A 57,504-nucleotide genomic window follows, 5' to 3' on the forward strand; every position below is an offset into this window, starting at 1 on the left:
GGCGGGGGATAAGCTTCGTCGTCGAGAGGGAAACAGCCCAGAACACCAGCTAAGGCCCCTAAGTGTGTGCTCAGTGGGAAAGGATGTGGGATTGCCCAGACAACCAGGAGGTTGGCTTAGAAGCAGCCACCCTTGAAAGAGTGCGTAATAGCTCACTGGTCAAGTGGTCCTGCGCCGACAATGTAGCGGGGCTTAAGCACACCGCCGAAGCTGTGTCATTGACACATTAGATCCGCTCAACCTTTCGGGGTTGTGTGTAGTCGTGTTGATGGGTAGGGGAGCGTCCTGCATCCAGTGAAGCCGTGGCGGAAGCTAGCGGTGGAGGGTGTGGGAGTGAGAATGCAGGCATGAGTAGCGAATGCAGAGTGAGAAACTCTGCCGCCGGATGACCAAGGGTTCCTGGGCCAGGCTAATCCGCCCAGGGTAAGTCGGGACCTAAGGCGAGGCCGACAGGCGTAGTCGATGGACAACGGGTTGATATTCCCGTACCCGAGCATGTGCGCCCATGATGAGGCAGTTGATACTAACCACCCAAAGCGCATGGTGAAGTCTTCGGATGGAGCTGTGTTGTGGAGCGTGGGATCTGATTCTGTAGTAGTCAAGCGATGGGGTGACGCAGGAAGGTAGCTCCGCCAGGCGATGGTTGTCCTGGTGTAAGCGTGTAGGCCGGAACATAGGCAAATCCGTGTTCCATGAGGCTGAGACGTGATGCGTAGCCGTTTGAGGCGAAGAGGGTGATCCTATGCTGCCGAGAAAAGCCTCTAGTGAGTGCATGCACGGCCCGTACCCCAAACCAACACAGGTGGTCAGGTAGAGAATACCAAGGCGATCGGGTGAACTGTGGTTAAGGAACTCGGCAAAATGCCCCCGTAACTTCGGGAGAAGGGGGGCCAAACACCTTGAAGTCCTTCGCGGACTAGGGGTGGGTGGCCGCAGAGACCAGCGGAAAGCGACTGTTTACTAAAAACACAGGTCCATGCGAAGTCGCAAGACGATGTATATGGACTGACGCCTGCCCGGTGCTGGAACGTTAAGAGGACCGGTTAATCCCTTCGGGGGTGAAGCTGAGAATTTAAGCGCCAGTAAACGGCGGTGGTAACTATAACCATCCTAAGGTAGCGAAATTCCTTGTCGGGTAAGTTCCGACCTGCACGAATGGCGTAACGACTTTCCGGCTGTCTCAACCACAGGCCCGGCGAAATTGCACTACGAGTAAAGATGCTCGTTACGCGCGGCAGGACGGAAAGACCCCGGGACCTTTACTATAGTTTGGTATTGGTTTTCGGTTCGGCTTGTGTAGGATAGGTGGGAGACTGTGAAGCGGTGACGCTAGTTACTGTGGAGTCAATGTTGAAATACCACTCTGGTCGAATTGGGAATCTGAACCTCGGGCCATGATCTGGTTCAGGGACAGTGCCTGATGGGTAGTTTAACTGGGGCGGTTGCCTCCTAAAGAGTAACGGAGGCGCCCAAAGGTTCCCTCAGCCTGGTTGGCAATCAGGTGTTGAGTGCAAGTGCACAAGGGAGCTTGACTGTGAGACAGACATGTCGAGCAGGGACGAAAGTCGGGACTAGTGATCCGGCACCACCTGGTGGAAGGGGTGTCGCTCAACGGATAAAAGGTACCCCGGGGATAACAGGCTGATCTTGCCCAAGAGTCCATATCGACGGCATGGTTTGGCACCTCGATGTCGGCTCGTCGCATCCTGGGGCCGGAGTAGGTCCCAAGGGTTGGGCTGTTCGCCCATTAAAGCGGCACGCGAGCTGGGTTTAGAACGTCGTGAGACAGTTCGGTCCCTATCCGCCGCGCGCGTAGGATACTTGAGGAAGGCTGTCCCTAGTACGAGAGGACCGGGACGGACGAACCTCTGGTGTGCCAGTTGTCCCGCCAGGGGCATGGCTGGTTGGCCACGTTCGGAAGGGATAACCGCTGAAGGCATCTAAGCGGGAAGCCTGTTCCAAGATGAGGTATCCCACCCCATGTGGGTTAAGGCCCCCAAGAGACGATTGGGTTGATAGGCCAGAAATGGAAGCACAGTAATGTGTTGTTGAGTTGACTGGTACTAATAGGCCGAGGACTTGCCTACAAAGATGTTACGCATCCACTCTACGGTTCTGAAACACCACGCGTGTTTCATAGTGTTTCGGTGGTTATAGCGCCAGGGAAACGCCCGGTCCCATTCCGAACCCGGAAGCTAAGCCTGGTAGCGCCGATGGTACTGCAACCGAAGGGTTGTGGGAGAGTAGGACGCCGCCGAACTAACATTAGGGTTAGGCCCCGGTTGAGAATCTTCACGGTTCTCCCGGGGCCTAACTCTATTTCCGGACCTTTTCGGCCGCCGGCTCAGCTTGGGCGGGTGATCGGCCGGCTCACCACGGGAGACGAGAAGACCAGCGAAGTCGTCGTCTCGCCGTAGCGCTGGGCGCGCTCCACGAAGGTCTCCAGCTCGCCCGTCGAACGGCAGCGCACGCGCAGCAGCCAGCATTCGTCGCCCGTGATGTGGTCGGCGGAGACAACCTCCGGCAGCGGCAGGATCGTCGAGCGGAACCGCGGGCCGTCGAGGCTGCGGACACGCACGCGGACCATGGCCTCGATCGGCAGGCCCAGCTTGGACGCGTCGATGCGAGCGGCATAACCCGTGATCACCCCGCGCTGCTCGAGCCGGCGCACGCGTTCCGTCACGGCGGGGGCGGACAGCGACACCCGCCGGCCGAGTTCGGAGAACGTGAGGCGGCCGTCGGACTGCAGGAGCTCGATCAGCTGCCAGTCGACGGTGTCGAGGTCCACGAAATGGTTCACAGAACAAACTCCCGGCAGAGCGCGGCCCGAACAAGGAAATCCCAGGCTAACCAACCCGATCACCAGGGTTCGGCTCTGTGGCGAACACCCCGCGCCCAGCCACGATTGACCCCATGAAACCGCGCATCCTCCAGTTCGAGACCCCGGCACCCAACCAAGCCGTCACCTACTTCGGGCGCGAGCTCGGCTTCGAGGTCGACCCCGTCGACCTGGCCGAAGACCTCGCCGAGGGCCGCACCGACGGGTACGTCCTGGCCGAGACCCGCGGGGCCGAGGCCTACGCAAGAGCACGCATCCCCGGCGCCATCCACCTGCCCTACAAGAACATCACCGAGGACAGCACCCGCGACTTCGACAAGAATCTCGTCTACGTCTGCTACTGCGAAAGCATCCACTGCAACGCCGCCACCCAAGGCGCGCTCCGCCTGTCCGCCCTCGGCTTCACCGCGAAGCGTCTCTCCGGCGGCATCACCACGTGGCAGAACGCCGGCTACCCCACCGAGACCGCGCACCTCAGCCCACTCCGTACCCTGGAGAGGTGACACGTCTGCTGATCATCCAACCCGACGTCGGCGACCCCCTCGGCCCGCTCGGTGACTGGCTGACCGAGGCCGGCGCCGAGCTCGAGGTCCGAAACCCACCGGAGCACGAGCTGCCCGCCGACCTCGACGGCTACGCGGGCGTCGTCTGCCTCGGCGGCGGTATGGGCGCCCTGGACGACGAGCGCCACCCGTGGCTCGCCGACGTCCGCAAGTTGCTCGGCCAGGCCACCGGCAGGCAGCTCCCGACGCTCGGCATCTGCCTCGGCGCGCAGCTGCTCGCCGCGGCCACCGGCGGCCAGGTCGTGGTCGGTGAGGACGGGCCTGAGGTCGGCCCTGCGCTCGTCTCCAAGAAGGACGCCGCCTGGACCGACCCGCTGTTCGCCGACCTGCCGCTGATGCAGGACGTGATCCAGTTCCACAACGACGTGATCAAGCGCCTCCCGCCCGGCGCCGAGCTGCTCGCGTCCGCGCCGCTCTACCAGAACCAGGCCTTCCGCCTGCGCCGCTGCGTCTACGGCGTGCAGTTCCACATCGAGACGACGCCGGACCTCGTGCGCCGCTGGGCGGAGGAGGAGCCTGAGATGGCGGAACTCACCCGTCCGGGGGCGCTCACGCCGGAGAAGCTGATCTCTGTGCACGCGGACATCGCCGAGACCTGGCGGCCGTTCGCGCACCGGTTCGTTCGATTGGCCGCCGGGGAGCTCGACGCGGCGGCGGAGAGTCAACACACATTGCCGCTCGCTTAACGGATGATGCACGGATCACTAACGCAGCGTTGACGATTCACTCGATCGGTCAGGTACCTTGCGAGAGATGCTCCCGTAGGTATGGAGGACCGGGGTGGATCCCTCGCTAGTGGTCGTCGTCGTCATCGGCACGGCCCTCGTCTTCGATTTCACCAACGGCTTCCACGACACGGCCAACGCGATGGCTACCTCCATCGCCACGGGCGCGCTCAAACCGCGGGTCGCGGTAGCCATCTCGGCGGTGCTGAACCTCGCCGGGGCGTTCCTGTCGGTGGAGGTCGCGAAGACGATCTCCAGCGGCCTCGTCGACGACACCAAGATCGGACCGTCGATCGTCTTCGGCGGGCTGATCGGGGCGATCGTCTGGAACCTCGTCACCTGGTACGTCGGCCTGCCGTCGAGTTCGTCGCACGCGCTGTTCGGCGGCCTCATCGGCGCCACCTGGGTTTCGGCGGGCGCCGACTCGGTGCACTTCGGCAAGATCGTGGACAAGGTCCTCGTGCCGGCCGCCGCGTCGCCGATCATCGCCGGCCTGGTGGCGGCCGGCTTCACGTACCTGGTCTACAAGCTGTTCGTCCGCAGGCGCGGCGGACGCGGCTTCCGCGTCGGCCAGATCTTGTCCGCGTCGCTCGTCTCCCTCGCGCACGGCACCAACGACGCCCAGAAGACCATGGGCGTGATCACCCTGACGCTGGTCAGCGCCGGCGGACTGCCCGCGGGCTCGGCGCCGCCGATCTGGGTGATCATCAGCGCGGCGTCGGCCCTCGCGCTCGGCACGTACCTCGGCGGCTGGCGCATCACGCACACGCTCGGCAAGGGCCTTACCGACATCGAGGGCCCGCAGGGCTTCGCCGCGCAGACGAGCAGCGCCGCCGTGATCCTGCTGTCGTCGCACTTCGGCTTCCCGCTCTCGACCACGCACGTGTGCTCCGGCGGGATCGTCGGCTCGGGTGTCGGCCGTCGCGAGGCGCCGGTGCGCTGGCGGATGGCCGGACGCATGGTCGTGGCCTGGCTGTTCACACTGCCCGCGGCCGCCCTCGTCGGCGCGGCCGCGGGGAAGCTCGCGTCACTCGGTACGGCGGGGACCATCGGCGTCGGCGTCGTGGGCATCGCTATCGGCGTCGGCATCTACGTGCTCTCGCGCCGCCGGCCCATCACCGCGCACAGCTTCCAGGTGCCGGAGCCCTCGGCCGCCGACACGGAACCCGACCGCCTCGCCGCCTGAAAGTGGACGCGTGCCTGCCTGCTCAGCAGACCTGGATCCGGCTACGGTGAACGAGATGGCAGAGCGCGCGCGGACGGCCGCATCGGCGGCCCGGTACGGCTTCACCGACGACAAGGCCGACGCCCAGTTGCGTGCGGCGGGCTGGTGGGACGCCGCGGGACCGGTCGAGGGCACCGCCGACGTGCTCGCGGCCCTCTCGCGCGCCGCCGACCAGGACCTCGCGTTGCAGGGCCTCGACCGCATCCGCGAAGCCGACGAAGGTGCGTGGCCCGAGCTGGACCGCGCACTGCGCGACAACCGGACGTTTCGCGGCCGCCTGCTCGGGGTGCTCGGCACGTCCACCGCGCTCGGCGACTTCCTCGCCGCCAACCCCGGCGAGTGGCACTGCCTCGCCGACCACCGCTGCACCGTGCCCGAGCAGTTCGCCGACCGGCTTCTCGACGACGTGCGCCAGGACGACGGCACGTACGTCACCGGTCTGGCCGCGGAGCAGGCGCTGCGGACGGGGTACCGGCGGCTGCTGCTCGGCATCGCGGCCGTCGACCTCGGGCACCTCGTGGAGGAGGGGCTCGACCACCCGTCGTTCAAGGACATCACCCACCAGCTGACGCTTCTGGCCGAGGCCGCGCTGAAGGCGGGCCTCGCCGTGGCCGAGCAGGAGGTCGGGGCGAGCGCCGAGGGCGCGCTGGCCGTGATCGCGATGGGCAAGACCGGCGGGCGCGAGCTCAACTACGTGAGCGACGTCGACGTGATCTTCGTCGGCGCCGGCGACCTTGGCGTGGCGACGCGGCTGGCCAGCACGATGATGCGGGTGGTCGGCAAGGCGTGTTTCGAGGTCGACGCGGCGCTGCGGCCGGAGGGCAAGAGCGGCGCGCTCGTGCGCACGCTCGAGGGGCACACGGCGTACTACCAGAAGTGGGCGAAGACCTGGGAGTACCAGGCGCTGCTCAAAGCGCGCCCAGTCGCGGGTGACGCCGGGCTGGGCGAGGAATACGCGGAGATGGTCGCGCCCATGGTGTGGGCGGCTGCCGACCGCGAGAACTTCGTGACCGAGGTGCAGCAGATGCGCCGGCGCGTGGAGGACCACGTCTCCGCGGAGCACGCCGAGCGCGAGCTGAAGCTGGGCCGCGGCGGGCTGCGTGACGTCGAGTTCGCCGTGCAGCTGCTGCAGCTCGTGCACGGGCGCGTGGACCCTGAGCTGCGCTCACCGTCCACAATGGAGGCACTGGCGGCGCTGGGCGAGGGCGGGTACGTCGGGCGCGCGGACTCGGCCGAAATGGGGACTTCGTATGAGTTCCTGCGCACCGTCGAGCACCGGCTGCAGCTGCGCCGGCTGCGGCGCACGCACCTGTTCCCGGAGTCGAACGACACCGACGAGCTGCGCATCCTCGCGCGCGCGTGCGGGATTCGTGCGGTGCGAGGGCGCAGCCAGGGCCAGGAGCTGCTCGCCGAGTTCCGCCGCCACGCGCAGGGCATCCGGCGGCTGCACGAGAAGGTCTTCTACCGGCCGCTGCTGCAGTCGGTGGCGAACGTGCCGACGGAAGCGTTGCGGCTCACGACAAAGCAGGCCGCGAGCCGGCTCGCGGCCTTGGGTTACGCGGCGCCGGAGGGCGCGCTACAGCACATCAAGGCGCTGACTTTGGGCGTCTCGCGACGCGCGGCGATCCAGCAGGCACTGCTGCCCGTGCTGCTCGATTTCCTCGCCGACACACCGGATCCCGACGGCGGTCTGCTGTCGTACCGGAAGGTGTCCGAGGCGCTGGAGGACACGCCGTGGTACCTGCGCGTGCTGCGCGACGAGGGCACGGTGGTGGAGCGGCTCGCGTTCCTGCTGGGCACCTCGAAGCTGGTGCCCGACCTGCTCGTGCGTGCGCCGGAAGTGCTTCAGCTGCTGGGAGAACCGGCTCGACTGACGGGGCGCAAGCCGGCCGAGGTGGCGACATCGTTGCGGGCGGCCGTCCGGCGTCAGCCCGGGTTGAACGCGGCGGTGGCGGCAGCGCGTTCGTTGCGGCGGCACGAGTTGCTGCGCGTGGCGTGTGCGGATCTGCTGGGGCTGCTGGACGTTCCGGCCGTGTGCGAGGCGCTGTCGAGTGTGTGGGTCGCCGTGCTGCAGGGTGCGCTGGCCGCAGCGTACCGGCAGCGGCAGGCGGAGCTGGGACGCACGCCGGCGACCGTCGCCGTGATCGGCATGGGCCGGCTCGGTGGCGCGGAGCTGGGCTACGGCTCGGATGCCGACGTGCTGTTCGTCTGCGAGCCCGCGGAAGGTGTGTCGGACTCCGACGCGGTGAAGTTCGCTTCGTCGGTGGCTGAGACCGTGCGCAAGATGCTGGGCGCGCCGAGTTCGGATCCGGCGCTGGTCGTCGACGCGGACCTTCGGCCGGAGGGACGCAGCGGGCCGTTGGTCCGGACATTGGACTCGTATCGCGCGTACTACCAGCGCTGGGGCGAGGTCTGGGAGGCACAGGCGCTGCTGCGCGCGCGGTTCATCGCCGGCGACGAGGAGCTGGGCGAGCGGTTCATCACGATGATCGACCCCGTCCGCTACCCCGCGGGCGGCCTGGACGCGACGAAGGCCCGCGAGATCCGCCGCATCAAAGCGCGCGTGGAAACCGAGCGCCTGCCCCGCGGCGCCGACCCGACGCGCCACACGAAGCTCGGCCGCGGCGGGCTGGCCGACGTCGAGTGGACCGTGCAGCTGTTGCAGTTGCAGCACGCGCACGAGCAGCCGAGCCTGCGCACCACGTCGACGCTCGACGCTTTGACGGCGCTCGCGGAAACGGGTCTGGCGCCCGCGGAGTCGGTCGACTACCTGCGCGAGGCGTGGCTGCTGGCCACGCGCGTGCGCAACGCCGGGATGCTCGTGCGCGGCAAGGCCGTCGACGAGGTGCCCGGCTCGGGCCGCGACCTGGCCGCCGTGGCGCGCGTGTTCGGCTACACCGTGGACGACGACCCGGGCGAGTTCCTCGACACCTACCGCCGCGTCACGCGCCGCGCGCACGCCGTGGTCGAGGAGCTGTTCTACGAGAACTAGCTTTTACCTAGAGTGGGGCACGTGACCGATCGCGAACCGTTCCGCACCCGCATCAAGGTGCGCCACTACGAGCTCGACTCGCTGGGCCACCTCAACCACGCCGTCTACCACTCCTACGGCGAGGTCTCGCGCATCGAACTCTTCGAATCCGCGGGCGATTCCCGGCTGCGCGAGGAAAACCTCGCGCCGGTCCTGCTGGAGTCCCACATCGTCTACCGCCGCGAACTCCGCGGCGGCGACACTGTCGACGTCACCTGCGACGCCCGCTTCGGCGACGGCAAGGTCTTCTGGATGACCTCCCGCATCCTCAAACTCGACGGCACCCTCTCGGCCGAGATCACCTGCACGGTGGGCCTGATGGACCTGGCGGCCCGCCGCCTTGTCGACGACCCCCGCGGACGCTTCGAACGCGCCGGCCTGAACCTCAAGGTCCTGTCGACGGGGGAGCAGTGACATCCTGGCTGTCGGAGATCCGTGCCTCCTACGACACTGTCACCCCCAGCTACGCGGCCCAACTGCGCGACGCCCTCGCCGGCAAGCCGCACTTGCGCTCCTTGCTGGGCCTCTTCGCGGAACTCACCGACGGCCGCGTCGCCGACGTCGGTTGCGGCCCGGGCTGGGTCACCGCCCACCTGCGCTCCCTCGGCGTCGACGCCTTCGGCCTCGACCTCTCACCCGAGATGATCGCCTTCGCCCGCCGCACCCACGCCGGCGTCCCCTTCGCCGTCGGCTCGATGACGGACCTTCCCGTCCCGATCGATTCGTTGGGCGGCATCCTCGCCTTCTGGTCCCTCATCCACCTCCCCGACGCCGCCCTGCCGACGGTTCTGGCGCATTTCCACCGCGCCCTCCACCCGGGCGGCGTGGTCCTCGCGGGCTTCCACGTCGGCGACACGACCACGTGCAAGACCTCGGGCTACGGCGGCCACCCCATGCACGTCCACATCCATCGCCGCCGCCCCGCCACCATGTCGACCTTCCTGCGCGCCGCCGGCTTCACCATCGAATCGGAAACCCTCTTCGACCCGGACGCTCGCGTCCCCGGCGGCGTGGTCATCGCGCGGGCCGGTCATTCCCAATAGTTGACGCGTGCCTCGCTTGGCGCGGCTACGGCCGGCACCGCGGATTTGCGGACGTTGAGCTCGGCCGTCAGTCCGCGCGCATCCCTCGCCACACGAAGTCCACCAGGCTTTCCGTGGCCGCCTTCCAGTCCTCGTCCGGGCTGAGCAGCAGCAAGCCCGCCATGGCGCGCATCACCGTGTCCACCGAGATGTCCGGGCGGACGGTGCCGGCGGCGATGTTGGCCTTCAGCAGGGTGTCGAGGGCGTCGACCAGGGATTTGTACGCGTGGGCCGGCAGTTGGGCGCTGCTCGAGGCCGCGCGCAGGGCCGTGGCGAGGCCGCGTTTGGTGATCAGGTAGTGCGCGAGGTGCTCGCGCGCCCAGACCCGGAACGCTTGCTCCGGCGGGCACCGCTCCAGCAGCGTCGGCACGACGTTGACGAGCTGGCACACCTCCCGCTCGTACACGGCGAGGATGAGGTCGGCCGCGGTCGGAAAGTGGCGGTAGACGGTGCCGACGCCGACTTCGGCCTGCTTCGCGATGGCGTTGAACGAGACCTGGCCCGAGCACGCGAGCGACTGGGCCGCGACGGCGAGGATGCGCTCGTGGTTGCGCCGGGTGTCCGCGCGTCGCGGGCTGACCGATCCCGTCGACATCGTTCCTCCCGTTCCAAGCGGCGTCTCCCCTGCTCAGGACTGTAGTGCAGGGCTTGGAGCAGCTCCAGGACCTGCACCTCGTTGCGAAGCGGATAGTAATCCGATAACCTCGGAAACGCGAGCTTGAGCGGATGACTATCCGCTAGCCTACCCGGCGCTCGCGTTCCGAGTGGCCGGCTTCTCCCACCACAACCCCATCCTGCGGGAAAGAGTTCCAGTGGACATCTCCCTCGAAATCAACGGGCGAGTCGAACAGCTCGCCGTCGACCCCGGCGTCACACTGCTCGACGCGCTGCGTGAACGGCTCGACGTGACCGGCCCCAAGAAGGGCTGTGACCGCGGTCAGTGCGGCGCCTGCACCGTGCACGTCGACGGCAAACCCGTGCTCTCGTGCCTCACCCTCGCGGCCACCGTGCGCCGGCCGGTCACCACGGTCGAAGGTCTGTCCACTGAGGATGGATTGCATCCCGTGCAACAGGCGTTCGTGGACCAGGACGCGTTGCAGTGCGGCTTCTGCACCTCCGGGCAGGTGATGTCGGCCGTCGCCGCCGTGCGCGGCGACGTCACGGACGTCCGCGAGTTCATGTCCGGCAACCTGTGCCGCTGTTCGGCGTACCCGAACATCGTGGCCGCGGTCGAGCAGGCGAGGCGGGCCGATGCGACCGTTTGAGCTGACCGCGCCCACCACCGTCGAAGACGCGCTCGACGCGTCCGGAACCTTCCTCGCCGGCGGCACTACGCTCGTCGACCTGATGAAGCTCGACGTCCTCACTCCGCAGCGGGTGCTGGACATCAACGACCTCCCGCTGCGCGGCATCGACACCACCGACGGCCTGCGTTTCGGGGCCCTGGAACGGATGGGCGACATCGCCGCGCACCCCGGCGTGTACCCGGCGATCTCGCGCGCGCTCCTGCTGAGCGCTTCGCAGCAGCTGCGGAACATGGCCAGCATCGGCGGCAACCTGATGCAGCGTACGCGGTGCTCGTACTTCCGCGACGTCACCATGCCGTGCAACCGGCGCGACCCGGGCAGCGGCTGCTCCGCGCTGGCGGGCGTCAACCGCATGCACGCGATCCTCGGCACCAGCGACTCCTGCGTGGCGACACACGCCAGCGACGTCGCGGTGGCGCTCGTCGCGCTGGACGCCGAGGTGGAACTCACCGGCAAGACCGGCAAGCGCACGGTGAAGCTCACCGATTTCTACCGCACACCAGGCGAAACGCCGGACGTCGAGAACGACCTGCGCCCCGGCGAGCTGATCACCGAGGTGCGCGTGCCGCGGCTGGACTGGGCGGAGAGCTCCACCTACGTCAAGGTTCGCGACCGCCAGTCGTACGAGTTCGCGCTCGCGTCGGCCGCGGTTGCGCTGGACGTGCGCGACGGCGTGATCGCCGACGCACGGGTGGCCGTCGGCGGGGTGGCGACCGTGCCGTGGCGGCTCACGGCGGTGGAGGAAGCGTTGCGGGGCAAGCCTGTCACGCAGGAATCGTTCGAGCAGGCAGCTTCTCTGGCCGCGGAAGGCGCGCGGCCGCTGGCGTTCAACTCGTTCAAGGTGTCCCTGGTGAAGCGCACCGTCGTGCGCGCGCTGCTGGAGCTGACCGAAGGGAGCCGTCGATGACCGACAGGCTCGACGCGCCGTTGAAGGTCACCGGGCGCGCGAAGTACGCGATGGACCACAACTTCCCGGGCATGGCCTACGGCTACGTCGTGGTCAGCACCGTGGCCCACGGCCAGGTCGAGAGCATGGACTCCGATGCGGCGAAGGAAGCACCGGGCGTCCTCGCCGTCTACACGCCGTTCGACCGGCTGGACCTGCGCACGCCGCCGGTGTCGCCGATCATGGGCGAGACCTGGGTGCCACTGCGCAACACCGACGTCGACTACTACGGGCAGCCGATCGGGTTCGTCGTCGCGGAGTCGTTCGAGCAGGCGCGCGACGCGGCGATGCTGGTGGACGTCACGTACGACGAGAAGCCGGCGCTGGTTTCGTTCGACGAAGGGCTCGCCTCGGCCGAGGACGCGCCGGAGTCGCGCGGGAACCCGCCGCAGATCGAGGTGCTGGCCGACGACGTCGAGTCCATTGAGGACGTATTCGCCGCCGCGCCGTTCGTGGTGGACCACGCTTATCGCACGGCCACGCAGAACCACGCCGCGATGGAGCCGCACTCGGCCGTCGCGGTGTGGGGCGACGGCGAGCTCACGGTCTACACCGGCAACCAGGGCAGCAACCTCATCGCCATGGAGCTCGCCGGCGCGCTCGCCCTCGACGTCTCGGCCGTGCACGTCATCAACCCCTACGTTGGCGGCGCGTTCGGCGGCAAGGGGCGCACGTCCACGCCCGCGTTCCTCGCGGCCGCGGCGGCGAAGGAGCTGGGCCGGCCGGTGAAGGCGGCGCTGACGCGCGAGCAGGTCTTCACGGCGACGGCCACGCGAGCCGCGACGCTGCAGAAGGTCACCATCGGCGCCGACGCCGACGGCACGATCCTCGGCCTGCGCCACGACTCGTGGTCGAGCACGGCGATGGACCGGTCGTTCGTGGAGCCGACGTCGCACGGCACCTCGCGCGAGTGGTACGCCACGAAGAACCTGTCCATCAGCCAGAAGATGGTGCCGCTCAACATCCCGCCGACCACGTTCATGCGCGCGCCGGGCGAGGCGCCGGGCTCGTTCGCGCTGGAGAGCGCGATGGACGAGCTGGCCGTGGCGCTGGGCATGGACCCGATCGAGCTGCGCATGCGCAACAGCTCGCTCGCCCCGCCCGGCAAGGACCTGCAGTGGTCGAGCAAGCACCTCGACGAGTGCTTCGCCGTCGGCGCGCGCGAGTTCGGCTGGTCTCCGCGGCCGCAGGGCCGCGTCGACGGCGACTGGCTGGTCGGCGTCGGCATGGCGACGGCGATGTTCCCCGCCCTGCGCTTCCCCGCGACGGTCGGCATCACCCTCCACGCGGACGGCACCGCCGAGGTCGCCACCAGCGGCGCCGACCCGGGAACGGGCCTGCTGAACGTGATGTCGTCGGTCGGCGCGGAATCGCTGGACCTCGTGCCGTCCCGGATCACCCCTCGGCTGGGCGACTCCAAGCTCCCCCCGGGCGGCATGTCCGGCGGCTCCACGGCGACGGCCAGCGTCGGCACCGCGATCATGCTCGCGGCGAGCGAGGTCCTCGACGCGCTGCTGGCTCTGGCTTCCGCGCCGGGCGCCCCGTTCGCGGGCCAAGAGGTGACCTACGCCGACGGCCACATCCACGGCGACACCGACACCATGCCCTTCGGCTCACTGCTCCGCGCCGTCGGCCAGGATTCCTTGTCCGCCACGGGTTCCTCGGCGCCGGGCGAGGAGCTGACCAAACACTCGTTCAGCTCGTTCGGCGCCCAGTTCTGCGAGGTCCGCGTCCACCGCCTCACCGGCGAGGCCCGCGTCTCGCGCCTCCTGGGCGTCTTCGACGGCGGCCGCATCATCAACGACAAGCTCGCCCGCAGCCAAATCAAGGGCGGCATGATCTGGGGCGTCTCCGCGGCGCTGCACGAGGCTCTCGAGCTGGACACCTGGGGCCGCTTCGCCACGGGCGACTTCGCGAGCTACCTCCTGCCGGTCAACGCCGATATCCCCGACATCGACGTCCACTTCGTCCAGTACCCCGACACCTTTCACAACGCCGTCGGCGCCCGCGGCATCGGCGAAATCGCCACCGTCGGCGTCGCCGCCGCCATCGCCAACGCCATCTACAACGCGACCGGCGTGCGCGTCCGCCACATCCCGATCATGGTGGAGGACCTGCTGGTCGACTGAGCTTTTCGGCGGGGGTGTGAAAATCGGGACGGCGGCCGGGGTTTCCCCTCGGCCGCCGTCCCGTTTGCAGCTCGTCCAGCGGTCCGACCAACGCAATGCAGATTGATGCAGAACAGGCCGGGGGCCCGCACGTAACACAGTGCTTGGCGGCGAACACAAAAATCGGGACGGCGGCCGAGGTATTCCCTCGACCGCCGCCCCGCGTCTCACTTGGCCGTCAGTTCACGGCCGGCCGATCACACGTCGTAGTAGAGCGAGAACTCGTACGGGTGCGGACGCAGCCGCAGCGGGTCGATTTCGTTCTCGCGCTTGTAGGAGATCCAGGTGTCGATCACGTCGGGCGTGAAGACACCGCCCTCGAGCAGGAAGTCGTGGTCGGCTTCCAGGGTGTCGAGGACCGTGCCGAGGTCGCCGGGGACGAGCTTGACGTTCTTGGCCTCCTCGGGCGGGAGCTCGTAGAGGTCCTTGTCGATGGGCTCCGCCGGCTCGATCTTGTTCTTGATGCCGTCGAGGCCGGCCATCATCATCGCGGAGAAGGCCAGGTACGGGTTGCCCGACGAGTCCGGGCAGCGGAACTCGGCGCGCTTGGCCTTCGGGTTGTTGCCCGTGATGGGGATGCGGACACACGCCGAACGGTTGCGCTGCGAGTACACCAGCGAAACCGGGGCCTCGAAGCCCGGCACGAGACGGTGGTACGAGTTCACCGTCGGGTTCGTGAAGGCCAGCAGGCTCGGCGCGTGCTTGAGCAGGCCGCCGATGTAGTGGCGCGCCGTGTCGGACAGGCCCGCGTAGCCGGACTCGTCGTGGAACAGCGGCTGGCCGTCCTTCCACAGCGACTGGTGGCAGTGCATGCCCGAGCCGTTGTCGCCGGCGAGCGGCTTCGGCATGAACGTCGCGGTCTTGCCGGCGGCGAACACGGTGTTCTTCACGATGTACTTGAACAGCTGCAGGTCGTCGGCAGCGTGCAGCAGCGTGTTGAACTTGTAGTTGATCTCCGTCTGGCCGGCGGTGCCCACCTCGTGGTGCGCGCGCTCGATCTCGAAGCCGGAGCCCTGCAGCTGGCGGACGATGTCGTCACGCAGGTCGGCGAAGTGGTCGACCGGCGGGACGGGGAAGTAGCCGCCCTTGAACTTCGTCTTGTAGCCCTGGTTGCCGCCCGGCTCGTCGGTGCCGGTGTTCCACCAGCCCTCGACCGAGTCGATCTCGTGGAACGACGCGTGCTCGGCCGAGTCGAAGCGCACGGAGTCGAAGATGTAGAACTCCGCCTCCGGGCCGAAGTACACGTTGTCGGCCACTCCGTACTCGGCGATGTACTGCTCGGCCTTGCGCGCGATGTTGCGCGGGTCGCGGCTGTACGCCTCACGCGTGAACGGGTCGTGCACGAAGAAGTTCAGCGAGAGCGTCTTCGCCTTGCGGAACGGGTCGATGCGCGCGGTCTCGGGGTCCGGCAGCAGCAGCATGTCGGACTCGTGGATCGACTGGAAGCCGCGCACGGACGAGCCGTCGAACGCGAGGCCCTCTTCGTAGGCCTCGAGGTCGAAGGCCTTCGCGGGCACCGTGAAGTGCTGCATCACGCCCGGCAGGTCGCAGAACCTGACGTCGATGGACTCCACCTTCTCGTCGGCGATCAGGCGCTGGATGTCGTCTGGAGTAGTGGGCACCCTCGGTGACTCCTTCTTCGATCGAGCTCGCTCGGCAGTACTCTCTTCGGCTCACGCTAAGAGTGCGGTGTTGCCCGACCGTCACCCGTATGTTTCACACACGTTAACGGGTGGCGTGACACGCGCCATCCGACCAGGGCAGATGTGGCGCGCGCCACCGGCATACCCTGGACGGGTGGCGAGATGGACTGGCGAATGGCTCCCCGGGACCGGCAGCGGTCCGGGGTCGGAAAACCGAACCGCGTCGAAATGGCCCGGTGAAACGTTCGGTCTGCCCGAATCCGGCGTCGGCTCCGTCGCCGGCTTCGGTCCGCGCCTGCTGGCCCTGGTCATCGACCTGGTGCTCGCGGGCCTGATCACCACGCTGTTCGTGCGATACGACCTGCAGGACGTCGCCGCGATGCAGACGTTCAACTGGTGGGCCGGCGTCGTCTGGGCCGTCATCACGACCGTGCCGGCGATGTTCTTCGGCTTCACGCCGGGCATGGGCGCCGTGGGCGTGCGAGTCGCGCGCCTCGACGGCGCCTCGATGGTCGGCCCCTGGCGCGCGGTGGTGCGGATGGTGCTGACGGTCGTGATCGTGCCCGCCCTCGTCCGCAACATCGACGGCCGCAGCTGGCTCGACCGCGTGACCGGCACCGTCGTGATCCGGATGCGCTGACCGTCCCCGAACAAAAAGGCCTCCTGCTCAGTACGAGCGGGAGGCCTTTTCAGCGGTAAGAGGGTCAGCGACGGCGGATCGTCCGCTGCACGTTGCGCATCTTCGCGCCGGCGGGCATCGGGCCCTTCGGCATGGCCGCGCCGCGGTTGCCGAGCGCCGCGAGCTTGGCCTCGAGTGCGTCGACCTGCGGCGGCTTGAGGTTGCGCGGCAGCTTCATCAGCGTGCTCTGCAGCTTCTTGAGCGGGATCTCGTTCTCGCTGTTGCCGATGGTGTAGTCGTAGATCGGGGTGTCGCCGATCAGGCGCGACACGCGCTTCTTCTCCTGCGAGAGCAGCGCCTTCACGCGGTGCGGCGCGCCCTCGGCCACGAGGATCACGCCGGGCGCGCCGAGCACGCGGTGCACGGCGTCAAGCTGCGTGGTCGCGGCGACGGTCGGCGTCACGCGCCAGCTGCCGCGCATGTTCTCCAGCGCCCACGCACCGGCGCCGGGCTGGCCGTCGGCCTTCGTGTACACGGTCTTCTGCACGCGGCGGCCGAAGATGATCACCGCGAGCAGCACGCCCAGCACGATGCCCAGCGGGAGCAGCGCCCACTGCACGTTGAAGATGAACCCGACACCGAACAGGACGCCCGCGACGACCACGATCGAGCCGGCCATCCAAGGAATCAGCATCGGGTCTTCGCGGCGTTGCATCTTGAACGCCTCGAAGAGCTGCCCGCGCCGCGCCTTGCCGGCCGCGCGCTTCTCCTGCTTGGCCAGCTTGGCCGCTTCCTTGTCCTGCTTTCCCGCCATCTGACCAGGATACGGCCGCGTGCCCTGCCACGAATCCCTCGGCCCCCTCTGCGAGGATCGAGGGGTGGCAAGCGCATCGTCTCCGAAGAGTCGCCAGGGCCTGCTCGACGGGCTGGATCCCGAGCAACGAGCCGCCGCCTCGGCGCCGCGCGGGCCCGTCTGTGTTCTCGCCGGCGCCGGCACGGGCAAGACGCGCACGATCACGCACCGCATCGCGCACCTGGTCGGCGCAGGTCACGTCTCCGCCGCACAAGTACTCGCCGTCACCTTCACCACGCGCGCGGCGGGCGAGATGCGCACGCGGCTGCGCGGACTCGGCGTCGACGCCGCGCAGGCGCTCACCTTCCACGCCGCCGCGCGCCGGCAGCTGCGGTACTTCTGGCCGCGCGTGGTCGGCGACCGGCCGTGGGACCTCGTCGACAACAAGTTCCGGCTCGTGGCGCAGGCCGCCCAGCGCGCGCGGCTGAGCACGGAGACGGAGGTGCTGCGCGACCTCGCGAGCGAGATCGAGTGGAGCAAGGCCTCGCTCGTCTCGCCCGACGACTACCCAGCCGTCGCCGCGCGCACGCAGCGCGACACCCCGGCGCCGGTGGCGCAGGTCGCGCAGGTCTACCGGCTGTACGAGGAGATCAAGACCTCCGCGCAGGTCCTCGACTTCGACGACCTGCTCCTGCACACCACCGCCGTGCTCGAAGAACACGAAGCCGTCGCCGTCGAGTTCCGCGATCGCTACCGCTGCTTCGTGGTCGACGAGTACCAGGACGTCACGCCGTTGCAGCAGCGTCTGCTCGACGCGTGGCTCGGCGGCCGCGACGACCTCACCGTCGTCGGCGACGCCAACCAGACCATCTACTCCTTCGGCGGCGCCTCGCCGCGGCCGCTGCTGGAGTTCACGCGGCGTTTCCCCGAGGCCACCGTCGTGCGGCTCGAGCGCGACTACCGGTCGACGCCCGAGGTCGTCGGGCTGGCGAACCGGGTGATCGGCGCTGCGCGCGGGCGTCCGGCGGGGTCGCGGCTGAAGCTCGTCGGCCAGCGGCCGCCGGGGCCCGAGCCGCGGTTCGCCGAGTACGAGGACGAGTCGGCCGAAGCGGCGGCGGTCGCGCGGCGCATGCGCGAGCTGCTCGACGGGGGAGTGTCGGCCAGCGAGATCGCCGTGCTGTTCCGCGTGAACGCGCAGTCGGAGGCCTACGAGCAGGCGCTGTCCGAGTCCGGCATCCCGTATCTCGTGCGCGGCGGCGAGCGGTTCTTCTCACGCGCCGAGGTGCGGCAGGCGATGTCGGCGCTGCGAGTGGCGTCGGCCGATCCGACGTCGCTCGACCTGGTGACGGCGGTGCGGTCGGTGCTCGCGCGCGTCGGCCTCACCGAGCAGCCGCCCGCCGGCGGTGCGGCGAAGGAGCGTTGGGACGCGCTGCTCGCGCTGGTGGAGCTGGCCGAGGAGCTGGCGGCGAGCGTCGCGGACGCCGACCTGCCGCGGCTCGTCGCGGAGCTGGAGCAGCGCGCGGCGGCGCAGCACCCGCCGACGGTCGAGGGCGTCACGCTGGCGTCGCTGCACGCGGCGAAGGGCCTGGAGTGGGATGCGGTGTTCCTCGTCGGCCTGTCCGAGGGCACGATGCCGATCCTCCACGCGGGCGACGACGAAGCCGCGATCGAGGAGGAGAGGCGGCTGTTCTACGTCGGCGTCACCCGGGCGCGGGAACACCTGTCACTCTCGTGGTCGCTGTCGCGTACGCCGGGTGGCCGGCGCAACCGTCGCCGCAGCCGCTTCCTCTACGGGCTGATCCCGGAAGACCACCCAGCCGCCCGCGTCGCGCGGTCGCAGCAGACGTCGTCGGCGCCGGGTTCGAAGGCGGCGCGCTGCCGACTCTGCGGCGGGCCGCTGCTGCAGACGATCGAGGTGAAGCTGGGGCGGTGCTCGAAGTGCCCGTCCACAGTGGATGAAGGGCTGCTGGAGAAGCTGAAGACGTGGCGCGGCGAGCGTTCGCGGGAGCTGAAAGTGCCGGCGTTCGTGGTGTTCACCGACGCGACACTCATGGCCATCGCCGAACAGCGACCGACCGACGACGGAGCGCTCGTGTCGATCTCCGGCATCGGCGCGACGAAGCTCGAACGCTTCGGCGCGGAGGTGCTCGACGTGGTTCGCGCCTCGATGCGGTCTTGACCGCGTCCGCACCCTGATCGGTGCGGCGAACCCGCTGCTCGGAGGCGATCTTCGTAGCTTCGGAGAGTTTTCGGGAAAATAAGTTGCCCCGGTGTGCGGGGGGCAATAATCTGCTCCTACCCGGGTGGGAAGCCCCCGGTCTGGGGATTCACATGACGCGCGCCGCCTCGGGTGGCGAACGTCCGGACAGCGGAAGGTGGTGCCGGTGAAATGATCAGCAACATGATGCTCTCGAACCCTGGCACCGATCTGTCCGGCTGCGGTCTCATCCCCGCTTCGCGCCAGGGTACCGGTGTGTCCACGAGCGCCCATTTCGGCGGATTCCGTCGGATTGACGAGCGTACGTGGACCGCGGTTGAGGTCACTCTGGCCAACGCCGCCCTCGTTGGCGCGTACCCGCAGGTTGACGTCGATCTGCCGACCATCAAGCAGTTCCGTGTTCCGTTGTCGATACGGGAGCGAAGTTCCTGACCTAGTCAGGACACGAGGCTCACGAAGGCCGCGGAACCGGTAACCGGATCCGCGGCCTTCGTGTTTTTTTGGCTGCACAACCCCCACGAGGAACAAGTTGTCCAGTTCGATCGACAGTCCCAAAACCACCGAAACGACAAGAAGGAGCACGGAAATGTCGTCCGCCATCGCCTTCGCCGAGGGTTTCGACCTCGGTATCGGCGACCTGCTCGACGGGGTCGCCGCCCCCGAGCTCGACCTGCCCTGCCGTTCCCGCGACGCCGACCTCTGGTTCGCCGAGTCTCCCGCCGAGCTCGAGCGCGCCAAGGCCCTGTGCGCCGACTGCCCCGTCCGCGAGGCCTGCCTTGCGGGTGCCCTCGCCCGGCGCGAGCCTTGGGGCGTCTGGGGTGGCGAGATCTTCGAGCGCGGTGCCGTCATCGCGCGCAAGCGGCCCCGTGGCCGCCCGCGCAAGAACGCCGCCCTCGAGCCCGCCGCCGCAGCCCGGAGCGCCGCCGCATGACCGTCGAACTCATCACCATCCGCGACTACGAAGCGCGCACCCGCGAACCCGACCGCGCGCACCCGCTACCCAAACAGCTCGATACTCAGGAGACCAGCGAAATGTTGCTTCACGAAGAACTGTCCCGGGCCCGAATACGGGACTTCCACCAAGAATCCCAAGCGCTGCGCCCCTGGCGCCGCGCCCGAGCCGCCCGCCGGTGGTCCCGCTTCGCCCGCTGGGCGGCGGACCGCTCGAAGAGGTTTGAGGACTGAGTGATCTTCGGGGTCTTTGAGGCTCTGAGGCTCGACGTCGCTGAGGCTGGTAGGCCTCTGTGGCGCTGAGTCTCGGGTCCTTGATGCGCTGAAGCGTTGAGGCTCGGAGGTCTTTGAGGCTCTGGGCTTGACGTCCTTGAGGTTGGCAGCCCTCTGCGGTGCTGAGTCTCGGGGCGTGGAGGTCATTCAGATTCCTTCGGAGTCTCTGAGGTCTTTGGGCCTTCGAAGTCCTCGGTTTGTTGTCCGTGTGGAGGGCCGGTCACCCGTGTGGTGACCGGCCCTCCGGCCATTTCGGGCTTGTCAGCATCGGAGATGCGGGCAGCCGCGTCGGCCTCGATGGTGCTTCGGTGCTGTCGCTGCGATTCCGGTCGGTGGGGCGGATCCCTGCCGGATTCGCCCTCCCGGCCGCGAAGTTCGTCGCTTCGGCCGCTCGAACTGTGCGGCGTGAGCGCTCTTGGTCGGTAGGCGCCCGTCAACCACTTGCCGCCTCAGCTGTTCCCCGGCAGTACTGCCGGACCACCGCGGGCATTGCCGGTTGCCGCCGCCGGTTTGTCGGCTCGGTTCCGGTGGGGCTTCGGGTGTTGAATGAGGTCGTGTCCGCTCATACGCACGACCACATCGACTGGGCCGACCGGCTGACTCAGCTCCGCACGGCCGACGCCCTCGACGCCAACGCCCTTTCGGCCATCGCCCGGCGACTGGTCGCCGCCCTGCCCCCGACCCCGACGATCGTCGACCTGGGTTGCGGCGCGGGCGGCATGAGTACCCACTTCGCCCGCGCCCTGGCCACCCACGGCGGCGGCACCCTCGTCCTCGTCGACGCGACGCCGGAGCTGCTCGCCGAAGCCGAGAAGTCGGTCCGGGCAGCCGTCGACACCGCCTCGAACGCTGCCGGCGCGGTCGATGCGCAGACCGCGCCCGACGACGTTGTGGGCACCGGTTCGGCCGGAAGCCAGCCGGTGTGGGGCGACCGCGCGGACGGTGGTTCGACCAATGCGGCCTCCGGTTCCGTCGAGATTCGGGCGGTGCGGGGTGATCTTGCGGACGCCGGGCTGCCGGGGGCGTTGCCGGCGGCGGATTTGGTGTGGGCGTCGCGCGTGGTGCACCACTTGCCGGACCAGCAGGAGGCCGTGGCGACGGTCGCGGCGGTCGCGAAGGCGGGCGGGCTGGTCGCGCTCGCCGAGGGCGGGCTCGATTTCCGTTGCCTGCCTTGGGACCTGGGCGTCGGCAGGCCCGGGCTCGAGGACCGGCTGCTCGCCGCGCAGGCCGAGTGGTTCATCGGCATGCGCGAGGGGATCGAGGGTGCCGTCGCGATGCCCTACGGCTGGTCCGTCGCGCTGGAGCGCGCCGGGCTCACCGACGTCGACTCCTTCGGCGCGCTCGTGCACCACCCCGCTCCAGGCCCCGCCATGCTCGCGGACTACGTCGTCCACCGCGTCGCCCGCATCTTCGAGTTCGGCGGCGAGTACCTCACCCCGGACGACCGCGAAACCCTCACCTCCCTCCTCGACCCGAACAGCCCCCACCGCCTCGCCGCCCGCCGCGACCTCTACCTCACCGGTGCGAAAACCGTCCACTGTGGACGCCGCCCGTGACCGCCCCGGACCCCACCTGCTCCCGCTGCGGCCACGCCCGCTCCGCCGAGCCCGACCCGCTCGCCGCGCTGTCCTGGGTCTCCACCAAGGACAACGGCCGCGCCCAGTGGCTCTGCGCGAGCTGCGGCCGCGACCACGTCCGCGACATCGAAGCCAAACTCCGCGACGAGTACTGGTGACCCCTCGGGCGGCTCTCACCTTCCTTTCGCTGGTTGTCAGGTCCGGAGCCGACCGCGCGCTCTTGCCCACTTGCCAGGACCCTCCGGACCGGCCCGCGGGCAGGGTCGCCGTGGGGACGAGCCGGTAGGTCTGCGCTCGCCGGCCGCCCGGGCTGGTCGCGGAGGCGCTGGCACCGCCGTCTCCGTCTGGACCTCCCAGGCCGGCTGGTGGGCCGGTCAGCTCCGGCGGTGCGCGCGTGGTGTTCGGGCGAGCCGCGCGTGCTTTGCGGGGCGGCCCTCGCTCCGTGCGAACCTCCGGCAATGCCCGCGTGACCGGCGTGACCAACATGCGAACCGCTGGCCATGCCCGCCTGGCCGGTCGGGGTGACCGGCCCCGGCCGCCAGTCCCGCCGTAGGTGCTCACCCCGGCGTCACGCGGCTGTCTCCCGGCGGTGCACCGCGCGGACCTTCGGGCGGGGCGTGCGGGCGGCTTGGGTGAAGGCGCGGACCAGTTCTTGGGTGATGTCGGCCGGGGTGTCGTTGAGTTGGCGGGGCGTGCAGCGCACGAGGACGGTGCCGGTGGCGGTCAGGGCGAGGTGGCTGAAGTCGGTGGGGCCGGCGGCCGTGCGGTAGCGCCAGGCGAGGCCGACCTGGTCCCACCAGGCGTCGGCGACGCCGATGCGGCGGCCGCGCAGGTCGCAGACCGTGACGTTCCACTGGGGGGCCGGCAGGGGAGTCTGGCGGAGGAGTCGCAGGGCCTGGCCGTGGGTGAAGGTTTCGCGGTCGTCCAACCCGCGCAGCACGGCGCGGACCGCTGACGACCCGCGTTGGTTGCCGGCGTTCAGCTCGGCCAGGAGCTCGGTGCGGTCGCACAGGCCCCAGAACAGCGGGAGCGTTGCCAGGCGTTCGACGCCCTTCGGGTCGCTCTCGCGGCGCGCCAGGTCCAGGGCGGCGCGCGGGGCGCCGGCGTAGGGGAGGCCGTCGATGATCACGGGCTCGGGCATGCGGGCGGTGCGGTAGGTCAGGACGCCGGGTTCGGAACCCGGGCGACGGTAGTGCGGCAGGAGCAGGTGGATCTCGCCGGTGAGCGGGTGGGTGACGCCGTGGGCGCGCAGCGCGTCGGTGCCCGTGATGATGGCGTCGGGGCCGTAGCGCGCGATCGTGGCATGCAGCAGCTGTAATCGGGTCGGCGGTTTGTCCTGGATCACGAACACGCCGGGGTACACGCGGCGCCACGGCCCGCCCGGCCGCGCCATCCTGGCGGCTCTTCGGGTCGAGATCCCGGCGCTGCGCAGCTTCTTGAGGTCGATCACGCCGACCGACGTGGAGTCACGGTGAGCCACGTCCTGGATGCTTGCGGTAGTCGTCATGATTCGAGGATGACCGCTCGGCCATCTGAGTGGAACCGGCTTTTCAGATCTGTGGATAACTCCGTGAAACAGGCCCGTGGCACCGCCCGGCCTGTGGACAACTCAGCGAGCGAAACCGGGCTGCCAGCGTTCCACGATGCCGCGCGCGGGGACCTCCGCGTCGAGCTGGCAGAGGATGCCCGTGGACCCCGCCGTGACGCGGTGGATCATCAGGTACTCCGGCGGCAGGTTCAGCGACCGGCCGACGCGGAAGTCGCTGCCGCGGGTGTCGCCGACGCGGCCGGCCTGGCGTTGCATCCAGCGGCGCGTGAAGTGGAACGTCGGCGTGGCCAGCGGTTCCGTGAACGGCGCGAGGTACGCCAGCACCTCGTCGGCGGCGAGGTCGGAGTCGGTGCGGACGAAACGGTTCTCGCGCAGGAGCCGCATGAGGTCGTCGGACTCGCCGTCGAGGGCCAGGCGCGTCATCTCGCCGAGGTGGCGCGGAATGCCGTTGGGCAGCTTCGCGACGCCGCCGAAGTCGAGCACGCACAGGCGGCCGTCGTCGGTGACCATGAAGTTGCCGGGGTGCGGGTCGGAGTGCAGCAGGTGCGCCCGCGCCGGCGACGAGTAGTGGAACTCCATCAGCAGCCGGCCCGCGAGATTGCGCGTCTCCTGGTCGCCGCCCGCGATGACCTTGGCCAACGGCGTCCCCGTGGCCCACTCGGTCACCACGACCTTCGGCGCGCTCGCCACCACGCGTGGGATGAGGAACGCGGGATCGCCCTCGAACGCCTTCACGAACGCGCGCTGGTTGTCGGCCTCGTTGAGGTAGTCGAGCTCCTCGTCCATGCGGTCGGCGAGCTCCGCCATCAGCGGTTTCACGTCGGTGCCGGGCACGAACGCCTGGAACAGCCTGCTGAACCGCTGCAGCTGCCGCAGGTCGCTGCGCAGCGCCTCGTCGGCCCCCGGGTACTGGACCTTCACGGCGACCTCGCGCCCGTCGTGCCAGGTGGCGCGGTGGACCTGGCCGATGCTGGCCGACGCCGCCGGGACGTCGTCGAAGTGCTTGAACCGGCCTTCCCACGAACGGCCGAGCTGCTGGGCCAGCACCCGGCGAGTCTGCTGCGCCGACATCGGCGGCGCGGCGGACTGCAGCTTGGTCAGCGCTTCGCGGTACGGCTTGGCCATGTCGTCAGGCACTGCGGCCTCGAAGACGCTCAGGGCCTGGCCGAACTTCATCGCGCCGCCCTTGAGCGTGCCCAGCACCTCGAACAGCTGCTCCGCGGCCTTCGCCGACAGCGTCGCGCTCACCTGTTCCGCGCTCTGGCCCGCGAGGCGCTTACCCCATCCGCCGACGGCTCGGCCGGCTATCCCGAGGGGAATGCTGGCGAGTTTCGCGGTGCGCGCCGCACCTCGGCGCGGCATTGCGGATTCGCGGTCTGCGGAGTCGGTCACCCTCCGATTCTGCCTTGGTGACCTTGGTGGCCGCAGCCTGCCAGGGGGTGTGGGCTACGTCTCCGGTGGTGCTTCGGGCGCTCCGCAATCGCAGTCCGGGTGCGGTTCCCAGTATCGGTGGCGCAGGTGGCCTTCGAACGGATCGAGCTCCAGGGTGCTGTTCCACGTCGGCGGCGGCTCGGCGCTCGGCGACAGCACGCGCAGGGCCTGCGCCACGGCGAGCGACGCGCACGCCTGGACGGACCCGAGATCGGGCCGCTGGTCGACGTCCACGAGCTGGGTCGCGACGCGCGGCCACGAGTCGTCGAGGTCGGTCTTGCTCAGGTCGCAGCAGCGCAGGCAGGTGCTTCGCCCCGGCACGACGAGCGGGCCGACGAGGATCGTGCCGTCGCGGACGCGGGCCGGCAGGTGGGTGACGCCGTCGTCGACCAGCTCCGTCACCAGTTCCGGGGCGGGCACGACGGCGTCGGTGAGCATCACGACGTCAGGCGCGCGCTGCAGGTTGCGGGCGGTGCTGACCTCGGGCGCGACGCGAGCCAGCACGTTCTGGGTGGCTTTTCGGCGCGACAGGCCCAGCTCGGCGGCGGTGAAGCCCGAGCCGAGGTCGGCTTCGGTGACGACGCCGCCGGAGCGGACGTCGATGTGCCCGACCCCGGCGTTGGCCAGCAGCACGGCGACGGCCACGGCGATCCGGCCATCGCCCCGGACGGCCACCAGGCTCTGGCGTCTTCGTTCGGTGAGCGCGGTCTGGTGGTGGCGGGCGCGCAGAGACCAGAAGCCGGTCTCGACGCGCCTGGACGCGGGGCTCGGCGCCTCCGTGACGAGGCCCAGCGCGGTGAGCTGTTTGAGCAGAAGTTGAAGCTGGTCGCGGTGTTCGCTCTCGGCGAGCACCGCGTCGAGGGGGCGGCTGCCGTCGAGCCGGCGCATGAGCGCGACGACGCTCGGCGCCAGCCCGGTGGCCACCACGCCGTGGCGTGGGTCGAGGCCGATCTGGACTTCGTCGTTGCCGCGTTCGAGCACGTGGAGGCCCGGGAGCAGCGTCGGGTAGGCGGGGAGGAGGACGTTCGGCGGGGGAACGGTGGACAGCGTCATGATGATCAGCTTGACACCTCCGCGGCGGCCGACTGGCGCTGAAAGCCGAGTTATCCACAGGCAAGGCGAGTTGTGGACAACTCGGGGCTGTGACCTTTCGACGCTCCCAAGTTGTCGGTCGGTGGCCTTACCGTTGTCGGGTGGTCGAAGCACGGATGCCCGCACTGCGGGGCCGGGGCGGAACGAACCCCCCGTCGGACACTCCTGAACACAAGGTCGAGGTGCGGCGCAGCGCGCGCCGGCACCGGACGGTCACCGCGTACTGGAAAGACGACACCCTCGTGGTGCTCATCCCGGCACGGATGACCCGCGCGGAAGAGAGGCACTGGGTCGCGGAGATGGAGCGCAAGCTGCTGCGCACCGAACCGCGGAAAGTCGCGTCGCCGAAGTCCTCGGACGACGCGCTGCTGGCACGCTGCGCCGTGCTGGCGGCGAAGTACGTCGATCCACGGGCGATACCCGCGAGCGTGCGCTGGGTGCCGCCCATGCGCACCCGCTGGGCCTCCTGCACGCCCGTCGACGCGACCATCCGCGTCAGCGACCGCTTGCGGAGCGTGCCGCAGTGGGTCCTGGACTATGTGCTGGTCCACGAGCTCGCCCACCTGCGCGAACCGGGGCACGACGCGGCGTTCTGGTCGCTGGTCAACCGGTACCCGAAGACGGAACGCGCGATCGGATATTTGGAGGGGCTGTCGGCGGCGGCTGGGTGGGGGATTTCGGACGAGGAGGACTGAGCGGAGCTGGTCCCTTTGCCTGAGTTGGGGACAGTGGCTCGCGAGCGCGGACAGGCGGTGAGGCTTGCGGCCCAAGGCTTGGCAGCAAGCTGGGGCGATCGAGAGTTCGCGGCACGGCTGGGCCGGCTCGCAGGAGATTGGATCGGGTCGGCCGACTCCGGGCGATCTTGGTCGAGCAGGCCGATTGGATCTGAGCGCGACGGCAACGGACATCGCTGCCGAAGTGTGCAACGCAGGCTCGTTGGCGAGCGGCTAGGGCCACGGGGGACCGGCCGTCATGCGGAATGGCTCGGACTGAGCAGGTGCCACGACACCGGCGCGTGGGCGAGCGGCTGTTGTGGCGGCCGGGTGGCGGTCCGCAGTGCTTCGCAGGCAGCCGAGTCTCGTCGTGCAGTCGTGCAGTCGTGCAGTCGTGCAGTCGTGCAGTCGTGCAGTCGTGAGGTCGGGCTGGCGGCATGGCTGGGGCTGGTCTGCCCGCTGCGGGCGTTCTTGATCGAGCAGGCCGAATGGATTCGGGCCCACTCGGCAGCACAGGTCGCCACCTAGCGGGGACGCACGAGGCAGCCGCGCTCGGTGGCGGGCAAACGTTGGTCAGGCGCTGGGATTGGCGGCCGTCGCGCGATGAGGGGCTGCAACAAGGAGCTGTTGAGATCCCGGGAAGCAACCGGTCCTCCGTCGCGAAAGCGGCGGAGGACCGGGGCTGGATCGAAGGGATCAGGAGGTCGGGTTGTCGCCCTTGTCCTGGTCCGAGTCGGAGGCCGAGTCCGGCTTGGCATCCGAGCCCGAGCCCGAGTCCGAACCAGAGCCCGACGAAGACGCTGAAGCAGAGCCAGACTCCGCTGCCTCGCGCTTCTCCGTCTTCTCCAGCTCCGCGATCGGATCGAAGTCCTCGCCCAGGACCGGGGTCTCGCCGAGGCGGTCGGCGAAGTCCAGGGGCTCGTCGAGGTCCTCGGCGGTCGGCATGAGGTCCGGGTGGGACCAGAGGCCGTCGCGCTTGTCGATGCCGTGGCGGTCGCCCACGAGTTTCCACAGGGAGGAGGCGGCGCGCATGCGGCGGGGGCGCAGTTCGAGGCCCACGAGGGTCGCGAAGGTCTGCTCGGCGGGGCCGCCCGTGGCGCGGCGGCGGCGGAGCGTCTCGCGCAGCGCGTCGGCGCCCGGCAGGCGGTCGCCGATGGCCTCGGCGACCACGACGTCCACCCAGCCCTCGACCAGGGCGAGCAGGGTTTCGAGCCGCTTCAGAGCCGACTCCTGCTCGGGCGTGGTCTTCGGCTCCAACAGCCCGGACGACATGGCCTCTTCGATGCTCGCCGGGTTCGACGGGTCGATCTGGCCGGCCAGCGACTCCAGCGCGGACGTGTCGACGGTGATCCCGCGCGCGAACTCCTCCACCGTCGCCAGCAGCCGCTGCCGCAGCCACGGCACGTGGGCGAACAGGCGCTGGTGCGCGGCCTCGCGCGCGGCGAGGTACACGAGCACCTCGCTGCTGGGGACCTCGAGCCCCTCGGTGAACTTCTCGATGTTCGCGGGCAGCAGCGCCGACGTGCTGGCCGGGCCCAGCGGCAGGCCGACCTCCGTGGACGTCAGCACCTCCTGGGCCAGCTGCGCGAGCGCGTTGCCGAGCTGGGAGCCGAAGGCCATCCCGCCCATCTGCCCCATCATGGACAGCAGTGGCCCGGCGGCCTGTTTGGCCTCCTCGGGCAGCGCCTGGATCCACGCGCCGGACACCTGCTGCGCGACCGGGTCGCAGAGCCGCTGCCACGTGGGCAGCGTCTTCTCGACCCACGTGCGCGCGGACCACGCGACGGTGGTGTTCGCGCCGGCGGGCAGGATCGTCGCCGCGTCGAGCCACAGCTCCGCCAGGTGCGCGGCGTCGCGCACGGCCGTGGACGAGTCTCCAGTGCCCGACGCGAAGCCGATGTTGCCGTCGTCGCTGCCGCTCAGGTTCTGGAGTGCGATCTGTTTCGCCAGGTCGTAGTTCACCGGCCCGCTCGACGAGCCCGCCTGGCTGAGCATCTGGCCCAGCTGGCTCAGCATCTGCCCGAGCTGGTTGAACGCCTCCGCGCCTGACGGCTGCTCCGAGGGGTCGTTGTCGCCTCGTCTGTCGGGATCGGGCGGTCCGAAACCGAACGGGGGTTTGCTCATACGTCCACCGTACGCGGGTAGGGCCTCTCCCAGCGCGTCAACCATGGCCTTCACCGGGAAGCGAACACGGTCACCGTACGCTGTCGCTCGTGACCAAACCCGACGAGGAGACCGCGACCGCGAGCAGCCGGACCGAGCCGTCGAGGGAACCGGCGCGCGACGAGCGCCGCCTGACGCGCCGCGGCTGGACCCTGCTGGTCAGCGGCGCGCTGTTCCTGGTGTTCGTCGTAACCGGTTTCCTGGTCCAGGTGCCGTACGTGGCCATCAGTCCGGGCCCGACGTACGACACGCTCGGTCGCGACGCCGCGGGCAACGAAGTCGTCCAGGTCAAGGGCCACGAGACGTACCAGACCAACGGCGAGCTGCGCATGACCACCGTGTCGCTCAACGACGGGATCAACCTCTTCACCGCGCTCGGCCTCTGGGCCAGCGGCCGCTACGCGCTCGCGCCGCGCGAGGAGTACTACCGCCCCGGCGAGACCAACGAGCAGGTCAAGCAGGAGAACATCCAGCAGCTTCAGGACTCCCAGAGCAACGCCCAGGTCGCCGCCCTGCGCCACCTCGGCTACCCCGTGGAGGTCCTCGCCAAGGAGATCGTGTCCGGCAGCCCCGCCGACCACGTGCTCGCGCCCGGCGACAAGCTCGTCACCGTCAACGGCACGAAGGTCACCGAAGCCGCCGACGTCGCCAAGGCCCTCACCGACACCAAGCCCGGCCAGACCGTGCAGATCACCTTCCAGGCCGACGGCCAGCCCGAACGCACGGTGCCGATCACGCTCGCCAAGCGCGACGACCGCACGCGGGGCTTCATGGGCCTCACGGCCGTCGACCACGCGATCGCACCGTTCAACGTCAACATCTCGCTGCAGGACGTCGGCGGCCCCTCGGCCGGCCTGATGTTCACGCTGGCGATCATCGACCGCCTCACCCCGCCCGGGAAGTCGGACAACAACCTCGCCGGCGGCCGGCACATCGCGGGTACCGGCGAGATCTCCGAGACCGGCGAGGTCGGCCCGATCGGCGGCATCTCGTTCAAGGTCGTGGGCGCGCGCGAGGCCGGGGCGACTGACTTCCTCGTGCCGGCGCACAACTGCGCCGAGGCGAAGTCGGCCGTGCCGGACGGGCTCAACCTGATCAAGGTGTCCACACTGGACGACGCGCTCACCCAGCTCCAGAACCTCAAGGCCGGCCGGCCCACGGTGCACTGCTGAGGAAGTAGAAGTGCCAGTACCTGTCCTGAACCGGAGGCCCCCACGCGGAGGCCCCCGGCTCGACGGGGCTCACGGCAGGACTCAGGGCAGGAAGGTCGTCTTCAACGCGTCGAGCAGGTTCGGCGCGAGGTCGGGGCTCTCCACGATCTCGTCGACGGCGTCCACTTCGGCCGCAGAATCGTCGGGCCGCGTCCCGCGCAGCCGCATCACGCAAGCCACGTCGCCCTCGCGCAGCACCGCCGCCACGAGCCGCGCCTCCGTGCGCCGCGGGTGGTCGGCCGCCGCGCGGCGCAGGCGTTCGGCGTCGGCCTCCGCGAGGCCTTCGAGCTCCGCCTCGACGTCGGGCGGCAGGACGATGATCTCCTGCGCGAGCGCGCAGCCCACCACGATCTCGGGCCAGGCGATCCGGCCGAGCGACTCGGCGAGGTCACCTTCTGGCAACGCTTCTTGCGCCACGGGCGTCAGCGGGTTCGCACGGTCGAGCTGGCCGGCCAGCTCGGGCTGCTCGTCGAGCAGGGCCGCGGTGGGCACCAGCGCGAACAGCTGCGGTGGCTGGTCCCAGCCCCCGGACGCGACGAACTCTTCGACTTCCCGGGCCAGGCCGGCGACGGGGTTGGCGGCGGGCGGCTCACTCGGCTGCATGGCGACATCGTCGCAGGCCGGTCCCCGCGCCGTCTTGCGACGTCCGATTCGGGCGGTCCCGGGAACTCGGGAACCCATCCGTAGAGTTAGACCGTCAGGGGACGACGCCGTCCCCGCGAACGTGTTCACGAAGACAGGAGCGTTGCCGTGGCGACTCGGCCCCCGGTGAGCCTGAAGCTGTCCCGCCGCAGCAGGATTCTCCTCATCATCGCCGCGGTGATCGTGCTGGCGCTGCTGCTGGGTGTGAGACTGCTCGACACCTACGTCGACTGGCTGTGGTTCGGCGAGGTCCACGCGCGCTCGGTGTTCACCACTGAACTTCTCACCCGGATAGTCCTCTTCGTGGCCGTCGGGCTCCTCGTGGGCGGTTCACTCGCGATCAGCCTCATCATCGCCTACCGCACGCGTCCGGTGTTCGTGCCCGTCTCGGGCAGCGACGACCCGCTCTCGCGCTACCGCTCGATGATCGTGAGCCGCATCCGGCTGTTCGGCATCGGCATCCCGGTGATCACCGGACTCATCTCCGGCGCGTCCGCGATGGGCGACTGGCAGACGATCCAGCTGTTCCTCAACGGCACGTCGTTCGGCCAGAAAGACCCGCAGTTCGGGATCGACATCGGCTTCTACGCGTTCACCCTGCCGTTCGTGAACTGGCTGCTGGGCTGGCTGTTCGTCACGGTCGTCGTCTCCTTCTTCGGCGCGCTGATCGCCCACTACATCTTCGGCGGTATCCGCCTCGCCGGCCGCGGCGGCCAGCTGGCGGGCCCGACGCGCGCGCAGCTCGCCATCACCGTCGGCATCTTCGTGCTGCTGAAGGCGGTCGAGTACTTCTTCGACCGGTACAACTTGCTGCTGTCCGATCGCGACATGCCGCTGTTCAACGGCGCCACCTACACCGACCTCAACGCGGTGCTGCCGGCCAAGCTGATCCTGCTGTGCATCTCGGTGATCTGCGCGATCGCGTTCTTCGCGGGCGCGTTCCTGCGCAACCTGCAGCTGCCGGCGATCGCGCTCGTGCTGCTGATCCTTTCGGGCGTTCTGGTGGGTGTCGCGTGGCCCGCGATCCTCGACCAGTTCTCGGTGAAGCCGAACGCGAACGACAAGGAAGCGACGTCGATCCAGCGCAACATGGACGCGACGCGCTCGGCGTTCGGGCTGACGAACGTGAAGTACGAGGACTACAAGGGCAGCAACCAGGCGAGCCAGGACCAGGTGAAGGCCGACACGGGCACCGTGTCCAACATCCGGCTGCTCGACCCGAACGTGCTGTCCGACACCTACACCCAGCTCGCCGGCGGTCAGAACTACTACGGCTTCCCGGCGAAGCTCGACATCGACCGCTATACCGTCAACGGCTCCACGCAGGACTACATCGTGGCGGCCAAGGAGATCAAGACCGACGGGCTCACGGGCAACCAGACCAACTGGATCACCAAGCACCTCGTGTACACCCACGGCAACGGCTTCGTCGCCGCGCCGGCCAACACCATCAACCGCGCTGTCACGGACGTGTCCGACACGAGCAGCGCCGGCTACCCGCTCATCGGCACCAGTGACACGAAGAACCCCACCGGTGCAGGCTCGGTCGGTGGCAAGCCCGGCATCAAGGTCGACCAGCCACGCATCTACTACGGCGAGCTGGCCGACCAGAACGACTACGCGATCGTCGGCGGCACCCCCGGCAAGGCGCCGGGCGAGTCCGACTCCCCGGACCAGAAGAATTACTACTACAACGGCACGGGCGGCGTCCCGCTCGACAACTGGTTCAACCGGCTCGCCTTCGCGGCCGAGTACGGCGAGCGCAACATCCTCTTCTCCGACGCCATCGGCGACGGCTCGAAGATCATGTACAACCGCACCCCGCGTGAGCGCGTCAGCAAGGTCGCGCCGTGGCTGACGCTCGACGGCGACCCGTACCCGGCGGTCGTCAACGGCAAGATCGTGTGGATCGTCGACGGGTACACCACGCTGAACAACTACCCGTACGCGCAGCAGACGCAGCTCGGCGACGCCACCAACGACTCGCTCAACGGCGTCACGCGCCAGGCCAACAACTCGATCAACTACATCCGCAACTCGGTGAAGGCGACCGTCGACGCGTTCGACGGCACGGTCACCCTGTACTCGATCGACGACAAGGAACCCGTGCTCAACGCGTGGGAGAAGGTGTTCCCGGGCCTCGTGAAGCCGAGCTCGGAGATCCCGCCGGACCTGCGTGCGCACTTCCGTTACCCCGAGGACCTGTTCAAGGTCCAGCGTGAGCTGCTCGCCCGGTACCACGTGGACAACCCGCAGCAGTTCTACGCGCAGCAGTCGTTCTGGAGCGTCCCGCAGGACCCGACGGAAGACGGCAGCGCGACCACAGCGGCGGCGAACGTCGCCAACCAACCCGGCTATTACGTCCTCGCCGACGCAGCGGGTGAAGGCACACCGACGTTCCAGCTGACCAGCGGGCTCACCGGTCTGCAACGGCAATACCTCGCGTCGTGGATGTCGGTGTCGTCCGATCCCGGGGACTACGGCACCATCCGCGTGCTCCGACTACCCACGATCACCGGTGCGAACCAAGTGGACGGGCCGGTGCAGGTGCAGAACAGGTTCCAGAGCGACCAACAGGTCGCTTCGGACCGGACACTGCTCAACAACCCCAACGTGATCCCCATCTACGGCAACATGATCACGTTGCCGGTCGCCGACGGGTTCCTCTACGTCGAACCGGTGTACATCAGACAGCGCAACCAGCTGAGTTACCCGCAACTGGCCCGCATCCTGGTGTCGTTCGGCTCGAAGGTCGGCTACGCGCCGACCCTCAACGAGGCACTGGACCAGGTGTTCGGCAAGGGCACCGGTGTGGCGGCGACCACACCGGTCGAAGGGACACCACCGTCCTCGTCGACACCGCCGACCTCAACGTCGCCGACCACGCCGACCACCCCGCCGGCCAACTCGGGCGGCTCGAACCCGGCCCTCGACAAGGCGGTGACCGACATCCAGTCGGCGCTGGCCAAGCTCAAGGCCGCGCAACAGTCGGGCAACTTCGCTGATCAAGGCACCGCCCTCGCGGCCCTCGACGACGCGGCGAAGCGGTACGAGGCGGCCAAACCCGCCACTCCGCCGTCCGGCAGCGGCGCACCTCAGCAACCCGGCGGGTGACCTCGCGAACGGTAGTGGCACCCGCTTTGCACCTGGCTGAAACCCAGGCGTAAAGTAGGTATCACGACGCGGGGTGGAGCAGCTCGGTAGCTCGCTGGGCTCATAACCCAGAGGTCGCAGGTTCAAATCCTGTCCCCGCTACAGAGGTAGGAGGCCCGTGCTTGCGGAGATCGCAAGCCGGGCCTCTTTCGCGTTTTCCCCGGGGGTCGAACCCCCGGACTCCCGCCAGGGAGGGCTTCGCCCCCTGGACCCCCCGGTGAGGTCGCCTTGGGTGGTGGGGTGGCGGTTGGTGGTGGGTCAACTTTCGGGCTTGCCAGTGGCTGTGCCCCCTGGACCCCCCGGTGAGGTCGCCTTGGGTGGTGGGGTGGCGGTTGGTGGTGGGTCAACTTTCGGGCTTGCCAGTGGCTGTGCCGCTTGGATCCCCCTCGTGAGTTGCGTTGGGTGGTGGGGTGGCGGTTGGTGGTGGGTCAACTTTCGGGCTCGCCAGTGGCTGAGCTGCCTTGGAACCCCTGGTGAGTTGGCTGGGGTGGCGGTTGGTGAGCGGTGAAGGTTCGGGGCTGGTTGGTGGCTGAGCTGTGTTGGGACGCTCGGTGGGTTGGCCTGGGGCGAGGGAACGGCCTGACTCGCGTTGGTGGGTGTGGTGTCTCGGGTGGCGGTGTGGTCGGTGGTCGTTGTGCTGTGCCGCTGGGAACTCCCGGTGAGGTTGCCTGGATTGTGATGTGCGGTTGGTGAGAGGGGCTGTGCCCTTTTGGCTTCCGCGGTGAGTCGCCTGGGGTGGTGAGGTGGCGGTTGGTGAGTGGGCGGCGGACCTTGGGTGCCCTGGTGAGGTGGCCGTTGGTGAGTTGTTGCTGGGGTTGGAGCGCAACCGAGAGAGGGCCTTTTTCTCCCCGTGCGCCCCGACTGTTTGGCCCCACGGCACGGCTCCTTCGCAGTCGCCGGCCGTTGGAGTGACGCACACCATCCAGGCTGACCTGCCAGTTCGGCCGACGCCGTGGGCCTTCGGCGGGAGCCTCGATTTCGCTTATGCCGCTCAGATTGCTACTTCGGACGGCGCTCGCTTGCGAGAGTGGGGGCGTTGGAGTGGGGCGGAATAGGGTGCGGGGATGGGTGAAGGTGTGGGGTCCGTGGGGTTGGCGTTGACGTTGGGGGAGTTGGTCGGGGCGGCTAGGGGGGCGGATCCGTATGGGGCGTATGGGGAATGGCGGGGGCGGGCGCCTGTGGTGCGCGTCGGGGAAGGGGTTGCGGTGGTGCTCGGGTTCGGGGAGGCCGAGCGGGTGGTGACGGGGGCGGAGTTCGGGCATCCGGAGCCGGAGGTGGTCGGGAGTGGGGATCCGGATTTGCCGGTGGATGAGGCCGGGCGGGTGGTGAGGGCGTTCGCGTTCCTGAATCCGCCGGATCACACGCGGTTGCGGAAGTTGGTGGGGAAGGCGTTCACGGCGCGGACGGTGGAGGGGCTGGTGCCGCGCGTGGGGGAGTTGGTGGGGGAGTTCGTCGGTCGGGTGGTGGAGGCCGGCGAGAGCGACTTGATGGCGGAGCTGGCGGTGCCCTTGCCGGTGACGGTGATCGCGGAGCTGCTGGGGGTGCCGGTCGAGGATCGGGAGCGGTTCGGGGCGTGGTCGGGGGTGATGGCGCGGGCGGCGGAGCCCGGGTTCTTGCTGGGGCCCGGAGTTGCGGAGGCGGCGGCGCGGGCGCGGCGGGAGTTCGTGGCGTACTTCAGGGAGTTGGCGGCTGAGCGGCGAAGGGCGCCGGCGGACGACCTGTTGTCGGCGCTCGTGGCGGTGTCGGATGAGGGGGGACGGCTCAGTGAGGGGGAGTTGCTGGTCACGTTGACGTTGTTGCTCGTGGCCGGGCACGAGACGACGACGAACCTGATCGGCAACGGGGTGTTGGCGTTGCTGCGGAATCCGGAGCAGTACGCGGCTTTGGCGCGCGATGCGGCGTTGGTCGAGGGGGCCGTCGAGGAGATTCTGCGGTACGACTCGCCGATCCAGCTGACGATGAGAACGGTCCTGACCGACACGACCTTGGGCGGCGTCGAGCTGGCGGCGGGGACGACGGTGCTCGTGTTGGTGGGCGCGGCGAACCGGGATCCGCGAGTGCGCGATGAGCCGGACCGGTTCGATATCACCCGCGCGCCGGGACGGCATTTGGCTTTCGGGCGCGGGATTCACTTCTGCCTGGGCGCTCCGCTGGCGAGGCTGCAGGGGCGCACGGTGTTGCGGGAGCTCGCGCGCCGGGCGCCGGAGCTGCGGCTGGCCGGCGAGCCGGAGTGGGCTGAGACGGTGACGTTGCGCGGCCTGCGAAGGCTGCCCGTCGCGATCAGGTGACGGGCAGCCAGGCGAAGTAGCCGTCCGGACGGACCAAGGCGGCGGACGCAAACGGCAGCGCCGGGAGGTCCGTTGTGGACAGTGGGCCCGGAACCGCAGGCAGCCCGGACAGGTCGGCGCCCGGGGTGGTGAGCAGGACGTGGTGGCCCGTGTGGAACAGGGTGCTGGCCCAGGCGCCCCCGGGGAGACGGAAGTCGGGGAGGCGGGTGCCGGTGAGCGGGTGGGCGTGCGCAGGTGCGGGGTAGCGCACGGCGAGGCCGGAGACCAGGCCGGACAGGTGGTGGGACACCTCGGGCAGGTCGGCGAGTGTGGTGAAGAGCGCGCGCAGGGCGCGGCTGGAGCGGCTTTGCGGGATGAGGCCGTTCTGGGCCGCCACGTTGTCGAGCACGGCGGCCCCGACGGCGCGGCGTTCGGGCTCGTAGGTGTCGAGCACGTCGTCGAAGCCGTTGAGGGCCGCGGCGAGCTTCCAGCCCAGGTTGGCGGCGTCCTGAACGCCCAGGTTGAGGCCTTGGCCGCCGGCGGGGAAGTGGATGTGGGCGGCGTCGCCGGCGAGGAGGACGCGGCCGACGCGATACTGCGCGGCCAGGCGGGACGCGTCGGAGAAGCGGGACATCCAGCGGATTTCCTTGATCACGGCCGGGCCGTAGGTCGCCGCGAAGGCCGTGTGGACCTCGGCCTCGGTCACCGGTGAGCCGAACGTCGCGGGTCGCCGGGCGCGGTCGCCGAAGGTCAGGCGGTACAGCAGCGGCTCGGCGAGGGGGATGAGGCAGCAGAAGCCCGTGACGCCGGTGGACTGGACCACTCCGCGCATCGACGTCCACGTGCCGGCCGCGCGGTCGGGGACGTGGTCGACGACAACGTCGGCGACCACGCCGTAGCCGTTGCCGTCCTCGCCTTCGAAGGGCACGTCCAGCAGTTTGCGCACGGTGCTGCGGCCGCCGTCGCAGCCGACCAGGTAGCGGCAGCTCAAGACGAGCTCCGGCGTGACCACGCGAACGCCCGAAGCGTCCTGCGAAAGCCCTACCAGCTCGTGCCCGCGCAGCACCTTGCCGCCGAGCTCCGCGAACCGCTCTTCCAGTAGCTCCTCGACCTGCGCCTGCGGGATGCCCAGCTGGTACGGGCGCCGCGTCTCCCACCCCGCGTAGCTGATCGGGACGGCCGCGAAGTGTCCCTCCTGGACGGTGGCGAACGCGCGTTCTTTCGCTCTCGGCAGCAGTCCGCGCAGGTCCAGCACCTCCGCCGTGCGAGGCTGCAGGTTCAGCGCCTTCGACAGGCCGGTGCGCTCAGGCAGCCGCTCGACCACCACGGCGTCGACGCCGGCCAAGCGCAGCTCGGCCGCCAGCATCAGGCCCGTCGGGCCGGCCCCGACGACGACGACATCGGCGTGCAGCTCGTTCATGACCACTCCTTAACGTTGTTAAATTGACCCGTCGCCAGAGTGCCCTTAACATCGTTAAATTGTCAAGGAGGTAACCCGTGGCACTGACCAGGCGGGACATCGCGCGCTCGGGACTGCGCCTGCTCAACGAGGTGGGCCTCAACGGGCTGACGCTGCGCCTGATCGCCGGCGACCTCGGCGTGAAGGCGCCCGCGCTGTACTGGCACGTCAAGAACAAGCAGGAGCTGCTCGACGAGATGGCCACGCAGATGCTCGCCGACGCCGCGGCCGAGCGCGTGCCACCGGACGGGCTCGACGAGTGGCAGCGCCTGGAGTACCAGGCCAGGGGTCTGCGCGACGCCCTGCTGACCTACCGCGACGGCGCGAAGGTCTTCTCCGGCACGTTCCTCACCGACACGAGCCTGATCGGGCCGCTTCTGCTGCAGGAGCGGATCGACGCCGGGCTCGACCCCGTGCGCGCCGCCCGGGCGCACTTCGCCGTTTACAGCTTCGTGATCGGCTTCACCATCGAAGAGCAGGCCGTGTACCCGGTGCGCGGACAGCGGGACGAGCGCTACGGCCCCGACGACGCGGGCGCCGCTGTGCTGGGCGACCCCGAAGCCGGATTTTCCGACGGGCTGGCCATCGTGCTCGCCGGCGCCCGTCAGTGGCTCGACGGGCCATCGTCGCAGGTGGAGACGTCGCAAAGCCCTTAAGTGGGGGTGCCTGAAAACCCCTGGAGCCCCCATGTAATCTATTAACACAACGACGCGGGGTGGAGCAGCTCGGTAGCTCGCTGGGCTCATAACCCAGAGGTCGCAGGTTCAAATCCTGTCCCCGCTACTGTCGAAAAGCCCGGTTTGCACATGGTGCAAGCCGGGCTTTTTCGTGTGCTGACCTGCCGGTTCGCTCGGGTGGTGGTTGCGCTCGGACCCCTTGGTCGTTTTGCGCCGGAACTCGCGCCCTCGCGGTTGCGGAGCGTGTCCGGGTCCACAGTGGACCTGCTTCCGGATTGGGCCGAACGAGGGGATAACACTAGCCACAATGGACAGATCCCGAGGCCACTGTGGACATACCGCCGAAGAAGTGGGAACGTAGAGGTGTGTCCGAATTGAATGCAACAGCCGCCGCTCTGCTCGGTCTCCTCCACGACGGTCCCGCCACGGGCGGGCAGCTGGTCGCGGGAGCCGACGAGCGCTTCGGCGCCTTCTTCAGTGTCACCCGCAGCCAGGTCTACCGCGAGCTCCCGGCGTTGTCCAAGGAGGGCCTCGTCCGGCTGGGCAAGCAGGGTCCGCGCTCGAGCCAGCAGTACGTGCTGACCGCGGCCGGCAAGAAGGCCTTCAAGACGTGGCTCACGTCCGAGGCCGGTCCCGACCACCTGCGCAGCCCGCTCATCCTGCGGCTCGTGCACGCCGGTTCGCTCACAGCGAAGCAGCGCACCGCTCTGCTCGAGACCGCCCGCGGCACCTACCAGGTGCAGCTCGACGAGGCCAGGACGGCCACCAAGTCGGCCGACGGCCCCTACGCCAAGGCCGTCGCCGAGTTCGCGCAGGCGCAGGCCAAGGCCGCTCTGAAGCTGCTCGACGCCATCCCGTCGGCCTGACCCACGCCACAGCCCACGACCGGTTCGCAACCGGTCGTGGGTTTTGCCGTAACCTTGGTAAACGTGAGTGATGAGTTCGATGCGGCCCTCAAGGACCTGACCGGCAAGCTGACGCAGATCGAGTCGGTGATGGACCTCGATGCGCTGCGTGCGCAGGTCGCGGAGCTCGAGAGCCAGGCCTCCAGCCCCACCCTCTGGGACAACCCGGAGGAGGCGCAGAAGGTCACCAGCCAGCTCTCGCACCGCCAGAGCGAGCTGCGCCGCGTCTCCGACCTGCGTTCGCGCCTCGACGACCTGGGCGTGCTCTACGAGCTGGCCGAGGCCGAGGGCGACGCCGGCAGCATGCACGAGGCGGAAGGCGAGCTCACCGACCTCGGCAAGGACGTCGACGCGCTCGAGGTCCGCACACTGCTGTCCGGTGAGTACGACGACCGCAACGCCGTCGTCACCATCCGCGCGGAGGCCGGCGGCGTCGACGCGGCCGACTGGGCCGAGATGCTGCTGCGCATGTACCTGCGCTGGGCCGAGCGCCACGGCTACCCCACCGACGTCTACGACATCTCCTACGCCGAAGAGGCGGGCATCAAGTCGGCGACGTTCAAGGTGAGCGCCCCCTACGTCTACGGCACCCTCTCGGTCGAGCAGGGCACGCACCGCCTGGTGCGGATCTCGCCGTTCGACAACCAGAGCCGCCGCCAGACATCCTTCGCCCACGTCGAGGTGCTGCCGGAGGTCGAGGAGGTCGACCACGTCGACATCGCGGAAAAGGACATCCGCGTCGACGTGTACCGCTCGTCGGGCCCCGGTGGACAGAGCGTGAACACCACCGACTCCGCGGTGCGCATCACGCACCTGCCGACCGGCATCGTCGTCTCCTGCCAGAACGAGAAGTCGCAGCTGCAGAACAAGGCCGCGGCGCTGAAGGTCCTGCAGGCCCGCCTGATGCTGCGCAAGAAGGAAGAGGAGCGGGCCGAAATGGACGCCCTCAAGGACGGCGGCTCCAGCTGGGGCAACCAGATGCGCTCTTACGTGCTGCACCCGTACCAGATGGTCAAGGACCTGCGCACCGACTTCGAGGTCGGCAACCCGAGCGCTGTGCTCGACGGCGAGATCGACGGCTTCCTCGAGGCGGGCATCCGCTGGCGTAAGCAGGCCGCGGTCGCGTAACCACCGGCTGCGTGAGTCCACTGTCGCCTGATCGAAAACAGGCGGCAGGGATCCACTGTCGACACCCGGAACCGATTCCGGGGCAAGGGACTTCAGCTACCGTCCGGCGCGGCAAACGCCACGCTTGGCGACGGCGGGGGTCCCTTGCTCGTTTCGGGGGCACGGGCAACCCGGGCTTAACGAGGCCCATGGGTAGTATGCCGAACCGTGATCCGGCTCGAAGAGGTTTCCAAGGTCTACAAGACCTCGACCCGTCCTGCCCTCGAACGGGTGTCGGTCGAGATCGACAAGGGTGAGTTCGTCTTCCTCATCGGCCCTTCGGGTTCCGGGAAGTCGACGTTCCTGCGCCTGTTGCTGCGCGAAGAGGTCCCGAGCAAGGGCCGCGTGATGGTGTCCAACTTCGACGTCGCCAAGCTCGCGCGGCGCAGGGTCCCCCGCCTGCGCCAGACGATCGGCTGCGTCTTCCAGGACTTCCGCCTGCTGGCCAACAAGACCGTGGCCGAGAACGTCGCGTTCGCGCTCGAGGTGATCGGCAAGCCGCGCCTGACCATCAAGAAGGTCGTGCCGGAGGTGCTGGAGCTCGTGGGCTTGGAGGGCAAGGCCGACCGCCTGCCCAACGAGCTATCCGGTGGCGAGCAGCAGCGCGTGGCGATCGCGCGCGCGTTCGTGAACCGGCCGCTGGTGCTGCTGGCCGACGAGCCGACCGGGAACCTGGACCCCGACACGAGCCAGGACATCATGCTGCTGCTGGAGCGCATCAACCGCACGGGCACGACCGTGCTGATGGCCACCCACGACCACTCCATCGTGGACTCGATGCGCCGCCGGGTCGTCGAGCTGCAGCTCGGCCGCGTGATCCGCGACGACGCCCGCGGGGTGTACGGCATCGGTCGCTGAGCGACCCGCCGCCCGCCTTCCCCGACAGCCCCGACCCAACAAGGGACAGACACCTGCGATGCGTGCCAGTTTCGTCTTCAGCGAGGTCCTCACCGGTTTGCGCCGGAACGTCACGATGACCATCGCGATGATCCTCACCACGGCGGTCTCCCTCGCCATGCTCGGCGGTGGCCTCCTGGCCGTGCGGACGATCGACAAGATGAAGGCGAACTTCCTCGCCGAGGTCGAGGTCCAGGTCAGTCTGGTCGAGGACATCAGCGCCAACGACAAGAACTGCTCGCAGCCGCTGTGCAGCGGGCTGCGCGAGTCGCTGCAGAACAACCCCGGCGTCGAGTCCGTGGTGTACGAGAACCGCGACCAGGCCTACGACCGGTTCAAGAAGATCTTCGCGAGCCAGCCCGAGCTGCTGGAGCTCACCGGACCGGAGGCGCTGCCGGCGTCGCTGCAGGTGAAGCTGAAGGACCCGGACCGCAGCGCCGCGATCATCGCGGAGTACTCGGGCAAGCCCGGCGTGCGCAAGGTCGACGACCAGAAGAAGTTCCTCGACCGCGTGTTCAACGTGTTCAACGGCATCCGCAACATCGCGTTCGGGATCGCGCTCATCATGGCCATCGCGGCGCTGCTGCTGATCGCGAACACCATCCAGGTGTCGGCGTTCACCCGGCGCACGGAGGTCGGCATCATGCGGCTGGTCGGCGCGACCCGGTGGTACACACAGCTACCGTTCCTCCTGGAGGCGGTGGTCGCCGGCGTGGTCGGTGCCGTGCTCGGCATCCTGTTCCTGCTGGCTGCCAAGCTCACGTTCCTCGACTCCGTGCTCACGGGTGAGGTCTTCCCGCAGATCACCACGCTGGAGCTGCTGTTCCCCGTGGCGCCGATGCTGCTGGCCGTGTCGGTCGTGATCTCGGCGATCACCGGGTACGTCACGCTCCGCCTGTACGTCCGCCACTAGTTTCGCCTCGACGCCGCGTGGGCAGGATTTCGGTCCAGCCCACGCGGCGTTGTCGTTTTCAGGCCACGGCGTCCAATTCGTCCACCTGGGACGGTGCCGGCAGCGCGTGCAGGTGACCGTCGGGGCGGACGACGGCGACCACCGGCTTCGGGCCCAGCGCGTCGGCCAGCGGGCCTTCCCCGTACCGCGGCTCGACGACGAACGCGTGGCGCACCTGGTCGCCGACGCGCCGCGCCAGAGCCCGCCACGCCGGGGAGACGCGGGTGCCCGGCCACAGCAGCACGGTGAAGCCGTCCGCGGAGACCGGCGTCCACGTCCGGCCGCCCACGCGGGTCTCCTGGCCCGGCTCGCCCGCCACCGGCAGCACGGGCAGCCGTTCGCCCGGCCGCACGCGCTTGTCGGGCAGGGCGCCGCGCAGGACGTTGCGAGCGGGGTAGCGCACGCCGGATCGGTGGCTCAGCGCGGTGTCCTGACCAGGGGAGCAGCGCGGGGAAACCCTGTCGGCTCCCGCGGGGAAAACCACGTAGAGTTGACATCATGCCCAAGGAACGTGGACAGAAGGTCATCGCGTCGAACCGCAAGGCTCGGCACGACTACTCCATCCTGGACACCTACGAAGCGGGACTGGTGCTCCAGGGCACGGAGGTGAAGAGCCTTCGGGAGGGCAAGGCCTCGCTCGCCGACGCGTTCGCGACCGTCGACGACGGTGAGGTGTGGCTGCGCAACGTGCACATCCCGGAGTACACGCAGGGCACCTGGACCAACCACACGCCGCGGCGCACGCGCAAGCTGCTGCTGCACCGCGGCGAGATCGAGAAGCTGATCGGCAAGACGAAGGAGAGCGGCCTCTCGCTGGTGCCGCTGTCGATGTACTTCAAGGACGGCAAGGTCAAGGTCGAGATCGCGCTGGCCAAGGGCAAGAAGGCCTACGACAAGCGCCAGACGCTGGCCAAACGCGACGCCGAGCGCGACATCAGCAAGGCCATGGGCCGCGCGCTGAAGGGCCGGTTCACGGAGTGACGCTCGGTCCCACCTCGGACGCCGATGTCGCTCGGTGGACCGCTGCCCTCGGCCTCGACGGACTCGTCGACATCCACGTGCACTTCCTGCCGAAGTCCGTGATGGACAAGGTCTGGGCCTACTTCGACCACGCGCAGGCGCACTACGGCACCGAATGGCCGGTGCACTACCGAACGGCGGAGCAAGAGCGCGTGCAGACGCTGCGCGAGCTGGGCGTGACGCAGTTCGCGCCCCTGGTCTACCCGCACAAGCCGGGGATGGCGGAGTGGCTCACGTCGTGGGTGCTGGAGTTCGCCGAGCAGGTGCCCGAAGCGGTGCCCACGGGCACGTTCTACCCCGAGCCGGCCGCCGCGTCCTCAGTGGACGCCTCCCTGCGGGCCGGCGCGCGATGCTTCAAGGCCCACGTGCAGGTCGGCAAATACGACCCGCGAGACGACCTGCTGAAGCCGGTGTGGGGTTCGCTGGCCGACGCGGGCGTGCCCGTCGTCGTCCACTGTGGACATGGGCCGCTGCGCGGCGACTTCACGGGCCTGAACGTGTTCGCCGAGGTCCTCGAACGGCACCCGAACCTCACGGCCGTGCTGGCCCACGCGGCGATGCCCGAGTTCACCAGCGCGTTCGAGCTGATGGCGCGCTTCCCGCGCGTGCACATCGACACCACGATGGTCGGCGTGCCGTTCGCGCAGAAGATGTCGCCGCTGCCGCCCGACTGGACCGACCGGCTCGTCGAGTTCGCCGACCGCGTGGTGCTGGGCACGGACTTCCCGAACATCCCGTACTCCTACGCCACGCAGCTGCAGGCGATCGCCGGCTGGGCGGCCGACGATCGCCTGGGTGAGCCGTTCCTGCGGGCCGTGCTGCACGACACTCCCGCGAAGCTGCTCAGCGTTTGATCTTCGCCGCCTCCGTGATCGCGACGGCCCGGCCGAGCAGCGGCGTCAGCGACACCTGACGGCCGGCCAGCGCGAACCCGGCGGCGAGCAGCACGACCCAGGGGATCGGGCCGTGGGCGAAGCCTTCGCTCAGCGGCTGGAACCCGTGCGCGGCGAGCCCGAGCAGGCCACCGGACGCGAGCAGCCCGGCCAGCACCAGCTGTGGCGTCCGAGCGGTGATCACCACGTCGTCGCGCTGCGTTTCGAAGCGGGAGAACAACCGCAGCAGCACGAGCAGCACAGCTGCGCACAACGCGAACCAGGCCGGCGCCATCACGAGCCACAGCGCCGAACCGGGGGCCGGTGTCGCGTACCCGAGGCCGAGCACCGTCACGCCGGAGACGACGATCAGGGCCGGCATGTGCCAGAGGTACACGCTCATGAACCGTGCGCCGATCCAGCTCAGCGCGGTGCCGACACCAGGCCGGGCGGCCAGCGCGACCAGTTGCGGGCGGAACGCCAGCAGCAGACCGAGCTGACCCACGGCCAGGAACAGCAGCAACACGGTGGGCGGGCTCATGTTCGACACCGGCGCGCCCGGCATGCCGATCATGCTGGCCGGGTACGGACCGAACGCGACCAGCAGCGCCGTGACCCCGAAACCGGCGGCTGACAACGCGAGCGCACCACGGCGGGTCAGCTCACCGAGCCGGCCTTCCACGTAAGCGAAACCGAGCTGGTGCACGGCCACCCACACGAACACCGCGTTGACGTACCCGATCAGGCCGAGGTCAGCGAACCGCGCGACGTCGACGAGCGCACCCGCCACGGCCATCGCCAGCGGCACCCACAGGCCCCAGCGGCGGTGCGCCGCGACCATCAGCGGCGTGAGCAGCACCGTGAGCAGGTAGACGGACAGGAACCACAGCAGCTGCGCGGCGATCGAGCTCGCCACCTGCAGCGGCTGCGCCGGAATTCCCATGCCCTGCAGCAGATCCGGCACCACGAGCCACACGGCCAGCAGCGGAAGCACCGGCACCAGCAGCCTTCGGACGCGCGCGGCGAGCCACGCGCGGGAGGATTCCGCGCGGCGCAAGGAGATCAGGTTCGCCGCGCCGCCGGCGAAGAAGACCAACGGCATCACTTGCGACAGCCAGGTAATAGCCCACCAGCCGGGCGTCGCGAGCGCGTTGCCCGTCACCAGCGTGCCGTCGGAGTAGGAAAGCACCGGCATCACCCAGTGCTGCGTGATCACGGCCAGGATCGCGCCTGCCCGCACCACGTCGAGGAACTTGTCGCGGCCGCCGGGAGCGACCGGTGTGCTGACCCGCAGCAGGCTCGTCGTCATGCCTCTAAGGCTGGTCGCTGCGGGCCTTTCGAACAGCGGGGTGAGCCGCCGAGTTCGACCTCCGGCCAGCCCGTGGTCGATACGGGGGTTGTCCCTACCTCAGGCCGTCGGGCTCCGGTTCGGAGTGCGAGGGTTCCGAGTGCTCGGGTTCAGAGTGCCTTGTGGCGCTCACGCGGTACTCCCAGCCGTGGTCGGTCATGCCGAGCTCGTACAGCGTCTCGATCTTCGGGCCGCCGTGGAGGTGGATGTGGCGCACGATCGTGCCGGGGACCGGTTCCTCGTCGGTGAGCTCCTGGACACGGCCGTCGAGCGGACCGCCGAAGAAGCGGACGCTGCGGTCGGTCACCGGGAACTCCTCACCAGACATTGGTCCATGGTAAGCGAGGCCCTCACGCGCGTGCTGCCGCCAATACGGGTGACGGCCGTCAGCGGCCCAGGTACGTCAGGACCGCTCGCACCCGCCGGTGTTCTTCCGAGCTGGCTTCGAGACCGAGCTTGGAGAAGATGTTGCCGATGTGCTTTTCGACGGCACCGTGCGACACCACCAGCCGGTTGGCGATCGCCGTGTTCGACAACCCTTGCGCCATCAGGCCCAGCACTTCCGATTCGCGCGCGGTGAGCGCGTCGAGCGGGTTGCGGCGCCCGCGGGCCATCAGCTGCGCGATCACGTCCGGATCGATCGCGGTGCCGCCTCCTGCGACGCGGCGCACGGCGTCGAGGAAGTCGGCGACGTCGGCGACGCGTTCCTTGAGCAGGTAACCGACCCCGCCGGCGCCGCCGGAGAGCAGTTCCACCGCGTAGCTCTCCTCGACGTACTGCGAAAGCACCAGCACGGGCAAGCCGGGCACGGCGCTGCGCGCGGCGAGGGCCGCGCGCAGGCCTTCGTCGGTGAACGTCGGCGGCATACGCACGTCGACGATCGCCAGGTCGGGCCGGTGTTCGGTGACCGCGCCGAGCAGGTCGTCACCGTTGTCGACGGCGGCGACGGTCTCGATGCCCTCGTCGGCGAGCAGGCGCGTGACCCCCGCCCGCAGCAGCACGGCGTCTTCGGCGATCACTACTCGCATCAGGCCCCCAGGCTCGTGAGAGAAAAGCTCCGGGGCTATTCACTCACGAGCGGGTCACCATTGGCACGGCAGGTCCGCCCGGATCACGGTCGGTCCGCCGACGGGGCTGACCACGGTGATCACGCCGTCGATGGTCGCGGCGCGGTCGGCCAGGCCCGCGAGCCCGCCGCCGGGACGCACCTCGGCGCCGCCGTGCCCGTTGTCGGTGATCTCGACGATCACGTGCGTCTCGCTGCGCCACACCTTCACGACCGCCTCGGTGGCGCCGGAGTGCTTGGCGATGTTGGTGAGCGTCTCGCCGACGATGAAGTACGCGGTGGTCTCCACCGCGGCCGGCGGGCGGGGCTCGACGTCCACGCTCACGTCGACCGGGATCGGCGACTTCGCGGCCTGGGCCGAAAGCGCGGCGTCGAGGCCGCGGTCGCCGAGCACGGCGGGATAGATGCCGCGGGCGAGGTCGCGTAGCTCGGAGACGGCGAGCTTGGCGTCGGCGTGGGCCTCGTCGATGAGGTCGCGCACGGCGGCGGGGTCGTTGTCGAACTTCGACTTCGCGCGCCCGAGGCTCATGGCGACGGCGACGAGCCGCTGCTGCGCGCCGTCGTGCAGGTCGCGCTCGATGCGTCGCCGCTCGGCCTCGGCCGCGTCGACGCCACGGGCTCGGGAGGCCTGCAGGTGCTCGGCCTTTTCCTCGAGCTTCTTCGTGCGATTCGGGCCCAGGAGGGACAGGGCGAGGTTGCCGTGGAGCCAGCCCAGCCACGGCGTCACCCAGATCGCCATCGGCAGCAGCACGATCGACGCGATCGCCACCGGCAGCTCCACGCAGGCCAGGGGGAACGCGATCATCAGGTACGTGAGGTCACGCCACGTCGTCGGGTCGGTGAGGCGGGTGAGCCAGCGGCGCGTCATCGACTGGCCCTCGAGCGGCAACCGCTCGACCTTGGTGAGTGGCGTCCGCAGCATCGTGTGCGCCCACCGGCGCTCCGCGTCGCCCGACCAGCGGACGAACGCCGTGGTCGCGAGCAGGATCGGGAACCCGACCCAGACCACGACCGTGCCGACGCCCACCGTCGCGCCCACCACGATGAGCACGAACTGGACCAGGCGGAACACGAAGCTCGTGATCATGTAGACGATCGTGCGCGCGGGGTTCGGCCGGGGATGCTCCGGCAGCTGCTGCTCCGTGGTCATCCGGTCACCGTGCTCGTCTCGTCGAGTTCCTGCCACGAGCGCTCCATGCGCCGGCGCTGGGACACGGTCGGCCGCAGCAGAGCCACGGCGAGCCCGCCGTGCAGTGCCGCCAGGCCCCTGGTCAGCGCCACGGACAGGGCGGCGAACAGCACCCCCAGCGCCGCCCAGGGCAGCGCGCTCACCGTCGAGTCGACGGTGAGCCACCGCACATCGTATCCCGGGAAGTACCAGGCGCCCTCGGGCAGGAAGCGGTAGTAGATCGGCAGCGCGACCAGGCCCAGGCTCGTCGCCCAGAACGTCACGACCAGCACGAACTCGACGAGACCGACAGGGAAGAGCAGGAAGAAGTACGACAGGTCCCGCCACGTGGCGCCGTCCTTCAGCCGCGTGGTCCAGCGAGCGCGCTGCCCGGTCGGCGGCAGCGGCAGGTACGGGCTGTCCACGTACGTGTCGAGCAGCGAAAACACCCGCGCCCGCTCCATCCGGCCGGCCCCGCGGGCCAGGAGGACGAGCAGCCCCAGCAACGGCACCCCCAGCCACACGACGAGCGTCCCGGCGCCGGCCGAGAGCAGCACCGTGATGAGGGTGAACGAGACGATGCCCAAGGGCAGGTTGAGCAGCAGAAACGCCAGCGCCCGACCCAACGGCGGGTGGCGCCTCCTCGCGGCGGACACGGTGACCATGGCGGGGCTCCTTCTCCAAGCGAACGACCTGCTCAGCATCGCTTCGGAAGGCTCTCGCCTGAATGGGGCGCGCGGGCATGTTCCGGGTAGGGCCAGCCCCACCCCGCCCCCTGTGCCTCCTCGCGCCTCCGGGAATCAACCAGGTTGCCGCACGCGTTATGATGGTCAGGTTATGTAGCACCTACAAGGGGGTGAACGGTTTCGACTCTGGACGTTGAGTCAGGGGAAGCGTGTCGGTGCAGGCGAGAGACCACCGCAAGCGTCATCGCAAACCAATAAGCGCCAAGGCCAATAGCCAGCGCGACTTCGCTCTTGCTGCCTAAGTAGCAGAGTGAGTCTGTCGGCCCGGGATCGCCTCCGACCCGGTAGCCGGCATCAGCTAGGAGGCTCACCGCCAGTCCCGGTCACGGGGCCTGGTTGGGAAGCAAACAGTGGCTGGGCTCGTCACTTCAGCTTGTTCACGTGACTGAAGGGGCCAAGTAGAGACAGAGTGGACTGCACACGGAGAAGCCCTGTCAAGACGCTAGAGGACCCGGGTTCAATTCCCGGCACCTCCACAAGAATGGCCGGCTCATGCTCACTGGGAGCGTGAGCCGGTTTTCTTGTGTCGGAGTGTTTTTCTGGGGGTGCGACCCCCAGACCCCGCCCGGGGGCGGGCCCCCGGACCCCCATCGTGGTGAGTGGCGTGCGTTGCCGGGTGGCGGTGGCGAGGTGGCGGACCCCATCGTGGTGGGTTGGGTGGCGTTGCCGGGTGGCGGTGGCGAGGTGGGGGACTCCTCTCGTGGTGAGGGGCGTGCGTTGTCGGGTGCGGGTGGTGAGCGTGGGGACTTGCTGTCAGTTTCGGGGATGTGGTCGTGCTGCGGGTGAAGGGCGCCAGAGTGGGCGTACGGAGCAACCACCCTAAATCCGCCTCAAGTCAGCTTCCTGTCGAACCCCAACGGGTGGTAAACCTCCGACCACGAAGCTCACCGGCGAGGGCGTGGTGTGGTCCGTACCTCGTCGGGAGTCCCGGAAGGCCCTGGGTGGTCTGAGAAAGGGAGTGCCATGCGCCGTCGTCGAACACTCATCGTTCTGCTGGCTGCGGGGGTCGCCGTGGGGACTGCGGTGCCCGCGGCCCAAGCGCAGCAAGGGGGCAAGCAGACGGTCGCCGAGGGGTACGGCGGGGCGGTCGTCTCGGACACCGTCGAGTCCACCCAGGCGGGCATCGACGTGTTGCGCAAGGGGGGCACGGCGGCCGACGCCGCGGTCGCCGTGGCGTCGACGCTCGGGGTGACCGATCCGTACGTCGCCGGGCCCGGTGGTGGCGGCTACTTCGTCTACTACGACGCCAAGACCAAGCGCGTGTCCACCATCGACGGCCGTGAGACCACGCCGGCCGCCGACGGGTCCGACATGTTCGTCGACCCGGCCACCGGCAAGGCCTACGACTTCGAGACCGCCGTCGAGAGCGGCCGGTCCGTGGGCGTGCCCGGCATGCTGGCCACGTGGCAGCGCGCGCTGCAGCGCTGGGGCAAGTTCAGCCTCGCCGACAACCTCAAGCCCGCCGTTCAGGTCGCGGAACACGGCTTCGTGGTGAACCCCGAGTTCGCCTCCGAGACGGCCTCGCTCAAGGACAAGCTGTCGCACTTCGCGCCCAGCGCCGCGCTGTTCCTGCCGGGCGGCGACGTGCCGAAGGTCGGCTCCGTGTTCCGCAACCCGGACCTCGCCGACACCTACCGCCAGATCGGCCGCCAGGGCATCGGCGCGTTCTACGGCGGTTCCGTCGGCCGCGACCTCGTCAAGACCGTCCAGAACCCGCCGCTCGCCAAGGGCGCGCCGATCAAGCCGATGTCCGGCCCGATGCAGCTGTCGGACCTGCGCGATTACCGCGCACTCGACGGTTCGCCGACGCGCGTGAACTACCGCGGCTACGACGTCTACGGCATGGCCCCGTCCTCCAGCGGCGGCATCACCGTCGGGGAGTCGCTCAACATCCTCGGCAACTACGACCTGTCCAAGATGGACCGCACGCAGGCGCTGCACCACTACCTGGAGGCCAGCCGCCTCGCGTTCGCCGACCGCAACCGCTACATCGGCGACTCCCGGTACGTGAAGGTCCCGCAGCAGCAGCTCCTGTCGAAGCAGTTCGCGGCCACGCGCGCCTGCCAGATCGACCCGGACAAGGCCGGTCAGAGCCCCGTCGCGCCCGGTGACCCGTACTCCCACAAGGGCGGCTGCACCACCGCGCCCGCCGCTTCGTCCGACAGCAACGAGCAGCACACCAACCACTTCGTCGTCAGCGACAAGTGGGGCAACGTCGTCTCTTACACCAACACGATCGAGCAGCTCGCCGGCAGCGGCATGACCGTCTCGGGCCGCGGCTTCCTGCTCAACAACGAGCTCACGGACTTCAACTTCACGCCCACCCAGGGCGCCGCGGCCGACCCCAACCTGCCGGCCGCCGGCAAGCGCCCGCGGTCCAGCATGTCCCCGACGATCGTGCTCAAGGACGGCAAGCCCGTGCTCGCCGTCGGTTCCCCGGGCGGCGCCACGATCATCACGACGGTGCTGCAGGTCCTGGTCAACCGCCTCGACCTCGGCATGAGCCTGCCGGACGCGATCGCCGCGCCGCGTGCGTCGCAGCGCAACGCGAAGACGTCGGACGCGGAGCCGGCGTTCCTCGCGTTGCCCACCACGAAGGGGCTCGAAGCGCTGGGGCAGAGCTTCAGCCAGGTCAGCTCCATCGGTGTCGCGGCCGGGCTGGAGTTCAAGCCGGGCGGCAAGATCCTCGCGGCCGGTGAACCCGTCCGCCGGGGTGGCACCTCGGCAATGGTGGTCTCTTCGCACCGCTGATTCGTCTGTCGAAAGGCCCGCTTCGCCGCTCCTTGGATTCCACGCTTTGGATTCCACGAGTGGCGAAGCGGGCCTTTTCACTGCGGCGTCGTGCCCCCGATCCGGCTCGTCAGCTCCGCGGCCGTCTCGGCAACCGCCGCCGCGAACTCCGGAAAAGTCTCGCCGCACGGCCCGTCGTCGGGGCAAAGATGCCGCAGCGTCACCGAAATCGACGCCATCGGCCGCGCCCCGTGGTCGAACACGGGCGCCGCGACGGAAGCGAACCCGGCCGTCACGTGACCGTCCTCGACCGCCCACCCGAGCCGTCGTTCCGCGGCCAACGTCCGGCGCAGGGCGGCCAGCGAATCCGGTCCACGCCGGGTCCGGAGCACGAACGAAGCCGCCATCGGGAACAGCGCGCGGACGTGGGCGGCCGGCAGGTGGTTCAGGATCGCCCGGCCCGACGCCGTGAGCTGCCCAGGCAGCCGCACACCGACGTCGGTGACCAGGGTTTCCGGCCGCGCCGGTCGCTCCTTGATCAGGTACAGCGACTCGTTCCCGTGCAGCACACCCAGGTGCGCGCTGTGGCCGACGCGGTCCACGAGCTTGCGCAGCAGGGGCGCGGCCAGCCGTTCGAGCGGGTCGTGGCGCAGGTACGCCGACCCGAGCTCGAACGCGGCGATCCCGAGGCCGTAGCGGCGTTCGGCCGGCAGGTGAGCGACGAAACCGGCGGCGACGAGCTCGTTGAGCAGGTGGTACGTCGTCGAACGGGGCAGATACAGGTCCCGGGCGACGGTCGCCGCGGACACCGGACCGGCGTGGCCCGCGAGCAACCGCAGCACGGCAAGGCCGTTGCGCAGGGCGGGAACGTCCGAACTGCTCACCTCGCTCCTTCCGCCACAGGTGCACGAGCGGGACACTCGTGCCAGGCAGCGAAGCTCCAACCTCGCTGTGTCTTGGATACCAGACACTACCGCCAACTCTGCTCTCCCGCCCGGGCGCTGATCGTTGTTTCAATGGCAGACATGCCGGAACCAGTGCTCTTGGGCTCGAAGCCGATGACCGCGTCCGACGTCGTCGACGTCGTCCGTGGACACGCGCACGTCGGGCTCACCGAGGCGACCGAGAAGAACCTCGCCGCCACCCGCCAGCACATCGAGGACCTCGCGCACGCGACCTCGCCCACGTATGGCGTCTCGACGGGCTTCGGCGCGCTCGCGACGCGCCATATCCCCCTGGAGAGCCGCACCGCGCTGCAACGCAGCCTCATCCGCTCGCACGCCGCGGGCGCGGGGCCGGCGGTGGAGACAGAGGTCGTGCGCTCGCTGATGGTGCTGCGCCTGCGCACGCTCGCGAGCGGCTACACCGGCGTGCGGCCGGAGACGGCGCAAGCGCTTGCGGGCCTGCTCAACGCGGGGATCACCCCCGTCGTCCACGAGTACGGCTCGCTCGGCTGCTCGGGTGACCTCGCGCCGCTGGCGGCGATCGCGCTCGCGCTGATGGGCGAAGGCGAAGTGGACCACGAAGGCGAGCGCAAACCCGCCGCCGACGCCCTGCGCGCGGCCGGCATCACACCCGTCGTGTTGGCCGAGAAGGAAGGCCTGGCGCTCACCAACGGCACCGACGGCATGCTCGGCATGCTGCTGCTCGCGGCCGCCGACCTGCACAACCTGCTCGACGTCGCGGACCTCACCGCGGCGATGAGCGTCGAGGCGCTGCTGGGCACCGACCGGGCCTTCACCGCCGACCTGCAGGCGCTGCGGCCGCACCCCGGTCAGGCCGTCAGCGCGGCCCGGATGTTCGCGGCACTGCAGGGCTCGAAGATCGTCGAAAGCCACCGCGGGCCTGATTGCAACCGCGTGCAGGACGCGTACTCGCTGCGCTGCGCACCGCAGGTCCACGGCGCCGCGCGCGACACGCTCGCGCACGCTGAGCTCGTGGCCGACCGCGAGCTGCGGTCCGCTGTGGACAATCCCGTGGTGCTGCCCGACGGCCGCGTCGAGTCCAACGGCAACTTCCACGGCGCGCCCGTGGCCTACGTACTCGATTTCCTCGCGATCCCCGTCGCCGACGTCGCCAGCATCGCCGAACGGCGCACCGACCGGATGCTCGACAAGGCGCGCTCGGCCGGCCTGCCGCCGTTCCTCGCGCACGACCCGGGCGTCGACTCCGGGCACATGATCGCGCAGTACACCCAGGCCGCGGTGGTCAGCGAGCTGAAGCGGCTCGCGGTGCCGGCCTCGGTCGACTCCATCCCGAGCAGCGCGATGCAGGAGGACCACGTCTCCATGGGCTGGTCCGCGGCGCGCAAGCTGCGCAAGGCCGTCGAAGGCCTGAACACGGTGCTGGCGATCGAGCTGCTCACCGCCGCCCGCGCGCTCGACTTCCGCGCGCCGCTGGAACCGTCGCCGGTCACCGGCGCGGTGCGCGACCTGCTTCGCACGAAGGTCGCGGGCCCGGGCCCCGACCGGCACGTGGCGCCCGAGATCGCGGCCGCCGAAGAACTCGTCCGCTCCGGCGCCGTCCTGGCCGCCGCCCGTCTGGAGGCCTGAGAATGTCTCGCACCGTCCGTGCCGCCCGCGGCACCCAGCTCACCGCGAAGTCGTGGCAGACCGAAGCCGCGCTGCGGATGTTCCACAACAACCTCGACCCCGAGGTCGCCGAGCGGCCCGAGGACCTGGTCGTCTATGGCGGCACCGGAAAGGCCGCGCGCAACTGGCCGAGCTTCGACGCGATCACGCGTGAACTGACCATTTTGGACAATGACGAGACGCTGCTGGTGCAGTCGGGCAAGCCGGTCGGCGTGTTCCGCACGCACGAGTGGGCGCCGCGCGTGCTGATCGCGAACTCGAACCTGGTGGGCGACTGGGCGACCTGGCCCGAGTTTCGCCGCCTGGAGCAGCAGGGCCTCACGATGTACGGCCAGATGACGGCCGGTTCGTGGATCTACATCGGCACGCAGGGCATCCTGCAGGGCACCTACGAGACGTTCGCCGCCGTCGCGAAGAAGAAGTTCGGTGGCAGCCTGCGCGGCACGCTCACCGTAACCGCGGGCCTCGGCGGCATGGGCGGCGCGCAGCCGCTCGCGGTGACCATGAACGACGGTGTGGCGCTCGTCGTCGAATGCGACCCGCAGCGCGCGCACCGCCGCGTCGAGACGCGCTACCTCGACGAGGTGGCCGACGACCTCGACGACGCCATCAGGCGCGTCACCACGGCGAAGAAGGAGCGGCGGCCGCTGTCGGTGGCGGTGGTCGGCAACGCTGCCGAGGTGCTGCCCGAGCTGCTGCGCCGCGGGGTCGAGGTCGACATCGTCACCGACCAGACCTCCGCGCACGACCCGCTGTCGTACCTGCCCAAGGGCGTCAGCGTGGACGACTGGCACGACTACGCGGCCAAGAAGCCCGACGAGTTCACCGACCGCTCGCGCGAGTCCATGGCCGACCACGTGAACGCGATGCTCGGCTTCCTCGACGCCGGCGCCGAGGTCTTCGACTACGGCAACTCCCTGCGCGGCGAGGCCAAGCTCGGCGGCTGCGAGCGCGCGTTCGACTTCCCCGGCTTCGTGCCCGCCTACATCCGTCCGCTGTTCTGCGAGGGCAACGGCCCGTTCCGCTGGGCGGCGCTCTCGGGCGACCCCGATGACATCGCGGCCACGGACCGCGCGATGCTGGAGCTGTTCCCGGAGAACGAGTCCCTGGCCCGCTGGATCAAGCTGGCCGGCGAGCGCGTGGCGTTCCAGGGCCTGCCGGCGCGGATCTGCTGGCTCGGCTACGGCGAGCGTCACCTCGCGGGCTTGCGGTTCAACGAGATGGTGGCCAGCGGCGAACTCAAGGCGCCCGTGGTGATCGGGCGCGACCACCTCGACTCCGGCAGCGTCGCCTCGCCGTACCGGGAGACCGAGGCCATGGCCGACGGCTCCGACGCGATCGCCGACTGGCCGCTGCTCAACGCGCTGGTCAACACCGCCTCGGGCGCGAGTTGGGTGTCGATCCACCACGGTGGTGGCGTCGGCATGGGCCGCTCGATCCACGCGGGCCAGGTCAGCGTCGCCGACGGCACGGCGCTGGCCGCGCAGAAGCTCGAGCGCGTGCTCACGAACGACCCGGGCATGGGCGTGATCCGCCACGTCGACGCCGGTTACGACCACGCCGCCGAGGTCGCCGATGACCGTGGCGTGCGGATTCCCATGCGGGACAACGCGTGAACACGACGGGGCTGCTCGGCGAGATCGCCGACGTCGGGCGCGACGCGAAGCGCGGCGGCTACTCGCGGCACGCGTTCGACGCGCCGGAGCACGACCTGCGCACGTGGTTCGTCGAACGCGCGCAGCGGCTGGGCCTGGACGTCGAGACCGACCGCAACGGCAACCTCTGGGCCTGGTGGGGCGCGCCGGGGCCGGACGCCGTGGTGACCGGCAGCCACCTCGACTCGGTTCCAGGCGGCGGTGCGTTCGACGGGCCGCTCGGCGTGACGAGCGCGCTGGCGGCCGTGGAAGCTTTGCAGGCCAAGGGGTTCCGGCCGGCCAAGCCGTTCGCCGTGGTCGTGTTCGCCGAGGAGGAAGGCGGCCGGTTCGGTGTGCCTTGCCTCGGCTCGCGGCTGATGACCGGCACGATCGACGCCGACACAGCGCGAGCGCTGCGGGACCCGGACGGCGTCACGTTGTGGGAGGCGGCCGCGAAGTCCGGTCTCGACGTGGACCGGATCGGCGCGGAGCCCGAGCGGCTGGGGCTCATCGGCCGGTTCCTGGAGCTGCACGTGGAACAGGGCCGCGGCCTCATCGACCTCGGTTCGGCAGTGGCGGTCGGCAGCACGGTGATCGCCCACGGGCGGTGGCGGTTCTCGTTCGCCGGCCAGGGAAATCACGCCGGTGCGACGCTGATCGCCGATCGTGTGGACCCGATGCTGCCCGCGGCCGAGACCGTCGTGGCCGTGCGGCGGCTGGCGAAGACGCGGGCGGACGCGCGGGCGACCGTCGGCCGGCTCGTGCCGACGCCGGGTGGCACCAATGTCATCGCGTCCACTGTGGACCTCTGGCTCGACGCGCGCGTGCCCGGCACGGTGACGCCGGAGCTCGTCGAGGACATTTCGCAGGCGGCGCGGGCTGCGGCGGAAGCGGAGGGCTGCTCGCTGACCGTCACGCGCGAGTCGTACTCCGACGACGTCGTGTTCGACGAGAAGCTGCGGCGTGACCTGGGGGAGTGGCTCGGCGAGGTGCCCGAGCTGCCGACCGGAGCGGGCCACGACGCGGCGATCCTGGCCGGGTTCGTGCCCGCCGGGATGCTCTACGTGCGCAATCCCACCGGCATCAGCCACTCGCCGGAGGAGTTCGCCGAGGCCGGCGACGTGGAGGCCGGCGCGCGGGCGCTGGCCGAGGTGCTGGAGCGGCTGGCGGGATGACCACGTACTGGTGCGAACGGGCCTGGCTGCCCGACGGGATCGCCGAAGCCGTGCTGCTCGTGGTGCGCGACGGGCGGATCATGTCGGTCACGTCGGGCGCGCCGAAGTCCGGGACCGTCCTGGCCGGGCTCACGCTGCCGGGGTTCGCCAACGGGCACTCGCACGCGTTCCACCGCGCGCTGCGGGGCCGGACGCACCACGAGCGCGGCACCTTCTGGACCTGGCGCGAGCGGATGTACTCGCTGGCCGCGCGCCTCGACCCGGACGCGTACTACCGGCTCGCACGCGGCGTCTACGCGGAAATGGTGCTCGGTGGGTACACGAGCATCGGCGAGTTCCACTACCTGCACCACGCGCCGGGCGGGAAGCCGTACGCGTCGCCGAACGCGATGGGCGACGCGCTACGCCAGGCCGCGCGGGACGCGGGGATCCGGCTGACGCTGCTGGACACGTGTTACCTCGCGGGCGGGATCGGCGTGCCGCCGGACGAGGTGCAGCAGCGGTTCTCCGACGGCTCGGCCGAGAAGTGGGTTTCGCGCGTGGCGTCGCTGGCCGAGGACGAGTTGTTCCGCGTCGGCGGGGCCATCCACTCCGTGCGCGCGGTGCCGGCGGACGATTTGTCGACCCTGAACCAGGGGGTGCCCGGCGAGCGGCCGTTGCACATCCACCTGTCCGAACAGCGTGCGGAGAACGAGCAGTGCGAGGCGGCGTACGGCTGGACGCCGACCGGGTTGCTGCAGGAGCACGGGGTGCTGGGTGAGCGGCTGGTCGCCGTGCACGCGACGCACCTGACGGACCAGGACGTGAAGTGGCTGGGTGACGCGCGGTCCGCCGCGTGCTTCTGCCCGACGACCGAGCGTGACCTCGGCGACGGCATCGGCCCGGCGCGGCAGCTGCTCGACGCGGGCGTGCGGCT

The 57,504-nt window shown here is 69.5% G+C and carries 49 protein-coding genes, 2 tRNA genes, 2 rRNA genes and 1 other RNA gene (2 of these 54 cut by a window edge); 37 read left to right on the forward strand and 17 right to left on the reverse strand.

Annotated features, from left to right (window positions below):
• Together K1T34_RS24605 and rrf are read left to right on the forward strand one after the other, a co-directional pair.
• A 23S ribosomal RNA gene (locus K1T34_RS24605) occupies nucleotides 1-2,087 on the forward strand (it extends 1,028 nt beyond the left edge of the window).
• A 56-nt stretch (nucleotides 2,088-2,143) separates the two neighbouring features.
• Nucleotides 2,144-2,260 (forward strand): 5S ribosomal RNA (rrf, locus tag K1T34_RS24610).
• A gap of 84 nt (nucleotides 2,261-2,344) precedes the next feature.
• Here rrf and K1T34_RS24615 read toward each other — a convergent pair.
• Entirely contained in the window at nucleotides 2,345-2,788 is a 444-nt protein-coding gene (locus K1T34_RS24615) for an Lrp/AsnC family transcriptional regulator (protein ID WP_220247388.1), read from the reverse strand.
• A gap of 125 nt (nucleotides 2,789-2,913) precedes the next feature.
• Between K1T34_RS24615 and K1T34_RS24620 the strand changes: the two genes are divergently transcribed.
• From K1T34_RS24620 to K1T34_RS24645, 6 genes are all read left to right on the forward strand, one after another.
• The gene (locus tag K1T34_RS24620) at nucleotides 2,914-3,342 is read left to right on the forward strand and encodes a rhodanese-like domain-containing protein (protein WP_220246547.1); all 429 of its coding nucleotides are present in this window, start codon (nucleotides 2,914-2,916) and stop codon (nucleotides 3,340-3,342) included.
• Complete coding sequence (locus K1T34_RS24625; RefSeq protein ID WP_220246548.1) at nucleotides 3,339-4,088, forward strand: type 1 glutamine amidotransferase; 750 nt, start codon at nucleotides 3,339-3,341, stop codon at nucleotides 4,086-4,088. Before K1T34_RS24620 ends, K1T34_RS24625 begins: the two co-directional genes overlap by 4 nt.
• Nucleotides 4,089-4,182: 94 nt before the next feature.
• A complete protein-coding gene (locus tag K1T34_RS24630) occupies nucleotides 4,183-5,313 on the forward strand; it encodes an inorganic phosphate transporter (RefSeq protein ID WP_220246549.1) in 1,131 nt (376 codons plus the stop codon).
• Nucleotides 5,314-5,368: 55 nt separating this feature from the next.
• Nucleotides 5,369-8,344: a bifunctional [glutamine synthetase] adenylyltransferase/[glutamine synthetase]-adenylyl-L-tyrosine phosphorylase gene (locus K1T34_RS24635; protein ID WP_220246550.1), complete on the forward strand. Its 2,976-nt coding sequence runs from the start codon at nucleotides 5,369-5,371 to the stop codon at nucleotides 8,342-8,344.
• 21 nt (nucleotides 8,345-8,365) lie between these two features.
• Nucleotides 8,366-8,797 carry a thioesterase family protein gene (locus K1T34_RS24640; RefSeq protein WP_220246551.1) on the forward strand — a complete coding sequence of 144 codons (432 nt, stop codon included), beginning with the start codon at nucleotides 8,366-8,368 and terminating at the stop codon, nucleotides 8,795-8,797.
• On the forward strand, nucleotides 8,794-9,426 hold the full coding sequence (locus tag K1T34_RS24645; protein WP_220246552.1) for a class I SAM-dependent methyltransferase: 633 nt from the start codon (nucleotides 8,794-8,796) through the stop codon (nucleotides 9,424-9,426). Before K1T34_RS24640 ends, K1T34_RS24645 begins: the two co-directional genes overlap by 4 nt.
• Nucleotides 9,427-9,493: 67 nt before the next feature.
• On the opposite strand, the gene K1T34_RS24650 is transcribed toward K1T34_RS24645, so the two are convergent.
• A complete protein-coding gene (locus tag K1T34_RS24650; protein ID WP_220246553.1) occupies nucleotides 9,494-10,060 on the reverse strand; it encodes a TetR/AcrR family transcriptional regulator in 567 nt (188 codons plus the stop codon).
• A gap of 217 nt (nucleotides 10,061-10,277) precedes the next feature.
• Here K1T34_RS24650 and K1T34_RS24655 point away from each other — a divergent pair, with 217 nt between their 5' ends.
• From K1T34_RS24655 to K1T34_RS24665, 3 genes are read left to right on the forward strand one after another with little or no spacing between them, the layout of a single operon-like run.
• On the forward strand, nucleotides 10,278-10,730 hold the full coding sequence (locus tag K1T34_RS24655; protein WP_220246554.1) for a (2Fe-2S)-binding protein: 453 nt from the start codon (nucleotides 10,278-10,280) through the stop codon (nucleotides 10,728-10,730).
• Nucleotides 10,717-11,679, forward strand: a complete 963-nt coding sequence (locus K1T34_RS24660) for a xanthine dehydrogenase family protein subunit M (protein ID WP_220246555.1) — start codon at nucleotides 10,717-10,719, stop codon at nucleotides 11,677-11,679. Before K1T34_RS24655 ends, K1T34_RS24660 begins: the two co-directional genes overlap by 14 nt.
• Entirely contained in the window at nucleotides 11,676-13,847 is a 2,172-nt protein-coding gene (locus K1T34_RS24665) for a xanthine dehydrogenase family protein molybdopterin-binding subunit (protein WP_220246556.1), read from the forward strand. The genes K1T34_RS24660 and K1T34_RS24665 overlap by 4 nt, the downstream gene beginning before the upstream one ends.
• A gap of 236 nt (nucleotides 13,848-14,083) precedes the next feature.
• On the opposite strand, the gene glnA is transcribed toward K1T34_RS24665, so the two are convergent.
• Entirely contained in the window at nucleotides 14,084-15,508 is a 1,425-nt protein-coding gene (glnA, locus tag K1T34_RS24670; protein ID WP_220246557.1) for a type I glutamate--ammonia ligase, read from the reverse strand.
• A 175-nt stretch (nucleotides 15,509-15,683) separates the two neighbouring features.
• On the opposite strand from glnA, the gene K1T34_RS24675 reads away from it, so the two are divergent.
• Complete coding sequence (locus tag K1T34_RS24675) at nucleotides 15,684-16,169, forward strand: RDD family protein (protein ID WP_220246558.1); 486 nt, start codon at nucleotides 15,684-15,686, stop codon at nucleotides 16,167-16,169.
• A 64-nt stretch (nucleotides 16,170-16,233) separates the two neighbouring features.
• Here K1T34_RS24675 and K1T34_RS24680 read toward each other — a convergent pair whose 3' ends face one another.
• A complete protein-coding gene (locus tag K1T34_RS24680) occupies nucleotides 16,234-16,962 on the reverse strand; it encodes a DUF4191 domain-containing protein (RefSeq protein WP_220246559.1) in 729 nt (242 codons plus the stop codon).
• Between the two features lie 64 nt (nucleotides 16,963-17,026).
• Here K1T34_RS24680 and K1T34_RS24685 point away from each other — a divergent pair, with 64 nt between their 5' ends.
• From K1T34_RS24685 to K1T34_RS24710, 6 genes are all read left to right on the forward strand, one after another.
• Nucleotides 17,027-19,120 (forward strand): ATP-dependent DNA helicase UvrD2, encoded by a 2,094-nt coding sequence (locus tag K1T34_RS24685; protein ID WP_220246560.1) that lies wholly within the window; start codon nucleotides 17,027-17,029, stop codon nucleotides 19,118-19,120.
• Between the two features lie 210 nt (nucleotides 19,121-19,330).
• Complete coding sequence (locus K1T34_RS24690) at nucleotides 19,331-19,591, forward strand: hypothetical protein (RefSeq protein ID WP_220246561.1); 261 nt, start codon at nucleotides 19,331-19,333, stop codon at nucleotides 19,589-19,591.
• 154 nt (nucleotides 19,592-19,745) lie between these two features.
• Complete coding sequence (locus K1T34_RS24695) at nucleotides 19,746-20,090, forward strand: WhiB family transcriptional regulator (protein WP_255638685.1); 345 nt, start codon at nucleotides 19,746-19,748, stop codon at nucleotides 20,088-20,090.
• The gene (locus K1T34_RS24700) at nucleotides 20,087-20,344 is read left to right on the forward strand and encodes a hypothetical protein (protein WP_220246562.1); all 258 of its coding nucleotides are present in this window, start codon (nucleotides 20,087-20,089) and stop codon (nucleotides 20,342-20,344) included. The genes K1T34_RS24695 and K1T34_RS24700 overlap by 4 nt, the downstream gene beginning before the upstream one ends.
• Before the next feature lie 593 nt (nucleotides 20,345-20,937).
• Nucleotides 20,938-21,939, forward strand: coding sequence for a class I SAM-dependent methyltransferase (locus tag K1T34_RS24705; protein WP_220246563.1), 1,002 nt, complete (start codon nucleotides 20,938-20,940; stop codon nucleotides 21,937-21,939).
• On the forward strand, nucleotides 21,936-22,118 hold the full coding sequence (locus K1T34_RS24710; protein WP_220246564.1) for a hypothetical protein: 183 nt from the start codon (nucleotides 21,936-21,938) through the stop codon (nucleotides 22,116-22,118). Before K1T34_RS24705 ends, K1T34_RS24710 begins: the two co-directional genes overlap by 4 nt.
• Before the next feature lie 410 nt (nucleotides 22,119-22,528).
• Here the strand turns inward: K1T34_RS24710 and K1T34_RS24715 are convergent, their stop codons facing one another.
• From K1T34_RS24715 to K1T34_RS24725, 3 genes are all read right to left on the reverse strand, one after another.
• Complete coding sequence (locus K1T34_RS24715) at nucleotides 22,529-23,467, reverse strand: hypothetical protein (RefSeq protein WP_220246565.1); 939 nt, start codon at nucleotides 23,465-23,467, stop codon at nucleotides 22,529-22,531.
• A 102-nt stretch (nucleotides 23,468-23,569) separates the two neighbouring features.
• On the reverse strand, nucleotides 23,570-24,901 hold the full coding sequence (locus K1T34_RS24720) for an AarF/ABC1/UbiB kinase family protein (protein ID WP_255638686.1): 1,332 nt from the start codon (nucleotides 24,899-24,901) through the stop codon (nucleotides 23,570-23,572).
• Between the two features lie 54 nt (nucleotides 24,902-24,955).
• Nucleotides 24,956-25,993: a ThiF family adenylyltransferase gene (locus K1T34_RS24725; protein ID WP_220246566.1), complete on the reverse strand. Its 1,038-nt coding sequence runs from the start codon at nucleotides 25,991-25,993 to the stop codon at nucleotides 24,956-24,958.
• 221 nt (nucleotides 25,994-26,214) lie between these two features.
• Between K1T34_RS24725 and K1T34_RS24730 the strand changes: the two genes are divergently transcribed.
• A complete protein-coding gene (locus K1T34_RS24730) occupies nucleotides 26,215-26,727 on the forward strand; it encodes a M48 family metallopeptidase (RefSeq protein WP_255638792.1) in 513 nt (170 codons plus the stop codon).
• A 714-nt stretch (nucleotides 26,728-27,441) separates the two neighbouring features.
• Here the strand turns inward: K1T34_RS24730 and K1T34_RS24735 are convergent.
• A complete protein-coding gene (locus tag K1T34_RS24735) occupies nucleotides 27,442-28,869 on the reverse strand; it encodes a zinc-dependent metalloprotease (protein ID WP_220246567.1) in 1,428 nt (475 codons plus the stop codon).
• Between the two features lie 191 nt (nucleotides 28,870-29,060).
• On the opposite strand from K1T34_RS24735, the gene K1T34_RS24740 reads away from it, so the two are divergent.
• Complete coding sequence (locus K1T34_RS24740) at nucleotides 29,061-30,080, forward strand: PDZ domain-containing protein (protein WP_220247392.1); 1,020 nt, start codon at nucleotides 29,061-29,063, stop codon at nucleotides 30,078-30,080.
• Nucleotides 30,081-30,161: 81 nt separating this feature from the next.
• On the opposite strand, the gene K1T34_RS24745 is transcribed toward K1T34_RS24740, so the two are convergent.
• Nucleotides 30,162-30,722, reverse strand: a complete 561-nt coding sequence (locus K1T34_RS24745; protein ID WP_220246568.1) for a PPA1309 family protein — start codon at nucleotides 30,720-30,722, stop codon at nucleotides 30,162-30,164.
• Nucleotides 30,723-30,887: 165 nt separating this feature from the next.
• Here K1T34_RS24745 and K1T34_RS24750 point away from each other — a divergent pair, with 165 nt between their 5' ends.
• From K1T34_RS24750 to K1T34_RS24760, 3 genes are all read left to right on the forward strand, one after another.
• On the forward strand, nucleotides 30,888-33,875 hold the full coding sequence (locus tag K1T34_RS24750) for a UPF0182 family protein (RefSeq protein ID WP_220247393.1): 2,988 nt from the start codon (nucleotides 30,888-30,890) through the stop codon (nucleotides 33,873-33,875).
• A 67-nt stretch (nucleotides 33,876-33,942) separates the two neighbouring features.
• Nucleotides 33,943-34,016, forward strand: a tRNA-Met gene (locus K1T34_RS24755).
• 962 nt (nucleotides 34,017-34,978) lie between these two features.
• Nucleotides 34,979-36,202: a cytochrome P450 gene (locus K1T34_RS24760; protein WP_220246569.1), complete on the forward strand. Its 1,224-nt coding sequence runs from the start codon at nucleotides 34,979-34,981 to the stop codon at nucleotides 36,200-36,202.
• Here K1T34_RS24760 and K1T34_RS24765 read toward each other — a convergent pair.
• Nucleotides 36,195-37,601 carry an FAD-dependent monooxygenase gene (locus tag K1T34_RS24765; protein ID WP_220246570.1) on the reverse strand — a complete coding sequence of 469 codons (1,407 nt, stop codon included), beginning with the start codon at nucleotides 37,599-37,601 and terminating at the stop codon, nucleotides 36,195-36,197. The genes K1T34_RS24760 and K1T34_RS24765 overlap by 8 nt on opposite strands.
• A 77-nt stretch (nucleotides 37,602-37,678) precedes the next feature.
• Between K1T34_RS24765 and K1T34_RS24770 the strand changes: the two genes are divergently transcribed.
• From K1T34_RS24770 to ftsX, 6 genes are all read left to right on the forward strand, one after another.
• Nucleotides 37,679-38,296, forward strand: coding sequence for a TetR/AcrR family transcriptional regulator C-terminal domain-containing protein (locus K1T34_RS24770; protein WP_220246571.1), 618 nt, complete (start codon nucleotides 37,679-37,681; stop codon nucleotides 38,294-38,296).
• Nucleotides 38,297-38,349: 53 nt separating this feature from the next.
• A tRNA-Met gene (locus K1T34_RS24775) sits at nucleotides 38,350-38,423 on the forward strand.
• A 259-nt stretch (nucleotides 38,424-38,682) separates the two neighbouring features.
• Nucleotides 38,683-39,183: a PadR family transcriptional regulator gene (locus tag K1T34_RS24780; protein WP_220246572.1), complete on the forward strand. Its 501-nt coding sequence runs from the start codon at nucleotides 38,683-38,685 to the stop codon at nucleotides 39,181-39,183.
• A 63-nt stretch (nucleotides 39,184-39,246) separates the two neighbouring features.
• Nucleotides 39,247-40,350, forward strand: a complete 1,104-nt coding sequence (gene prfB / locus K1T34_RS24785) for a peptide chain release factor 2 (RefSeq protein ID WP_220246573.1) — start codon at nucleotides 39,247-39,249, stop codon at nucleotides 40,348-40,350.
• Between the two features lie 207 nt (nucleotides 40,351-40,557).
• Nucleotides 40,558-41,247 carry a cell division ATP-binding protein FtsE gene (ftsE, locus tag K1T34_RS24790; protein ID WP_220246574.1) on the forward strand — a complete coding sequence of 230 codons (690 nt, stop codon included), beginning with the start codon at nucleotides 40,558-40,560 and terminating at the stop codon, nucleotides 41,245-41,247.
• Nucleotides 41,248-41,305: 58 nt separating this feature from the next.
• Nucleotides 41,306-42,199, forward strand: coding sequence for a permease-like cell division protein FtsX (gene ftsX / locus K1T34_RS24795; RefSeq protein WP_220246575.1), 894 nt, complete (start codon nucleotides 41,306-41,308; stop codon nucleotides 42,197-42,199).
• 58 nt (nucleotides 42,200-42,257) lie between these two features.
• On the opposite strand, the gene K1T34_RS24800 is transcribed toward ftsX, so the two are convergent.
• Nucleotides 42,258-42,641, reverse strand: a complete 384-nt coding sequence (locus K1T34_RS24800; protein WP_220246576.1) for a hypothetical protein — start codon at nucleotides 42,639-42,641, stop codon at nucleotides 42,258-42,260.
• A 95-nt stretch (nucleotides 42,642-42,736) separates the two neighbouring features.
• Here K1T34_RS24800 and smpB point away from each other — a divergent pair, with 95 nt between their 5' ends.
• A complete protein-coding gene (smpB, locus tag K1T34_RS24805) occupies nucleotides 42,737-43,219 on the forward strand; it encodes an SsrA-binding protein SmpB (protein WP_220246577.1) in 483 nt (160 codons plus the stop codon).
• Nucleotides 43,216-44,112 (forward strand): amidohydrolase family protein, encoded by an 897-nt coding sequence (locus K1T34_RS24810; protein WP_220246578.1) that lies wholly within the window; start codon nucleotides 43,216-43,218, stop codon nucleotides 44,110-44,112. Before smpB ends, K1T34_RS24810 begins: the two co-directional genes overlap by 4 nt.
• Here K1T34_RS24810 and K1T34_RS24815 read toward each other — a convergent pair.
• The 5 genes from K1T34_RS24815 to K1T34_RS24835 form a co-directional block, all read right to left on the reverse strand.
• Nucleotides 44,102-45,439, reverse strand: coding sequence for an acyltransferase (locus tag K1T34_RS24815; RefSeq protein ID WP_220246579.1), 1,338 nt, complete (start codon nucleotides 45,437-45,439; stop codon nucleotides 44,102-44,104). The two genes, K1T34_RS24810 and K1T34_RS24815, sit on opposite strands and share 11 nt — an antisense overlap.
• 94 nt (nucleotides 45,440-45,533) lie before the next feature.
• Complete coding sequence (locus K1T34_RS24820; protein WP_220247394.1) at nucleotides 45,534-45,785, reverse strand: hypothetical protein; 252 nt, start codon at nucleotides 45,783-45,785, stop codon at nucleotides 45,534-45,536.
• A gap of 79 nt (nucleotides 45,786-45,864) precedes the next feature.
• Nucleotides 45,865-46,506: a response regulator transcription factor gene (locus tag K1T34_RS24825; protein ID WP_220246580.1), complete on the reverse strand. Its 642-nt coding sequence runs from the start codon at nucleotides 46,504-46,506 to the stop codon at nucleotides 45,865-45,867.
• Nucleotides 46,507-46,560: 54 nt separating this feature from the next.
• Nucleotides 46,561-47,694: a sensor histidine kinase gene (locus K1T34_RS24830; protein ID WP_220246581.1), complete on the reverse strand. Its 1,134-nt coding sequence runs from the start codon at nucleotides 47,692-47,694 to the stop codon at nucleotides 46,561-46,563.
• Nucleotides 47,691-48,377 carry a sensor domain-containing protein gene (locus tag K1T34_RS24835; protein WP_220246582.1) on the reverse strand — a complete coding sequence of 229 codons (687 nt, stop codon included), beginning with the start codon at nucleotides 48,375-48,377 and terminating at the stop codon, nucleotides 47,691-47,693. The genes K1T34_RS24830 and K1T34_RS24835 overlap by 4 nt, the downstream gene beginning before the upstream one ends.
• 187 nt (nucleotides 48,378-48,564) lie before the next feature.
• Between K1T34_RS24835 and ssrA the strand changes: the two genes are divergently transcribed.
• Nucleotides 48,565-48,937, forward strand: a transfer-messenger RNA (tmRNA) gene (gene ssrA, locus K1T34_RS24840).
• A gap of 484 nt (nucleotides 48,938-49,421) precedes the next feature.
• The gene (ggt, locus tag K1T34_RS24845; protein ID WP_220246583.1) at nucleotides 49,422-51,209 is read left to right on the forward strand and encodes a gamma-glutamyltransferase; all 1,788 of its coding nucleotides are present in this window, start codon (nucleotides 49,422-49,424) and stop codon (nucleotides 51,207-51,209) included.
• A 77-nt stretch (nucleotides 51,210-51,286) separates the two neighbouring features.
• Here the strand turns inward: ggt and K1T34_RS24850 are convergent, their stop codons facing one another.
• On the reverse strand, nucleotides 51,287-52,072 hold the full coding sequence (locus K1T34_RS24850) for an IclR family transcriptional regulator (protein WP_220246584.1): 786 nt from the start codon (nucleotides 52,070-52,072) through the stop codon (nucleotides 51,287-51,289).
• Between the two features lie 141 nt (nucleotides 52,073-52,213).
• Between K1T34_RS24850 and hutH the strand changes: the two genes are divergently transcribed.
• The 4 genes in view from hutH to K1T34_RS24870 are tightly spaced (at most 2 nt apart) and all read left to right on the forward strand, a layout consistent with a single transcriptional unit that may run on beyond the window.
• A complete protein-coding gene (hutH, locus tag K1T34_RS24855) occupies nucleotides 52,214-53,740 on the forward strand; it encodes a histidine ammonia-lyase (protein ID WP_220246585.1) in 1,527 nt (508 codons plus the stop codon).
• 2 nt (nucleotides 53,741-53,742) lie between these two features.
• Nucleotides 53,743-55,395 (forward strand): urocanate hydratase, encoded by a 1,653-nt coding sequence (gene hutU / locus K1T34_RS24860; protein ID WP_220246586.1) that lies wholly within the window; start codon nucleotides 53,743-53,745, stop codon nucleotides 55,393-55,395.
• Nucleotides 55,392-56,588 (forward strand): allantoate amidohydrolase, encoded by a 1,197-nt coding sequence (locus K1T34_RS24865; protein ID WP_220246587.1) that lies wholly within the window; start codon nucleotides 55,392-55,394, stop codon nucleotides 56,586-56,588. Before hutU ends, K1T34_RS24865 begins: the two co-directional genes overlap by 4 nt.
• A protein-coding gene (locus tag K1T34_RS24870; protein ID WP_220246588.1) for a formimidoylglutamate deiminase crosses the window boundary here: on the forward strand, nucleotides 56,585-57,504 show its 5' portion. It continues 385 nt past the right edge of the window; 920 of the gene's 1,305 nt are visible here — the first part of the coding sequence; its start codon is at nucleotides 56,585-56,587; the stop codon falls past the right edge of the window. The genes K1T34_RS24865 and K1T34_RS24870 overlap by 4 nt, the downstream gene beginning before the upstream one ends.

Origin of the sequence: Amycolatopsis sp. DSM 110486, from assembly GCF_019468465.1 — a bacterium.
Lineage (GTDB): Bacteria > Actinomycetota > Actinomycetes > Mycobacteriales > Pseudonocardiaceae > Amycolatopsis.

Excerpts from the sequence above, each read along its gene's own strand:
- K1T34_RS24620 (WP_220246547.1), top strand. The coding sequence starts at position 2,914 with ATGAAACCGCGCATCCTCCAGTTCGAGACCCCGGCACCCAACCAAGCC.
- K1T34_RS24635 (WP_220246550.1), top strand. The coding sequence starts at position 5,369 with ATGGCAGAGCGCGCGCGGACGGCCGCATCGGCGGCCCGGTACGGCTTC.
- K1T34_RS24650 (WP_220246553.1), bottom strand. The coding sequence starts at position 10,060 with ATGTCGACGGGATCGGTCAGCCCGCGACGCGCGGACACCCGGCGCAAC.
- K1T34_RS24660 (WP_220246555.1), top strand. The coding sequence starts at position 10,717 with ATGCGACCGTTTGAGCTGACCGCGCCCACCACCGTCGAAGACGCGCTC.
- K1T34_RS24665 (WP_220246556.1), top strand. The coding sequence starts at position 11,676 with ATGACCGACAGGCTCGACGCGCCGTTGAAGGTCACCGGGCGCGCGAAG.
- K1T34_RS24680 (WP_220246559.1), bottom strand. The coding sequence starts at position 16,962 with ATGGCGGGAAAGCAGGACAAGGAAGCGGCCAAGCTGGCCAAGCAGGAG.
- K1T34_RS24690 (WP_220246561.1), top strand. The coding sequence starts at position 19,331 with ATGATCAGCAACATGATGCTCTCGAACCCTGGCACCGATCTGTCCGGC.
- K1T34_RS24695 (WP_255638685.1), top strand. The coding sequence starts at position 19,746 with ATGTCGTCCGCCATCGCCTTCGCCGAGGGTTTCGACCTCGGTATCGGC.
- K1T34_RS24700 (WP_220246562.1), top strand. The coding sequence starts at position 20,087 with ATGACCGTCGAACTCATCACCATCCGCGACTACGAAGCGCGCACCCGC.
- K1T34_RS24715 (WP_220246565.1), bottom strand. The coding sequence starts at position 23,467 with ATGACGACTACCGCAAGCATCCAGGACGTGGCTCACCGTGACTCCACG.
- K1T34_RS24725 (WP_220246566.1), bottom strand. The coding sequence starts at position 25,993 with ATGACGCTGTCCACCGTTCCCCCGCCGAACGTCCTCCTCCCCGCCTAC.
- K1T34_RS24735 (WP_220246567.1), bottom strand. The coding sequence starts at position 28,869 with ATGAGCAAACCCCCGTTCGGTTTCGGACCGCCCGATCCCGACAGACGA.
- K1T34_RS24745 (WP_220246568.1), bottom strand. The coding sequence starts at position 30,722 with ATGCAGCCGAGTGAGCCGCCCGCCGCCAACCCCGTCGCCGGCCTGGCC.
- K1T34_RS24760 (WP_220246569.1), top strand. The coding sequence starts at position 34,979 with ATGGGTGAAGGTGTGGGGTCCGTGGGGTTGGCGTTGACGTTGGGGGAG.
- K1T34_RS24765 (WP_220246570.1), bottom strand. The coding sequence starts at position 37,601 with ATGAACGAGCTGCACGCCGATGTCGTCGTCGTCGGGGCCGGCCCGACG.
- ftsX (WP_220246575.1), top strand. The coding sequence starts at position 41,306 with ATGCGTGCCAGTTTCGTCTTCAGCGAGGTCCTCACCGGTTTGCGCCGG.
- smpB (WP_220246577.1), top strand. The coding sequence starts at position 42,737 with ATGCCCAAGGAACGTGGACAGAAGGTCATCGCGTCGAACCGCAAGGCT.
- K1T34_RS24815 (WP_220246579.1), bottom strand. The coding sequence starts at position 45,439 with ATGACGACGAGCCTGCTGCGGGTCAGCACACCGGTCGCTCCCGGCGGC.
- K1T34_RS24825 (WP_220246580.1), bottom strand. The coding sequence starts at position 46,506 with ATGCGAGTAGTGATCGCCGAAGACGCCGTGCTGCTGCGGGCGGGGGTC.
- K1T34_RS24830 (WP_220246581.1), bottom strand. The coding sequence starts at position 47,694 with ATGACCACGGAGCAGCAGCTGCCGGAGCATCCCCGGCCGAACCCCGCG.
- K1T34_RS24835 (WP_220246582.1), bottom strand. The coding sequence starts at position 48,377 with ATGGTCACCGTGTCCGCCGCGAGGAGGCGCCACCCGCCGTTGGGTCGG.
- ggt (WP_220246583.1), top strand. The coding sequence starts at position 49,422 with ATGCGCCGTCGTCGAACACTCATCGTTCTGCTGGCTGCGGGGGTCGCC.
- hutH (WP_220246585.1), top strand. The coding sequence starts at position 52,214 with ATGCCGGAACCAGTGCTCTTGGGCTCGAAGCCGATGACCGCGTCCGAC.
- hutU (WP_220246586.1), top strand. The coding sequence starts at position 53,743 with ATGTCTCGCACCGTCCGTGCCGCCCGCGGCACCCAGCTCACCGCGAAG.